Here is a 57,671-nt window from a genome sequence, read left to right on the forward strand (position 1 = left end):
AAGACGCGCATAGGCCAATTGTTTATTGACATCGTTGCCATACCCATAGATACTGGCGAGATAGTGATAAATAGTGGCTTCGTATTCATAAAAATTCACTGTTTTGAATAAATCGAGCGCCTTCAATAACTTAGTGATGGATTTGTCACTTTCCCCGTTCACTAAGTCAAGCCACCCATTTCTGAATTCAACAAAGCCTTTTGCGACCGGGTCACTCGTTCGTGAGGCATAATACAAAGCGCTATCGAGGCTCTCATAGGCTTGTTTTATATCGTTGGCTTGTATATAGAGATAAATGAGCGTCGCAAAACCAATGGCGGGCCCTTCATAAGTGTTTAGCTTATGTCCGATATGAATCGCTTCCCGCGCTTGTTTAAACGATTTTTTTAGATCCTTTTCGGTATTGGCTTTCGCCAGCTTACATAAAAGGAGCGGTTTTTCCTGCAGCGTCGTGCTTGGTTGCGCTAAAAGATGCGCTAATGAGTCGATATAAATTTCCTGCCCTTTTGAGTGATAAAGGATGGTAAAAAGCGAAATGCAGATAAGAAGTAGGGACTTGTTTAACCAATGCATGTTCAAAAATAGAAAAAAGATGGGGTTCAAAAAATGGGAATAATTGGCTAAAATATTGACAGGCAGTTTCTTTTGAGGTTTTTGTAGACGCTTTGTAGTCGAATGTTTTTTTCTTGTAGACGGTGTATAGGTCTCTGATTTCAGGCATTATTGTCAATTCAAGCTAGTTTTGCCCTGTTCATTTTTAAACAATTATTATTATCATGACGAACAAAAATATGTCAATTATAGCCTATCTGACAATCATCGGATGGGTTATTGCTTACCTGAATTATCAAAAATCGGAAGAAAAAAGCAGTTTGGTGGGCTATCATCTAAGTCAAGCGCTCGGTATATTTATTTTTCATATTATATTGAGCATACTCACCACAGTGGTGTTAACTCTCTTACCTAGCTTAGCTACCTTATGCTACCTGATCCTTTTGATTCCATTGATTTTATTACTGTTAGGTATCATTACGGCTTTTAATGAAGTAAAGAAGCCTGTGCCATTCATAGGAAAGCTGTTTGAAGGAAAATTTAATTTTTAAACAACGAAGATTATCCATCCTATGAATAGGATGTCGCTTTATAAAAAACAGAAAAATGAAACAAATTTTTTTTAATACTTTTTTTTGCCTTGTCTTAGTGCTTTCCGCATTTGGACAACAGGGAGATCGTACAATTCGACTGAAATTAACGGATTCGAAACGCAAGAAATCTCAGAGTTATTTATTGAATAGTTTTGCTTACTCGTGTACGAAACCTAGGGGCGACGGCCCCTCAATGGGATATTCTGCTTATGATGCTTATATCGTGAGTATTGATTTTCAACAAAATACCGATGAATTTCTATTAAAATGGATCGGTGGACAAATGGATAAAGCGGATGGTGTGATCACTGTGGAGGCGACCGGGGAAAAGAAAACTTTAAGAACTATTGCTTTTAAAGATGCCTCGGTAGGAGCAACCTCGGAAAGTTTCGCATCTGGTGACGGCTATGGCTATGCCAGTACACAGGTTTCTGTATATATTGATAATCTAACAATCGATAATGTTCCGATTCGTTATACGGCGACTAAAACAAATGGAAGTCGGTAGAAACCAATTTTTATGATATGATCATTTTTGGAACAGGGAAAAGATTAATACGGGCCGGTAAGCCTAAGTTCGATTGCACCTATTGCGGTTCTGAACAATCAGTAGGACTCCATTTTTATGTACGCTATTTTCATATTTTTTGGATACCGATGTTTAGTTATCGAACAGAGTCGCTTAGTCATTGCACACACTGCCGTCAAACCTTGAGCCGAAAGGAGATGCCGTTAAGTTTAGCACAATCTATCCCAGGCGAGAAGCCGAGTATACCCTGGAAATATTTTAGTGGACTTTTACACGGTGTAATCCTGATAGTGTTCATATCTATTGCCATTGTGAACGAAGATAGGCAGACAGCCAACTATTTGCAGCGACCACAAGTTGGTGATGTATACGGTATTAAACAATCAAATGGATTCTATACCTTGTATCTGCTTAGCCAATTTAAAGGAGACTCCCTTGGGTTTCGCGTCAATGATTATGAAGTGCCTGGTGCATCTAAATTGAGTGTCATTCGCCGACATCATGCGAAGGACTATGGCAAAAGTATCGTTTTCCTATCAAAAACAGACTTAAACGAATTAATGAAAAACAACCATATCATTAATATCCGTAGAGATTAATAATGATTTTTCAACCGATTAATAGGCTATGCAAACAATTAGGACAAGTTTATTTGAAATGACAGTGCCGGATATTTTCGAGAACCCTGGAGTTGTGCTGGAAAGTATTCGTGCAACGTATAACAAGGGTGATGAATGGGTGACGATCGGCGTGAGTCCGATTGAAAATTTTTCTGGCCTTTATGATACCGAGTTAGAAAAGCAGTTGAGCTACGCGCTCGTGGAGGAATATTGGGAGCCTTATAGGGAGGGGATCAGATCATTAGCCTTTGCATCTGTGGCATTAGAAACCACAGATCCGGATGATTATTCCGATCGAGGGAATACGAGATTTGGAGGATTGCCTGATTTGCCATGTGGCATTACCTATCCCGTTTTTACAACCTATGATAATCGTGTAATGGGATATCAGTTCATTGCACAAATAAATTGTGAAGAACTTGCCTCATATCAAAATTACCTTCCTCGGCAAGGGTTACTCTATTTCTTCATCACGGATCAGGAAGATTTTAACGCCAAAGTGATTTATGCTCAGGAAACGGATGTATTAATTTCGGCTGCCGAATTAGAGATAGAAGATGATTTTATTTATGATGACCACGGTGTTTTTGCTCCCTATCGTGTAAAGGTAGGTAAATATGTAAGTGTGCCTCATTTTTATAATGATGACAGTCTGTATAAAGGGAAAGCCGCCAGCTTATCGGCCCTGGAAGAAGAGTACGAACAAACAGAGAATTTGAGAAGACAATTGGAGGAGCACACCTTATCTGTAAAACCGGTACATAGCATGAATAGTTATGTATTCAAACAACATGATTCTCCGCAAATTGAGGCAGCCAATCAGCTACGAGGAAATGCTAACGACTTTACGGTGTTACTCAAGGTCAGCTCAGATAGATTACCTGGATTTTGTTTCTGGGATGCGGGTGAGATTTATTTCGTTATTCACAAAAGTGATTTAGCTAAAGCAGATTTTTCTAATGTTTATTGTGGCTTGGAGAGCAGTTAGGTAGTTGAATAGTTGAAACGTTGAGTAGGAAAGTGGTTAAGTTGTAAAATAGTGGCAGTTGCGATGATACTGTGTAACAAGCTCTCCACTGGTATTAAGCCCCTAAGTAAAAAGGCAATTGCTGTCGCAGTTCATCCTGACTGATTAATTCCGGATCCTGAAATTGCTTTCGAAGTAAATACATAGGAAATCTCAGCTGTAAATAACTAGTCTCAACAACAGCGTCTTCTGTTGAGAAGTAATGGCTTTTGTATTCGCCAACTAAAGGGTCGATTTCTTGCAGACGGATGATGAGCTCATGAATGACAAAAACCGGTATTTGTATATTGCTTATTTTCTTCATATTATTTAACAAAATAATGCTGTTAAATTAATACAAGTTTAACCATTTAATTTGGCTTTTCGAAATAAAATACCGGTCTGGATGTCACGATAGCGTCTTGTCATTATTTTATTATTACGAACTGAAGAGCGGACTAGCGAGTTTCCCTTCGACTATCGTCCGAATTGATCGTCCATTATCGGACAGGGTACTGTTCGATTCCGAACAGTACCCTTATTCCTATCGTATTATAATTACCCCTTTAACGCATCTGCTAACTTGGCAGATTTGTTGTTTGCCTAATTGTAAATCAATCTGAAGATGATTAAAAATTATATCAAAACAGCGTGGCGTAACTTGCTTCGGAGTAAAGGGTTTGCGTTCACCAATATGCTTGGACTGACCATTGGCATTACCTGTACGATTTTTATCTTACTTTGGGTACGGGATGAACTTAATTATGATAAGTTTCAAGTAAACTACGACAATACCTATGTAGTGATCGCTAATCGCGACTTTAATAACCGCATCTTTACTGATTATAATATGGTGTTGCCGCTTGCTTCCGCCTTGGAAAAGACAAGTCCGCAAATTAAGCATGCGGTAGTCACTACCCAAGGGTATGACTTGACCATGCGTCATGGCGACCGTATCTTACAGAAGAATGGTATGACCGTAAGTGAACATTTCTTTGATATGTTTTCCTGGAGATTTCTGCAAGGGAGCGCAGTCACGGCCATTCAAGACCCTTCTGCCATTGTGTTAACACAATCGGCCGCAACGGCTATTTTTGGAAAGCAAAACCCGATTAACCAAAGCCTCCGGATTGTAGAAGAAAATCGTGACTTAAAGGTTACAGCGGTAGTGGCTGACCCGCCGGGAAATTCCAGTTTTCAGTTCGATTTCATACGACCCTTTAATTATAATGACGAATATACGAAGCGGATGATGAATAACTGGAGTGGTTCTAGTTGGCGTGTTTATGTTCAGACGGTAGTCGGAGCAGACATAAAGCAGGTTGATAAAACGATTAACACCTTGAAAAAAACGCATGATCCAGGCGATCAAATCAGTACTTATTTCAGTTTTCCAATGAGCAAATGGCGTTTATACAGTGAATTTAAGGACGGAAAAAATGTTGGTGGCATGATTGAGTATGTAAAACTTTTTTCAATTATAGCAGTCATTATTTTGTTGATTGCCTGCGTAAACTTCATGAATCTTTCGACGGCCAGATCGGAGAAACGCTCCAAAGAATTAGGTATACGTAAAACTTTGGGAAGTGGAAAGATGCAATTGGTTTTACAGTTTTTCAGCGAATCGACCATCTTGGTGCTCCTTGCTTTTTTATTGTCTATCGGTTTTGTCTTTCTCCTCTTGCCGGCATTTAATACCTTGGTAGCAAAAGAGCTATCACTTGAAATGAACCAGCCTTATTTTTGGCTTGGCTCTTTGGTTATCATACTTTTTACCGGCTTGCTTGCCGGAAGTTATCCCGCGTTGTACCTTTCTGCTTTTAATCCGATAAAAGTGTTGAAGGGTGTGTTTTTGCCAGGCAAAGCGGCTGCATTGCCTAGACATATACTGGTTGTCGGGCAATTTGTAATCTCTATTTTGCTGATTTCGGCAACTATTATTGTTTATCAGCAGATTCAATATGTGAAAAACCGAAATATGGGATATAAAGCGAATAATCTCCTTATGGTTACGGGTACAGAGGATACGGAAAAAAATTTCCGTGTTATTAAAGATGAGTTATTGGCTAGCCGATTGGTAGAATCAGTAACACGTTCCAGCTCACCCATTACGCAGGTATGGTGGAAATCGGGCGCCCTGATTGGAACGGGAAACCGGCAAACTTGAATCTAGTTGTGTCGGGTATCCGCACGGATGTGGATTTTGCTAAAACTATGGGTATCAATTTACTGCAGGGGCACGATTTCTTGGGTATGCCTGCCGACTCGGCCTCTGTTCTACTAAATCGCGCCGCCGTGGAAGCAATGGGGCTAAAAGATCCTATTGGAATGGAAATGCGTTTTGGTGATGAAAAATATAATGTGATAGGTGTAACTGAAAATGTGGTGATGGAATCACCTTATCAGCCCGTTGATCCTATGCTTACTTTTTACAATCCGACCGCAACGGGCGTTATATCACTGCGATTGCGCGATGGCATATCGCCGCAAAAGGCGCTGCCTTTTATTGAAACGGTATTTAAGAAATACAACCCAGCCTTCCCCTTTACCTATCAATTTGCTGATGAGGAATTTGGTAGAAAGTTTATAAACGAAGAGCTGATCAGTAAAATCACGAATATCTTTGCCGGCTTAGCTATTTTTATATGCTGTATTGGTTTGGCCGGACTGGCTTCCTTTACAGTAGAAAAGCGTTTTCGGGAAATTGGAATCCGAAAGGTATTAGGGGCCACTATAAAACAGGTACTCTTTTTGATATCGAAACAGTTCTTAAAGCTGGTTACGATCTCTTTCTGTTTGGCCGTACCAATTACCTGGTGGTTAATGCATCAGTGGTTGGAAAAATATAGCTATCGAATTAATATCAGCGCCTGGACCTTTGTTGCGGTAGGTTGCTTAGTTTTTCTGTTAGCATTAGTAGTGGTGTGTTTAAATGCATTACGCGCGGCAATTACTAATCCGATAAACAGTTTGCGGACAGAATAGTGCATGAGCAAGAGGCGTTAATCGTTTTTCTGTGTATACCAAATGTCTTGATAAAGCTCAGGATAACGTTTAAATTGGCCGTGCACATAGGGGCACAGAGGCACAATTTTTAAATTGTTCTCACGGGCGTACTCGACTAGCTTGCTTAACAGCAATTTTGCATAACCCTTGCCTTCATATGCGGGATTAACCTCCGTGTGATAGACCGTCAGTTGTCCGTTATGAACGGAAATTTCCATTTCACCTACCTGTTGGTCATCGACGAGGAGCTGGATTTGGCCCCGATTGTTTGCTAGTGCTACTTTTAACTGTTCCATAAGTTGCCTTTATTAGTTTAAGTACTTTCTATTGTATTTTTTGTTTATTTAGTCGCAAAATTACGGCGTATTTCCACTAGGGCTGTTAATCTAGACTAAGAAAAGTGACTGAAAGTGTGCTCTTGTCTGTAGCCAAATGCGGTGCATTGCGAAAAACCTTACTCAAGATAACCGAATTTACCCATATTAAAGTCCGTAATTGCCTGCCTGATTTCTGCGTCTGTATTCATAACAAAGGGGCCATAGCTGGCAATCGGTTCGTGGATGGGCTCACCGCTTAATAAAAGCGCGATGCTCTTTTCCGGCGCATGTATACTTATTTCTTCACCCTCATTTTTAAATAATACAAAGCCGTGTTCAGCCACTTTTTGACCATTTACTTCGATCTCCCCATTTATGGATAAGACAGCTGTGTTGTGTGAACTGGGCGTTGAGGTGTGAAAGGTTCCTCCACTGTTCAACCGTATGTCAAAAAGATTGAGCGGTGTGTAGGTCGACGCCGGCCCATGCACGCCCTGTGCGCTACCTGCAATGACGTTGACAATGCCCTGATTGTTTTCGAGCACGAGTTTACCCATATTTTCGGCAAGAAGAGCTTGGTAATGAGGTGTTGCGGATTTGTCTTTTTGGGGAAGGTTCACCCACAATTGTACCATTTCAAATAATCCTCCTTTTTTCGAAAATGCTTCTTCATGGAATTCTTTATGCAATATCCCGTCTCCGGCAGTCATCCACTGCACATCGCCCGGGTTAATAACGCCACTATTACCGGCACTATCATAATGGGCTACGCTACCTTTGTAAGCAATGGTAACCGTCTCAAATCCTTTGTGAGGATGTACGTCAACACCGCGCACATGATCGGAAGGGCCAAAATCATAAGCGGCATTAAAATCTAACATCAAAAAAGGACTCATTCGCCTTTGCGTAATAACACCCTTCGGAAAATAATTAAACACCCTAAAACCATCGCCCACCATTCCGGGTCTAGTTGGCTTAGACACAATGTTCTCAATTAGCTTTTTCATGATTTCTTTTCCTTTCTACAAAGGTACAGGTGTCTTGAGGCGAAAAAATTGACCTATGGTAAGAAAGATCGCTTTGGTTTAAACACGACTATTACGCCTGGCCAACTCTTTGCGTACCCGGCTTAATGATTCGGGTGTGATGCCAAGGTAGGAGGCAATCATGATTTGCGATATGCGCAAAGTCAATTTGGGATAGAGCCGTATAAAGTCCAGGTATCTTTCTTCGGCGGTTGCAGCTAAAAGCTGGTTGATGCGACGTTGCATATAACGAATGCTATTGTGCAGAAGATAAATATGATATTTTCCGAATTCGGGACAAATTTCAGTAGCATGCTCCATGAAATTTTTGGTAACAATCACTTACCTGTGTCTCTTCCAAGAAGAGATCACAGAGGTGACCCGCGTGCTTCCCGGTAACGTGGAAGATAACCATAGCCGGTACCTCGAGGCGATCATTGATGACACGCTTATCTCCTGTTTGTATCTGCCCAACGGCAACCCTTATCCAGGGCCTAAGTTTGACTATAAGATGGCCTGGATCAAACGCTTTAAGAAGCGGGCTGCCCAGCTGATAAAGATGGACATTCCCGCCATTCTGATCGGTGATTTTAACATCATTCCTACAGAGCTGGACGTTTATAAACCCCAAAAATGGGAAAACAACGCCCTGTACCGCATGGAGGCAAGAAAAGAATTTAAATCCCTGCTCAAACAGGGATGGATGGATTCCGTCCGTAGGCTATTTCCCGATCAGGCAGTCTATACCTTTTGGGATTACCTGCGGAATGCCTATGGTCGGAATGCCGGCCTTCGGTTGGATCATATCCTGCTAAGCCCCAAAATTGCACCCCGGTTGATCGAGGGCGGCATCGACCGACATGTCCGTGGCTGGGAAAAGAGCAGTGACCATGCGCCGGTATGGATCCGCTTGAAAGAAAAGTGAATCGGTTAGATTTTCTTCTGCGCTGTTAAGAATTTCGAACAATTAAATAATTTACGTATCGATATATAGAAACAACAAGAAATGCCAAGTGACACTTTCTGGCCTATAGCTAGCGATTCATCACGTTTATCACTGTCTTTTGGATGCCGTAGTGGGAGAGCTATATTATGCTGTTTGTAGTGGCGGTCTTTTCATCGAAAGAGATTTGGGTTTAATACAATTTCAGCGCCTGAGAAAGAGGGCCTTTAAAAGCTTAGGTACGTTATGATCGTTTTTTGGAACGCTATCGTGGGGTAATCGTTTTATGCAAAGGGATAAGAAAATCTGTAGGGATTTTTCTGAGTTCAACCACGTATTTGGCTAATAAAAGCGGAATATGTCAAACATAATAAGAAAACCAATGAATGCTACTGTGCCCGCAGTTGATAAAAAATAATTTCCCGTTTTACGCATACCCGTGGATCGTGTGATTTCCCTTTCTTTTGCGTATTTATAATAGTATGCGATGCCTATTGTGTGGGTTACACCTGCAATGATAAATAATACAAGCGGTACAAGGCGCCAATCAATTGTGAAAGTGCCAATTTCACAATACAAGTTTTTGGGATAAACAATATTAGTTCTTAGTTAGCCTTCACCACAACTGAAAGTGGTTCCAGAAAACAGACGTTTATTTGTGACAAAAAAACGTCAGATTTACCGATATTTATAAAAATTTAAATGCTATAAATCTCGCTACAATAAGAGGAGTCAGCAGGTCAGAAGACACTGTTATATTGCGAGGCGATATCTTGAGCAGGACAACCTGGTTTACATCATAATGATTTAATGACGCTCGTACTAGCTATTAATACTATAAAGAAAGCATGAAAGACTTTATAAAAGACAATTGTATTGCAATTGCCGGTGTAGTAATATCTATAATCTCTCTGATTCGAACCTTTAGAGAAGGTAAAATCTACATTGATGCTGTATATAGTTTTTATGGCCCTGAAAACACAATAACGATTTACAACAATTCTACACGTAAAGTAACGATTACTTACTTTGAAATCTATCATTCTATCTGGAAATGCTTTTTTAAAAAAGAATCTGCATGGACATGGTACGATGAAGGACAAACTAGTCGTTATGTAATAGCTCCTTACGAAAGTTACGATATAATATTTGATGAGCACAATAAATATAATGATTCTGTTGATAGAATTTTTAACAAGAAAGGTAGGGTTTATATTAAGATCGTTATTGCTGGGCAAAAGAAGAAAATTGTTAGGCTTCGATAGAGCGCAAAATATCCACGTCAACCATTTCTATAAAAATATCCGACCCGTTACCTATACGTTAGACTAGCGATTTCGTCACCTTAACTTTTCCTCAGCATTTGTTAGTATAGCGATTCCTTTTACCAACGCAGCGATTTCAAAAGAAATGCCTACGCTATTTATACCTTTATAACCATCCTTATTATATTTCTCAAAGATCGTCTTGGCTCTTTCATAAGAACCAGAGAAATTTTGCTTGTTCTGTTCCAAAAAATGGACTAATAAACCTTATTAATAACCTCCATAGCCTTTTTGTATGCTATGGTAGTTTCTTTGAACTGCTCTTTGAAAAAATAAAATAGGGCGATTTTATATTGTGGTATTTCCAAAAATATAAAATCGTCAATCGTATGGAAGAAATGAAAATGTTGGTTTGAGGTTTTGAAAATGAGTAAGGAATTGACGTGGTTTGCTTTATCCTTTACCGCTAGGCGTTTGTGAGCGTATCGAATTGTAGACAATATTTTTGCAGGTGAATATCCTTTGTTAGGTAGTAGCAAGTATAAAGGAAAATCACTTAGATATGGAATATGTTTTCCATTTTTTGGACTTAGAAATTTTTTGGAAATATTCATGATTTGAAATTTATAATCAATAGTTTCAAGCCAGCGAATTATATGTTGCAGTTCGAAAATATTGAAAGCAAAGTCTTTCTCAAATCCTTCGTGAAACAGTTTTTGTATATACCTTTCCAAACTATTGAGCAATTCAGCATTGCATGTTGAGCAGGTTGGAATCGTTGCTTTATTGTACGTTACTGTGTGCCCGTTTACGGTGATATCAAAATATTTTTTTGTATCTTTTCGAAAGCACCACCGTGGTATAATATGCTCTCTTGTTATGTTAAGATGGGATCCACAAACCATACAGATGAGATATTCGTTATTTTTGACAGCTTCTTCATTTACGCGCAATACATAATTGTGATAAACGAATTCCATCACTGAGAGATTGTTTCTTCTGATTATACCACGAAGTATCCTTAGTTTTGCATTTAGTCTTTTTAACTCGACAGAATTATTGCTCATTTTCTATACCTTTTCCTAACTTCTCGAATTTGCCCGCAGTGATCATACTTTTCATAATATTCGATCGGTTTATTTCGCATAATATAACCATATATTCGCCTAACGAGCCAACCTATGAAAAATAAGCCGCCTACAAATGGCAACTTTTGATCCGGTAATTTATCAAGTATATTGATGATTTCTTGAAAGTCCATAGCATCACTATTTAAATTATGATGCTATCCACTTATCGTCGTGAAGGCACTCCAATTATAAGAAATATTTTTCATATTCCAAAGGACACGTAAATCAATGCTTTTAGAACTGCATTAGGGCAACTTAAGCGGTTTTATATTACATTGGTGCTGATTTTAGAACTCAGATTTCTAAAATTAGCACAAAATAAATTTCAGACGATGGGTTTATCTCACATGAGAATAGACGCAATAACTTTTTTTCATGTAGCGAAAATTGATTATATTTGGGCCGACAATCAAAGCCCAAATAAGCCTATTATCTATGCACGATATTGTACCTTATATTTTTCATAATCGAGCCGTTGCCTTTTTAGATGTTTTAGGATTTCAACAATTTCTTCGTGAATTTGATATGGAAGCTAATCAGAATCGTAAGCGCTTATCGGAAGAAGATGAAGATCCCATATTGGCGGGTAGGTTCACCTCTCAGAAAGCTAACGAATTTATCGCAACATTTAAAAATGCTATACAGCAGTTAGATAAAGAGAAATATAGATACTACCTGTTTTCAGATAATATCTGTATTACTTCCATTCAAGAAACCACCCCGAATGATTTGCAAGACCTGTTACTGGTCATCACCAAATTATATTTTGATTTTGCTAAGAAAGGATATTTTCTTAGGGGAGGAGTGGATTACGGACTTTTTATTGATGAAGAAACTATTGCAATAGGAGTGCCATTAGCCAATGCGTATCTGCTTGAATCGAAAATTGCGATATATCCTCGCATTGTGTTGTCCACAAATATTGTCGATCAATTCCAAGCATATAATCTGTTGGGCGAAAAGGAATATGACTATCCCTTTGCTGATGTTATGATCGAAGGCGAAGACGTGAAGTATTTAAATATTTTTTTGCAGGTCTTTCAAAGTGACTATGTAGAGGATAAAAGACTTTTTTTTACTGATTTTAATCAAGTAATTGGTAACCATTTAGAAGAGAATAGACAAAACGAGCGTATATACGAAAAGTACCAGTGGCTTGCCGAGCAGTTTAATATATTTATTGACAAGTTTGTTAACGAACTTGCTTTTCAGGATAGTAACTTCGACCCCGAGAGCGACGAAGATTTTCTCGAATTTGTAAAAAAACAACGGATAAATTATGGCAATTAACCTCATATACATGCCAACATTTAGGGCACGCCAACAGGAAAACCTCGTATTAAGAAGCTTCAAGTTTGATGGCCACATGTACCCTATGTTAGAAATCATCAAAGAGTATGATCGAAAGAGAGACTCTGATAAACAATCTCCATTTCACGAAATCTACTTAGACCTTATTGAGACCATACAATCAGAGCGAGTGTTTGTTGACTTACCTTTATACCTAAAAGAACGGGCGTCAATGAAAAATGAGGTTATCGCATTCAGTCGTTCCGTCATTGCCAGTAAAGAACGTCGTACAAAATACTTACAATCATTGGGAGAAGCTAGCCCAAAGATGATCCCAGTAATATCATCCTATTTACACAAGACCGGGGAAATTGATACCCTGCAATGGCAAGAGGCACATCTGCGTCCAAACTTTCCCTCCATCGCTTTTAGAGTAATGTACAATCAATTCAATGAAGATTGGCCAATTATCAACCAGCTTGCCACAGCAGTAGATTTTATCATACTCGATCTTGACAATATTGCACCATATCCTAGTCCATCAGTCAGACAAATCATGAATGCATGGAGATCTTTTAGTACCTGCCCCAAGATTATACTACGCAGCGCTATAAACACCGATATACAAAACGTTGGATTAGATCATGGCGAAGTGGTGTTTGATATCGATAACGGCTTAATAGATACCTATAAACAACCCCTGCTTGGCCAATGCTTCGGCGATTATGCCGGTATTAAAAAAGATGATTTAACCTCCGGCGGAGCAATTAGTCCGGGTTTTCTTTTCTATGATGCCGTAGATAATCAATTCGTAGGCTTCAAGGGTAGTGTAAAAGAGCTTTCCGAATTTAAGGATACTATTGTGCCAGCGGTTATAAATTCCGAAGCTGCGAAGCGCATGCAAGCAAGTGGACTTCCGTATTTAGACGATCGAAATTGGGGCTGGCAAACGTTGCTCCGCATTCAGCACGAGGGCGAAACCGGAAAAAGCCAGGCAAAATTTAAACGTATTGCTATGGAACATTATCTACATTGCATTCGCGTGAAAATTGAAGCGGGAGAGCTTAAGACTTCTTAATCTTGGTAGATCAATAGCGGATCCACATTTGTGTTAAAAAAAAATTGCAAATCTATAGGCAATATGTGCTTCCAGTGTGCCAAAACAAAAGACCAGCGAGCTTCATAACGCTTTTTCAAGGCAATTTTTAAACGCTCGTTGATTTCTTGAGCAGTATATTCGCCCATAATTTCTGTGTATACAGCTGTCTTAAAAAGGCTGAGCCGTTCTTTCTTGGTAAGTACTTCCAATTGGGCAAGAGGATTAAGATATGGACTTTTAATGGCGGACCGGTATTCCACACGCTTTTTCCCTTCAAAATACCAGATTCCGTAATGCGCTGGTACTAAACATTCCGTTTCACGCAGGTGCTTGGCATCAATTACTACCGTATTATATTCAAATATTCTATGATAATCATCACTCTGTTTCCCCAAGCGCCTCAAAGTGTCAATTTTCGACTTTACCTCAAAGCATTTCGAATCGCCGTTAATTACCACAAAATCCGCTCGGCTGTTTTTTGCACGCACTTCAAATGCAGCAACGTATCCCTTCTTCCTGAACGTAGTGGCGAGCTTATATTTTAAAGACTCTTCACCATGATAGTTTGAAAAAAGAGCTTTATTAATTTTAAGATGCAGTTGGTATTTAGACAAACCGTCCGTCTTACATTTTCCGTAACAGGTCTCTACTATTTGCAGTAACTGTTGACGGTAATGCAGGGTGTTATAAGATTTTGCCAGTGCAGTATAATCTACTTTGCCCATTGTTGCAAATATAGGAAGTTTTTGGAGGTTTCAGCCTTTCGGTCTTGGTTATGATCAGGATAATGTGACAGGAGACGAGAGGATACGATCGTCGACGCGATTCTGGACAAAATTGAACACAGCTCCCAAACAGGTTGTTTTGATGCCGTGGTTATTTATCCTGCTGCGGTTATGGCAACTTCGACATTATCATCTTCTGTCTGCTTAGAGATAAGTTTCTTTAAGTTTGTGGAATGAAAGCCATCAAAATATTCAATAATATCTATTGTTTCCAATGCGATATTCCTCAATGCGTCATCAGTAATGAAGTTACTTTCATCCAAATGTTGTGTGTTTCCGTGAGAAAACCCATCACATAACTTATTTATGTTTGAGAGTTTGTCTTGTATATTATCTTTTGATATTTTTCCTACTGAAGTATCAGGCAACGTTTCAAAGTCTATTATATCTGAAATGAAGTATTCCAGGCCAGCAGATTGATTAGCGTTGGATTTCGTTGTCAATTGAGCATATTTGAAACTAAAAAATGTTTCTAATATTCGACGGATATAATTCGGCAAGTATTTTCTTGCTTCTTCATAATTCGGTGTTTCATCACTTGAAAATTCGAGAAGACTTTCCAACATATAAAAATAGGGGCTTTGGAAATTTTGTAATGACTTGGGTAAGTCGCTTATACACCCCCTATTTATAAGGTAACAGGATTTTGAAGTTTTTACTCGGAAATTTGGATTCAGAAACTTCATAAACAACAAATTGTGGCTTAGGATAAACAGTTGCCTATAATCTTTAAACTCCTTGTGTATCAAATAGGCTGTTTGATATAAGCGATTGTCATCGAGGCTTGAAATTGGATCGTCAATAACGATGATAGTATTGCCTTTATCTTTAACTTCCGTCGTGACCTTGCTCAGGAAATACGCAAAGGCCAAAGCTGTTTTCTCGCCATCGCTCAAAGTATTGCGTAGTCGCTTCCGTATTTTTTCCGAATTATTATACTTAATTAAAATGTTCTCATTATCGTCCTCTTCATTAAGGTCGATGGTGAAATGATTGATGCCGAGTTTCTCCAAATATTCCCCTACTTTTTTTGCCTCCAACTTTAAAGCGCGGAGTCTCTGCATCTTCGCAGTCGAATGTTGAATTAGTTCATTGTTGTATGTTGCGATTTGCGAGCTTAGTTCGTGGTATTTTTTTACGTTATTTTTGTCTTCGTGACCGTTCAATTCCAAGATTATTAGTTTTGAATAGAGGCGTCTGATGTCAGTTTCTAGTGTTTCGGGGCTTTTTCTCCGGGCTTGAAGGGTTGAAATCAATTCGTCCTTGAAATCATTCAATTTTTTAATATCCTCGTTATAATTTTCAATTGCCGATTGGATGTTGGTTAACTCAAAATCTATAATCTTTGAAGAATTATTTCCTTTGTCATCAACGAGATCTGTTAGCGTCTTTATCTGGGAAGTTAATCCGTCTATCCGGATGTCAGGCATCTTGTTCTCCAGCATGGCATGGTACTTTGTGGCTTCCTGTTGCAAGGTGGTTTTTGAATCCTTGTTAGCTGTACAAAAAATTTGAGCGGTGGCCAGTTGACGCGTATGATCGGCTATGTTTTGCTTAAATTCTTCATAGCTGCTATCAAAGTATTCCCCAAATTCCTTTATTAAATCAATAATGGTGTTATTGAGATTAGAATTACATAGAGGGCAAGTTGTTTCGTCGGTCTGATTTGATTTCTCTAAAAGTAATTTTCCGAATCTGTACCAAGGCTCTATCTTACTTATATCTTCCTCGTTGACTTTGGCTTGAAAAGTTTCAATTTTGCTTTTTAAAGTGGTTACAGCTTTTTCTCTGGCGGTAGTATTAAGTAGGGTTTTCAAAGACGGAAAATCCAATGAAATTTGACTGAATGAAACATTTCCTAACTTTTCTATATCCGCGATAAGGGCTGCCTGGTCTTTACTGATTTGATATTCAGATATTTTTTGCCTGATAGCTAACTCTAAATCAGATTTATTTTCCGTAGGAATGCTTTGTACATCAGGGAAATTTGGATTTCTGAGATTGCCACTTGGGAATGTTTCCCTAAATTTTTTGTTAAATTGCTGCTTGATGGCTTCAAAACTGTTTTTATATTCCTCTTGCTCTGATTCACTCTTGCCTTTGTCTAATTCTTTTTTCTCGATGATTTCGTTTAATTCCACGATTTCAGGATCTTCCAATACCGTTTCTGCCACATTGAATTTCTGAATTTTTCCTTTCCTTCCGTCAAAAACATGGTCGGCAACAAAATTGGAATTGAAAACGTAAATACTCTTATTATTGTTGTGACCGTCTCCGGTAAGGGGATAGAGTAATGTTTCCTTGTCGGTGCAGAGGAATTTAACTTTAGCATCATCAGAGCATTTTAAATCGTCAAATAAATCTTGTTTCTTTTCGGACGGGAAGTTCTGGTTTTTAGCAATCAAGTTGAAAAGATTGGACAGAGTGGACTTTCCGCTACCATTAAATCCGAAAATCAAATTGTACTTTCTAAAATCTTCACTGCAATTCCACGAGAAATTATCGAAGATACTCAACTTCTTAATTTCGATAAATTTTAGGATACTCATAGCTGGTTAGGTCTGATAACATTAAAACATTTTTCAAATTTAACTAATCTTTTGAAGCAATGCCTAAAATCGGTATAATTTTGTCAATCTGATAAAGATGGATTAATCTCTGACGGATGAATTATCGAAGTGTTTGTAGTGCCAAGCTAAGCCGGCCTTAACAGCTCTTTATTTAGGTTGTTTCCATCGGGTAAAAGAACAATGCCAACAGTTCTACCATACCTGTCTATGTCTTTAACCTCCACCGTCACCACCTTTTGAAAGCAATGATCTGCAGTAAACTTTTTAGCCACGGTACCAAAATCTTGATGACTTTCCGGGCAATCTATACCATACAAGCGAATCCTTACCTGTGTGTTATCTGAATCTAAGATAGTTATTGTGTCACCGTCAGCTACTCTTATGACTTTCCCTTTCACTAGAGTTTGGCAAAGAGAAATTATAGAGATGAACAGCAATAAAAATGTCAAATAAAAATTTCGCATAATGGAAAAGGTTTAGATACGGCCTATTTCGTTTTCTTACTCGGGGTAACATCCCATTCTGACTTAGGTCGTAGTTTTAAGTCTTTACAGAGAAAAGCTGCAATTTCGTTCAGGTTCACTTCCAAAGCAAGAGAAATTAGATACACCTCATCAATTGTCGGCTTAGTTGTTAGATCTACGTGTAACCGACTTATTCTATCCTTGATATACCAGTCATCCTAGCTAGTTTAGCCTGGCTTAGTGGTTTTCTTGATAGATATAAACCAAGTTTGGTAATTGTTTCTTTTGCCAATTTTCCCTCCGTTACACTTTAAAAATACGAAGGCAAAAAAAATGTAGATAATTATTTTGTAAATGGCGCAGAATTATCTACATTTGTATTATAAAATTCGATAAATATAAATCGAGTTATAAAATATATAAGGTTTGGCTTTATGCCAAACTGCATGAGCCTTGTTATCGAAAACTGCAAATTTTGAATGACGCGAGGCCATAGGGGATTTCCTTGACCGAATTTTTCGTAAATTCGCAAAAATACACGGGAAAGGTGCCCCTATTGGAAGCCGCGTCAGGGTCTTGCAGTACCTCGATAACGGCGGAAGATAGGGGATACCGCCCACCAGTTCCGCAAGAGGCTCGTTAATAGAACGAGTTATGATAGCTAAACCTAACAAGAAATTCTGTTTAAGAAACATCTTTAGTGCACCTGAATAGATTGGAGGAGTAATGTTTTCCAATCTCTTGCAGATGGCGCCCTGCCTGTAGATTTTTAGATCAAATTATTTACATGAACAATCTAAATCATTACAGAAATGAAGCTTTTTACAAGCTACATCAGGGAGCTTTTTGTCCTATTTAAATTAAAAAGTAGTACGGCCGTCACTCATGAGCGTTCGCTAGTGATGTCGGGTGGTCGAAGATTCATTATCTCGTTCTGCAACGGGATGATGCAATGGGTAGAGCCTCTCAGTACGACTGGATGTATACAAAAAATAAATGAAAAAACTACCTGTAACTCGCGAGTTACAGGAAAACAGGGTTTAAGAAATATTCAAGGTGCTTTTTGTTGGTTTTTTGCTGCTAAAAATTGTATAAAAAAGTACTGGAAATTCGCATATAGATTTATTCGTTGCGGTAGAAATGATGACGCTCGGAGATTTCTCCACAAGGTCGAAATGACGGCGCTCCGCAACGGCGAGATGGCAAGAGGTAGTGGCCTCAGCGTCCTTAAACCTTACACCATATACCTTATAACCCTAAAGATCTTGTTCTGTGTTTGTTTGGCACACGCCCGGCAGTCCTCCTCCCCGGAGGCTGCCCACGGCGTGGCTTTGCAGGACGTGTATCCAATTACAGGAAAAGTATTTGACGGAAATAATAACCAACCTTTGGAAGGAGCAACGATTGCTATACAAGGTAGCCGCACCCGTGTACTTACCGGTGCTGATGGAGCTTTCCGCATATTGACGGCCGATACTACCGGCATACTGCTTATCACTTACATCGGTTACCGACCGGAACGTGTGCCGTTCAACAGGAGGGAAGCAGGGCCTTTTATCATCAAACTGCAGGGCGATGGCACCCAACTGGAAGAAGTGCAGGTTAGTACCGGTTATCAAACCTTACCAAAAGAACGAGCTACGGGAAGTTTTGTGCAGGTGGATAATGAGCTGTTGAACAGGAGGGTGTCAACCAATATTCTCGACCGCTTGGATGGGGTGACAAGCGGATTGGTTTTTGACCGGAGAGCGGGGAACAACCAGAATATAAACATCCGCGGTATAAGCACCATCTTTTCGGATAATCTGCCTTTGATTGTTGTAGACAATTTCCCTTATGAGGGTGCACTGGAGAATATCAATCCCAACGACATAGAGAGTATTACAGTGTTAAAGGATGCAGCGGCGGCTTCTATATGGGGCGTTAGGGCGGGCAACGGGGTAATTGTTATCACCACCAAAAAAGGAGCGAAAGGAAGTAAGAGAGCCGTCAGCTTTAATGCAAATACAACGGTAGCTGAAAAGCCGAATCTTTTCTACGAGCCGCAAATGGCATCCGGATCTTATGTGGAAATAGAGGAGTTCCTGTTTAATAACGGATACTTTGATGCGGCCTTACGCAATGATTTTCAAAGTGTTTCGCCGGTAGTGGAGGCACTCTACCTTAACCGTCAAGGGCTATTGGGCGATACTGAAACAGCAGATCGGCTAAGCGGGTTTAAACAGACCGATGTACGGAATGACCTGAAAAGATACTTTTACAGAGCTTCCGTTAACCAGCAATATCAGTTAAGTATTTCCGGAGGGAACGAACATGGGAGGTATTATCTTTCCGGCGGTTATGATAATAACCGAGCATCCCGTACGACAGATTCCCGCGACCGCTATACCTTATCCTTTTCGAACAGCCAATATTTTTTCAGGAATAAGCTGGAGTTGGAAACGGGTTTATTGCTTACCAAAACTGTGGATCGAAACAAAAACCAAGCTTATTCTCCGGCCTATCCGTACGACCGTCTGGCTGACAACTCGGGTAATGCACTCCCTATAGTGAATGCAAATACACTCCGGCGGTCTTATACAGATACCGTCGGGAACGGTCAACTGCTCGATTGGGCTTACAGACCACTTGATGAAAACATCGCCAATACGCTTACCGATGTTTCTGACTATCGGTTCAATCTCGGCCTGGGTTATAATATAATAAACGGTGTACGACTGAGCGCAGCTTATCTTTATCAAAAAGGTACCGATGATTCGGAAACCGAAAACGGGCTTAACACCTTTTTCACCAGAAACCTTATCAATAGCTATTCACAGCCGGATGCTTCGGGAAATATTGGATATGCCATACCGCTTGGCGCCATATTGGATACAAGAACCAATAAGTACGAATCAAAATACTGGCGCTTCCAGTTGAATATCAACCGAACGTTTAATGACCACGGGCTTAACGCAATCCTGGGATACGAGATAAGGGATTATGATAGTTTTACGAACGCCTACAGGCTATATGGCTATAACAGGGAGAATCAGACAAATGCCAATCCTACCATCAATTTTGCCGAACGATACCCGCTTTACCATAACCGCGCCGCTACGGCACAGATTCCGGCCGAAACATTCGGTAGTTCTGTTCATGATCGCTATGTCTCCATATACGCAAATGCCTCCTATCAATACAGGCAACGGTACATTCTGTCTGCAAGTGCGAGAAAGGATGAATCGAATATATTCGGTGTCAGATCGAACCAGAAAGGGGTACCCCTTTGGTCGGTTGGCCTCAGCTGGCTGATCTCGAATGAAGAATTTTTTAGCGGTGATTTTTTTAATCTCTTGAAGTTCCGCGCAACTTACGGCTATAATGGAAATGTAGATAAGAGCACCTCCGCTTATCTGACCGCTACCGGAAACCTGACCCCTTTTAATTGGTGGAATGCGTATAATACCCGGGTATTGAATCCGCCGAATCCGGGTCTGTCATGGGAGCGGGTACAGAACATTAACCTGGCGTTGGATTTTGGGCTGAAAAGAGATGTGGTTTCGGGATCGGTTGAAGTGTTTATGAAGAACGCCTCAGATCTGATCGGCAACAGTCCAATTGCCCCGCAAACAGGAATACAGCGTTTTAAGGGCAACTCTGCTGATATGTATACCAGAGGTGTTGATCTGATATTAAACACCAAGAACTTAAAGGGGAATCTGGAGTGGACATCTAACCTGCTGCTCAGTACGGCACATAATAAGGTGACTGATTACAAGGTATCGCAGGGTAACAATTACCAGATTGCCTCCCTAAATTATATGAATCCTTTGGAAGGCTATCCTTATGGGGCGATCTTCAGTTTCCGGTACGAAGGCCTTAATGACAGTGGTGACCCGATCGGTTATGTGAACGGAGAGAAAACGACTGATTATGCCGCCATATTGAATTCGCTCAACAGTTCGGAACTTGTCTATAGCGGCTCGCGTTCCCCCGTAATATATGGCAGCTTGCGGAACAATTTCAATTGGAGACGCTTTAGTCTGTCGTTCAATATAACGTACAAACTGAACTATTCTTTCCGGAACAATGCCATTTTCACCGGATCGAATTATACGTCCCGCAGTAGCGTTGATTATGATAAGCGCTGGCAGAAACCGGGCGACGAGCTGCACACCCATGTGCCTGCATTGGTCTATCCCGCAAATAGCCGGAGATCTAACTTTTATCAGTATGCAGACATCCATGTGCTGCCCGCTGATCACATTCGCTTACAGGATGTACGCATTGCTTATAGTTTAGGCAATGGCCGTGTTGGCAATCTAGGTTTCAAGCGGATAGACATTTCCTGCTACCTGAACAATCTGGCCATTTTATGGCGTGCCAATAAGATCGGTATTGACCCCGATGTTGGAACGGCCAGTTATCCGAATCCGAAGACTGTTTCGCTCGCCATAAGAGCGGATTTTTAATATCCAACTCAATCGTTAAGCAAATGAAAGTTATACATACGTTATGTCTCCCAATTGTACTATGGATGTTTTTTTCCTCCTGCAGCAAAGAGCGCCTGGAGCTTAAGCCCAATTCGTCCATTGTAACGTTGAGTACCGTGGAAGACTTGCAGCATCTGTTGGATAATGCACAGGTAACCAATGTAACCGGCGCGTTAAGCCAGCTATCTTCCGATGAATACTTTATCGTAGATGATAAAGCCTTTGATGGTTTAAACCGGCAAACACAACGGAATGCCTATGTTTGGGCACCTGATCTTTATGAAGGGGAGGAGGAACCGAGCTGGAACAATTTATATACAGCTGTTTTCTATGCCAACAGTGTGCTGGATGCAATGGAGGCAAAAGATTTTGATCATTCCGACAGGGAAGCCGAAAACAACCTGAAAGGCAGTGCTCTCTTCATAAGAGCCTACAGTTTTCACGATCTGGTAAGAAGTTTTGCCCCGGTTTATAATACCTCAACGGCAGCAAGGGATTTGGGTATCCCTTTAAGGCTGAGCTCGGGTATTGATGAAATTAAACCCAGAGCTTCGGTTGATGAGTCGTATCGTCAAATATTGGCCGATCTTTCCGTTGCTCGCGGTTTGCTGACCAACGATACATCTCCCATCTATAAGAACAGGCCTTCTTTGGCCTCCGTTTTTGCACTTTATGCCAGGGTATACCTTGATATGGGGGATTATCTGCTTGCAGGACGCTACGCTGATAGCTGCCTGATGATAAATCATGAACTGATCGATTACAATACCATTGATATTGCCTCTCAATACCCTTTTCATGATACCGGCAGCGAGGTTATCTATTTCAGTGAACAGATTAATGCCTATACTACCGGGTATACCAATAGGTATCAAGGCACTTTTGGTATGGACAGCTTGTTGGTCAGCTTATATGCTTCCAATGATCTTCGCCTGCCTATTTTTTTTGAACGCAATAGTTTGGGAAACTATAGTATAAAGCGGGGATATACCCGAGGACTTTATGCCTTCACGGGGCTGGCATGGGATGAAGTATTGCTTATTAAAGCGGAATGCGCTGCACGTCTACGAGACGTGGAGTCGGCGGAGCAGTTACTGAATGAGTTATTACAGAAAAGGTATCGCCGCGGGACTTTCACTTTGCCGGTTTTTAATAACGCAGACGAGCTTTTAACGTATGTATTAACGGAGCGAAGGAAGGAACTGGTTTGGCGTGGCCTGCGATGGCAGGATATAAAAAGATTGAACAGGGAAGGACGCAATATCCAATTGAGCAGGGTAATCAAAGGGCAGACTTATACCTTACAACCGAATGATCCACGTTATGTTTTCCCGATACCCGATAATGAAATAAGCTTAAGTGGGATCGAACAAAATAGACGATAATAACTTCAAACGCTTACTATAGAAATGAGTTTAAAAAAGATATGCTGGTGCCTGGCAATGGCACTCATCGGTATCCCTGATTCCTTTGGTTTTACAGTTAGGGGAAAGCTAAGTCCTGCTTTCTTATTAGGCATGGAAGCATCCACAATTACGCTGGAAGTACAGGAATATGAGAAAAACTTTGAAGTCGGCAAGTTTTCAAAACTTGCATTCACGAGTGATGTAGTAGATGGTAGTTTTGAATTCGAAATCCAAACGGAAAGCTCCTATTGTTATATCTCCTTTGCGGGGTTACGGCATGGGAAAAAGCCGGTACTGAAAGATGCGTATTTAATCGGTAGATCGAGCATCGTTGACTTGCTGATTGATACTTCGGGCCTTGCCTTCAGCGGTAAGGATGGGGACTTATTGAGATGCCAATATGAAATATATAATAGGCCTTTGGATAAAAATGGTAATAGCCGCCAAGATGCCTTTGGTATTGCAAGGCTGAGCAGCAGGTTCGAAACCCAAAATGCTGAAGTAAAAAGAATATTAATGCCTTATCGGGAAAGACTTTCTGCCGGCGCTTTGCGTATTATTGAAGCAAATGGTTATGCCAAAATCGCCTTTGATTTCTGTATAGGTGCTAAATTCTTTGCGGAGAAAGGGGAGGATGCTGAAAGGGTATACGAAGCGGTTTATCATGTCAAAAAAGTATATGTTCCGGATACCACCGCTGTGATAGCAAAGCATGCGTTTATGCAATCTCGTGCCATCTTCCAGCTCACTAGGTTATGCTTATTTGTAAAAAAGGGAATGACACCGAAAGACGGAAATTTCACCACTGCGTTATTTGAGACGCTTAAAGCTGAATACCGTGGTGAACTGCTGGATAGGGTATTGCTGACCTGCTTTCTCGATTATCAGTATTTATTGGCAGAAGATATGGCGGATAAAATAATGCCTGCCTTATCCAACCCGAAGGCCGTATTGATACTTAAACGATATAAGAAAGCAACGGCCAGTGGCGAAGAGGCTTATGATTTTACCTTAACGGGATTGAACGGAAGGCCGGTCCGTTTGAGTGATTTGAAAGGTAAGCTGTTGGTGATGCATTTCTGGTTCAACGGCTGTGGAGGCTGCAGCATCCTTAAAGGACAAATGGAGCCCATCATATCAAGGTTCAAAGACGATAGCAGGGTCTGTTTTATTGCCGTGAATGTAGATAAAAGTGCGGATCGATGGGAAAAAGGTATCGATCAGGGGATCTATACATCAAACCACGATATAAATGTGTTTACAAGCGGTATGGGGTATGATCATCCACTCCTAAAACACTATAACTTTACTTCATTTCCATCGATGTTGTTAATTGATAAGTCGGGCAATCTGATTTCAAGTAATCCGCCGAGACCGAACGATGAAAGCCAGACGCGGGCTTTGATCCAATTGATAGAATCACATTTATAAATCGTTCCCCTTAAGGCAGATTAAGGGGAACGAGAAACGCGCTACGGTGTTGTAATGTAAGGACCGCTTGAGCTACTTGATGAATCAAACTCATAGTTATCAAGCTCGCTGGCACTAAAGCTCTCCGGGATTGAGGATGTTGTGTTTTTTTGTACATAACAAGGTGTTTCAGCATCCTCTCCACAGTTTCCGGGCGGCAGCATATTGTGCCTTTGGTATTGTCCATCTTCCTGTAATATCCATACACCGGGGTCTGTTACTAAAGTGGTTTCTGTCTTTTGCTCTTCCGGTGCCTTACTGTCTTTTATAACTGCTTTCGCAAGCGCGAAAAGTCCAAGGACCAATCCTGTTGTTGCCATGGCGCGTAGCCACAGGCGAAATTTATTTTTCATGAATTTTCTTTTTGGTTATTAACTGTATGTTAAAATAGGCATCTTCAGGTCAGCCAAACCTTTCAGTCCGTTTGCTGCAAACAAGATCTGAAATATTAGAGGAGATACCGGCCAACGCCGAAATACCGCGAATTTTTTCTTGTGGATACTTAGGTGGTTTTTCATAGTAATAAATTGTTTTATAAAGGTGATGAAGCTATCAGATTTTTTCACCCCTATGTGGTTTGAATAAATCATGATGGTTTATGATGAATAGTATTGTTTCTCGAAAGCAAAATTAATAGGTATGCGTACCGCGGAGTTAGCGTTTTGTGGCAGTTGATATTGTATCTTTTGGTCATTTTGCGGAACGTGGTTTAAGGTTACTCAGACGATATGCGGTAGGAGAAACACCATAATATCGCTTAAACCGTTGGTCGAAGGAGGTATTTACAGTATAGCCAAGAAAATAAGCAATTTCTTTAATGGGCATATCGGTATTGATCAGGAAATCGGCTGCCTGTTCCATCCGCTTGTGTTGGATGAATTCTCCTAAACTATAACCATAAGTTTGATAATGTTGACGTCGCAGACTCCGGTAGTTCACTTTAAAAAATGCGGCTATATCCGCCACCGAAACAAGGTTTCCTTTTGGTATCTGCTCGGTTATATAATTTCTGATATGCGTGAGCAGGTCATTGTCTTTGGATGTCGATGTCCTATTTCTTTTAAGATCTTCCTGACTCAAATCTAATAGGCTAAAGCAATGCTCATAAATGAGAATATCATAATGGAAGCGTTTGACTTTGGGTAATGTGAAAAGGCTAAGAAGCAACTTGTATACTTTATCATAAAGCGGGCAAAACTGGTTGTGCTGCGCTTCTTGCCGTTGGGCTCGCTGGCTATCGAGTAGGTGGTTGAAACCTTCCATGGCCCGTCGTCCCTGCCGTTGAAGCCAATTCGGTTTGATAACAAAATAAAACAGCTGGTGCTTTCCTTTATCAAAGCGGGTAATGTATTGGCCTTGGGGCACGTAAATCTGCGTGTAGCTGGTTTCCTCTGTTTTCAAGACGATTTGCCGTGTTTCGTCCGCAAGGTGAATACGGTAATCCCCGTTTAATTGGTAAAGCCAGTACAGGTCGGATAGCGTACAACTTATCGGCACTTCTACGGGTTCATCCGCATGTATATCGGCCAAACAGATAAAAGCGTCGGGTGCATCGTAATACTGCTCGAGCACCGAAAAGCGATCGCTTTGCCAATAGTTTGCCTCCGCTAGTGCCAAATGGTACAAGGCGGCTGCGGGTACCCGTTCGCTGTAGAGCAGGTGATCTGTATTATCGGTTGGTAAACCAATGTAAACCGGTTTAATCATGTTTTGGTCTGTTGGCATATTACCCGGCTGCCACCGAGAGCTTAAACCGAAGGCAACCTGGGTAATATCTTGTTCTAATGGTGTAGGGTAATTACTTAAGCATTGCTAATGGCTCGGATAGCTAATTTGTATGAGCAATGTTTTTGTAAACTGGCGTCCACCCGCTAAGGAATAAATGTCCTTGTTAGTGTAAGAAAATTGAAGCAATTTCCCTCGGTCATCACCATCTTTTGGTCGATCTTCTTTCAGTAAGGCAACGGGCTCTCTATCACTGAGATGGTCGCTCACTTCTAAGGCCATGGAGGTTAAAAAAATGTCGTCCATCTGTGCCAAATAGGATGCCTGGCTTTCAGTGAGATCGAAATGTGTGGTCAACCACTCATTTGGGTTACTTTCAAAATCAATCATTTCGTCGTTTAATGCTTCGTCTGATAAAGCATAAAGATTGCTGATCAAGGTGCTAACTCCTAATGAATTGAATGGTACTTTTTCCATAATGTGTAAATTTAAGTTTGATATAAAAAGATAATTTTGTTTATTCGTTTTCAAAACTATGCGTCTCACCGAGGCATGTAAAGGGGGGTAAAAGCAAAAAAAGCGAAATGCAACCTTTTTCAGGCGAAATGCATCGTTTTAAAGAAGGGCTCTGAATTCCCTTACCTAGATTTCATTAACTGTTACAATAATTAAAGGCTTATTAATTATGGGACTTAAACCGAATTTATGGCGGTTAAGGCATTATTTTTTACGTTATATCCGCATCATCGTCGCTTTCCCGGTTGGCCATTTCATTTTAATAAATCATCAAACGAAATCGGTTTGGGTAATCATAACGCAGGCAAATTATTGGATAGGCTTGGTCTTCAGTGTAGCCGTGGCTTATGGAGTGCTTACTTATGTGCATCGTATCACGGGCCTATTGGATCGAACACTTCCATGGGAAGATAATTGGTTTAAAAGATTGGAACTTCAATTCTTTTTGGGCGTTGTAATGCCTATCACTTTCGTATACGCCGCGGTGCGGTTTTTCTTTTATTGCTTTACGGGCGATTTTGAGGCAAGCGGGTATATGGAACGGGAGTTTATTGAAGTGAGGTGGATGATTCCTTTTTTAAATCTTTTTTACTTTGCTTGGTATTTTGCTACATCGGATAAAAAGTTGCGCATTACTCGGGAAGAGGCAAAGCCTACAAAGGAAGATCAGCTCATCATTCAGATGGATGGAATACGTTTAGAAGTACCAATACAGCTTTTCGTAGCCTTTGTAAAGTTGGAAATAGGAGGAATTCTCTATTTATTAAATGGCGAACAGCATAGTCTCGACATGAAGCTGACCGATTTGCAGGCCTACTTACCGCGGGATGCTTTTATACAGATCAATCGTTGGACCTTAGTAGCCATAAATCATATTGTTGATTATACAAGCGATCATACCGTTATTATGAGCAATGATATACAAAACTTAATCCGCAAAGCGCACCAGCATGGCGAAAAGAGCGGAAATCGATATTTGCAGGTTGGAAGACATTATCGTGAGGTTTTCAGTCAATATGTTAAACTGGAAAAAGCTTAACGACTGTTCATTTTGTTCAGTTCACCTTAATACGTACCATACGGCTTATTATTTTAATATTTTTATTGGTTAATTATTGTTGAACGCGCTTTGTCGGAGGTATATGATCGTAATCAAAGTGGTGTAGGGTTGACGATTTATTGCCGAGCTTATCTGATGAGCAGCCAAGCACCACATTATGAAACATTATCTTAAATCTATTAAAGACTTGTTGGAAGTCATACTTTCCATTATTAAAACTTATATAGAAGAAAAACATAAAGCCTTATCCGAGGCCTCGGAAGAAGAGCACCTTTTTAATCGAAAGCAAGCCGCCGATTATTTACTGGTACATCCTAAAACGATCACCAATTGGCGTAATAGGAAACTCCTATCAGCCGTTACAAAAGACCGAAAGGTGCCGCTCTATCGCCAATCGGATCTGGATCGCTGCTTTGAGCGGTACTGGGGAAGGCGTAAAGATCGCTAGCCCAACGCTCGTACCAGCTTCGTACTGCGTTCGTTTGGAATAGGATATGCAGGCTATCAAAAATGTATCACGTAGGAGTTTTCGGGGACTGCGGTCGGATTAAAGTCCCCGATGATCCCTAATTGATTCGTTTAAGAAGGACGACTTAGCGAACCGGATTGCCAGAAGACTTATCGAATCATTACATTGCTGATCATTTTATTATTAAAAGAGGGAACGTAATGGGAATTTGCGTTCCCTCTTTTTCTTTTAAAGGGAACCTGATGGGAATGAGGCTCTTTGGCTATTGTTTGACCCTTCGGGGTCTTCTACTTTTGTCCTGTCAGCAAGGCGTACCGGTACTGAGCGCTGATGAATGAATGTTTAATTAAAATGTAAAAACATGGCAAAATTTATCAATGGTGCCAATGGTACCTTTTCGGGCAAGGTTGGTAGCGTTATCGGCAGTAGCTGGCGGGGTATCAATTACCTTCGCGGACTAGGGAAAAAGTCCAAAATTCCGGCAACGGAGTTGCAGCGTTTACAGCGTGATCGCTTTTCCACGCTGGTGAAGTTTATCGCACCGCTCAAAGAGCTGTTGGATAAGGGCTTTGCCGGGCGCAATCTGAAGCTGGCAACGGCCTTTAGCTATGCGGTGAAGCATAACATGGATATGGGTGCCGTCACGCTTACAGCGCCCGTCGAGCTCAATTATCCGGCGATCCAGTTGAGTGATGGGGGCCTATTTCGCCCGCGTGGCGTGACAGCCGAGGTGACGGCCGATATGCTGACCGTGAGTTGGAATGCCAACGAGTATGAATTTAACGGTAAAGCTGATGATGTTGCTTATGTGTTGGTTTATAATGTAAACCAGGACCTTTTCTTTACGCCGGATGCGCCGGCCAACCGCCAATCAGGTGTAGCGACGGCTTCGCTGGAGGATATGGAAACGGGTGACGTAGGGCATGTATGGATGTTCTTTACCAGCTTGGATGGCAAGAAGGTTTCACGTACTACTTACGTTGGCTCAGTTAACTTTCTTTAATTTTTAACCTTGCGGGCGGCAATTTGTCGCCCGCCTAATTCTCTTTGTTATGGCAATTATGAAAGGTGGCCGTTTATATGGCCGCGTAGGAGATCAATTGTTCTATGTCCGCAATGGCGTACAGTGCGTACGGTCGGTAAAGAAGAAAGCGAACAACAATAAACCGATCAGCGAGCTAAGGGCGAAGCAGGTAGCTCGCATGAAAGCGGTTATGAGATTCCTGGTTCCGTTAAAATCGATTATTTATAACACGTGTCGACCTTACAATGATCGGATGACAGGGATGAACAGAGCCGTACAACAAGTGCTACGGGAAGCCTTGGTCGACTCGGAAGCAGGTCCTTATGTGGATCCTGCTAGGGTGAAAGTAAGCAGAGGCGGGCCAGGCGATCTGCACCTTGAGACAATTCAACTAGTGGACGGTCGCCTAAAGCTGCAATGGGCGAACGATTTTCGGGTTTCCAATCATCAGCAGCTATTCCTGCTGGCTTATAATGTGGAGCAGGAACTTGTGCAATTGAGCGAAGGGCATCCATTAAGCGATAAGGAATTGGAGGTAGCATTACAGGACGTTATTTTAGAGGGTACATTCCATTTGTATTATTACCTGTCCGATCGTCTAAGTAAAATCTATTCGGAAAGCAAGTATGTAGGAGCGTTTTTGGTATAGTAGTCGTTGAGTCGTTCAGTAGTTGAGTCGTCGAGTAGTTAAGTAGTTGAGTGGTTAAGTAGGGCGTTAGTCAATTAGCTGATGAGCCAATTTGATAATGAAGCTAACCTGCCGATAGCTGACTGCTGATGGCCGAAAGCTGGAAGCAGGTGACGCCTGCCTGCTGGTAGGCAGGAATTATGAATGCTGAAAAAAGCCGAAAGCTGACTGCTGATGGCTGAGAGCTAACGCCTAATTCCTAACAGCTAAAAACTAAATAACATGATTAAATTAATAAGAATCGCCGAAGGCATCCATACGACCCTCGGCCAATTATACATCAATAATCTCTTCCAGTGCTATATATTGGAAGATAAAATACGGGATGAAAAAATCCCGGGAAAAACGGCCATCCCGGCCGGAACCTATCAACTCGGTTTGAATAAGCTTGCGGGTATGAACGCGAAATATCAGAGCCGATACAGTTCCATGCATAAAGGAATGGTGGAAATCAGAGGTATTCCCAATTTCAGTCTGGTGTTCTTTCACATCGGAAATTATCACACCGATACCCGTGGTTGCCCATTAACCGGAAGCTATTATCAGCTCATTAACGGCGATTATCGGGTACTGCATTCGGCGGATGCGTATAAGAGGGTGTATCCTTTATTAGCTGAATGTGCTGCCGCGGGGAGTAGTTTGATCATTAGCCAATGTGATCATTAGCCAATATGATAATGTTTTGGCTACATAAAGCTAATCGCTTACGGCCTTATAGTAGCTATGGCAACAGTGCGAACTTATGCCTTAAAGCTTACATCTTATTGATTGCCGATAGCTGACATCCGAAAGCCGATAGCTTATACCTAATTTCTAACCCCTAAAAGCTAAATAACAATGAAATCATTAGAATTAATAACCTTATTAGGTACGATCATCAGTATTTTATTATCAATCATAGCCTATTTCTTAAAGCAATTACATGGACACTTCCGGAAAATGGAGCAGGATGTAGCTTTAATGAAAGCAAGCATACAGCTCTTGAAAGCGGATTTAAAAGCGAATTATAATTTACTTCGACAGCGGATGGAGTTTTTGGAGAATGGCCGTAGGCCGTAAGCCAATAACTAATAACTAATAACCAATAACAAATAACGAAAAAAATGAAAACCGAAATAACAGAAAGAATCAAATCCCCCACACCAAAGTTCTTTAAAAAAATAAGAACCATCGGTTTAACCTTGGGTGCAATAGGAGGGGCTTTACTAACAGCTCCTATTACGTTACCGGCAACGGTAGTTACCATCGCTGGTTACCTCGCAACGGCGGGTATTGTAGCCTCGGCCATCTCAACGGTGGCAAAGGAAGACAAGCCTTAACAATGAAAGCGCCCGGTGATTTCAAATGCCGGGCGCTTTTTATAGTAATTACTCCTTATTCGCTATCCCACCATACTCTTCCGGTTAATAAATCACCTCCGATAACGGCACCTGAAGCGGCACGATAGTTTTCGGGATTCGTATTCTCCTCTGCGATGGGGTAAGGGAATCGTCTCGGGATCGTAGCGTTGGTTGCGTTATTGATGTAATTGACGGGCGTTAAGGCAGGAACGCCCGTTCTGCGCCAATTGAACCATGCTTCATAAAAATTAAAACTGGTACAAGCGTTGGCCCAATATTGAATGCCAATATCGTTCAGGGCGTTGGCCATATTCAAGGGGTGCGCTGAAGCATACATCTCCGCGTCGCCATCGGAAATCGCCAACGCATTGCCCCATTGCGACAAAAAGGTTAGCGACGCCTTTAAACCATTTTTGTAATGTTCGGCAGCATTGCCCAGGCCCCATCGAACGGCCGCTTCAGCCAGCAAAAATTCCGATTCTGCATACGTAAAGATGAAAGTAGGCGCATTGCGCGTAATCATTTGCGGATGTGGCGATGAATAATCAGGAAAGCCGGTATAGCTGGGATCGTCGTTGATCCGATACAAGGGGTTATTGCTGAGGTCCTTGCCGTTCGGCATACCCTTTTGGGACGCTCCGCCCACTATGTATCCGGGGTCCTGTTCTTTAGACCCCTCCGACATATAAATGTTGTTTACGGCAATTTTGTCCAAACGGGGATCTTCATGCTGTCGGAGAAAATCAATAAAGGTATCCGACCACTTTACATAATAGTTTTCCTGCCCACCATCGCCCAATAGCACCTGGCTATTTCTATTTTGGGTAGCCCTGCCTCCACTTTCATCATGCAACAGAAAAGCATTGTCTCCGTTCCCTTCCATTGTATTGCCGATTGCCCGCTCTACATAGCTGCGGGCCAGCGTTTCATCCACCTTGGTCAGACGCATGGCCATACGCAACATCAGCGAATAACCGAAACGTCTCCATTTAGCCAGATCGCCATTGAAAACTACATCGCCGGTTACCGCATCGCCTGATGGATTGAGCGCATTAATCGCTTCGTCAACTTCTTTTAGGATATCCGTATAGATGCTCTGTTGACTATCAAATTTTGGGTAAAGTATTCCGGTGTAATAAGCACCTCCTGCTTCGGTATAGGGTATATCCCCATACAGATCCGAAATCCGTTGAAAGGCCATGGCTCGCCAGATTCTACCCACCTGATGAATATTATTGTATTCGGGTTTATCCCGGGTGAATTCAACAATGTCCACAATCCGTTTGATCTGCTCATCGTAGGCTCTTTCCCAGTAGGCCGAGGTATAACCGGGATTATTCTGGTACTTATCGCCGGCCCAGTAAGAAACAACTGTTGCCATTCCCTGCATCATGGTGGCCGAGTAAATGAGGTTAGCCCGCCAGGTGTCATAAGCGAAATCATTACTGCCGGTATAGGCCAGCTGCGCGGTTGTCAGCAGGTAATTCGGATTAAATCCGCTGCCCGGCGAAGCCGTGGGATCGGTATTGATTTCGTCAAAATCGCTGGTACAGCCCGCAGCAAAAAAACAGGCTAGCACCGTTACATATAATTTATGGATTATATACTTCTTCATATCATCGTGATTTAGAATCTAGCACTTAAGTTAAGTCCGAAGGTTCTTACAGGCGGCACACCGCCCAGCTCCAAGCCCGGTATACTGGCATTGTAACTCGCTTCGGGGTCGATGTTATCCGTGCGCCTCATTAGAATAAACGGGTTACGCGCCACCGCGCTGATGTTCAAGGATTTGATCTTGTTATTGAACATAGCAGAAGGAAAGGTATAACCGATGACGATCTGGCGCAACTTGATAAAACTGGCGTCCTGCACGAACTGTTTCGATACATTATTGGCATACTGACTGTAATATTCCGATGCTTCCACCCCGCTTTCACCAAAGCTGCCTTCTCTGTTTTCCAATGTGGCCTGATGCAAACCGAAGATATACCCATAGTAATCGGTGGCTGAAAAGATCTTGCCTCCCCACTTGCTATCAATCAGGAAGGAAAAATTTAGATTTTTGTACCGGAACTCATTGTTCCATCCCAACATCCATTTATGCATGGCTGAACCGTAAGGCTTCAATTCACCCCGTACGGGTGCCCCGTTCGGTAAGTACATGATATTTCCGTTTTCGTCATAACTGAAGTCAAAGGCCATAATCTGAAAAGCTGGCAAACCCTCGCGATGCTGAAGGAAACCGACGTTTGACCGGGAGGTGGCCACGGGCTGCACGGTAGTCCCTTCGGCCAGGGATTTTATTTTGTTGTTGTTCAAGGTGCCGTTAAAGCTGGTGGTCCAGTTGAATCCATCCGGATTGCGGAATACATGTCCCGTTAACAAAAGTTCAACACCTTTATTTTCCATCTCGCCCACGTTCAGTACGGCACCTTGATAGCCCGTTGTGGTTGACGTGGTGACGTCGACGATCTCGTCCTTGGATTGTTTGTTGTAATAGGATACATCCACATTCAACCGGCTATTGAATAAGCTGAGTTCTGCGCCGAATTCTAATTCAGATGCGGAGGAAGCTTTTAAGCCTGAGTTGGGTATGGCGGTGTTGATAATATTACCCAATGGTTTTCCGTTGAGCGTTTCGCTGAGGAAATTGTACATCAGCTGGGTTCTGTAAGGGTCCGTTGCCTGTCCAACAGTGGCGTAGCCTAACCGCACTTTTCCAAAGGAAAGGAAGCTCGGTTGCCACAGCTCCGAGAATACAAAGGATGCATTTACCGAGGGGTAAACGGTATTCAATTTGTTGTCAATGCCCGGTGTTGCCAGTGTAGAGAACCAATCGCTGCGCAAGGAACCGGTAAGATAGAGCATATCTCTGTAGGAAAACTCGACATTTCCGTAAACGGATTGCGTTTCCTGATCGCTCGGCACAAAGCCTACGGTTTTATTTACGGTATTCAGAATATTATACAAGCCGGCAACGGAAAAATCCTGTCCATTCTGAATGGAGAGTTCGCTTTTCGTTCGCCGAAAGGCGGCGCCAACGGCGGGTGTGATGACAAAATCATCCACGGAGAAGGACCCTCCCGCCAGAAAATCGGCGTTCAGATCGGAGAAAAGTGTGATCTGCTCGGTCATTGAACCCAAGGGCCTATAGGCAGTTCCGCTCGGTACCACATTGGTGTATTTGTTGGAGTAGTTATCCCGTCCCACACGGCCCTGAATAAAATAACCGCTATCGAAATCATATCGCGCCGTAATGGAACCGATGGTACGTTCGCGCTTGGTATTGTTCCGGAATTCATAGGCGGCAAACCACGGGTTGGTGGCAAAGGTATTGCCTGCATTGTAAGCGCGTTCTGTTCCATCGGCGTTCACCCAAGGTTTGAGATCCGTCACATTAACGCTAGTGGGCAGGAAGGTTACATTGTAATTGGCATTTCCGGCCCCATCAGACAGATAAGGCCTGTTCTGCACATCTTCCATGATATAATTGACCCGTGCATCAATTTTCAGGTTTTTGATCGGATCGAATACACCACTAAAGTTGAAGGTCTGCCGATCCATGCCCGAGTTAGGCACAACCGAGCGGTTATCCAGGTTGCTTCCCGAAAGTCTGACAGTCCCGAAATCAAAGCTTTTGTTCAAAGCCAGTGTATTGGTCCAGCTCCCGCCGGTACGGTAAAAGCTCTTGAGGTTGTCGCGCTGGGCCACATAAGGCCTTTCTACCCCATCGAACTGCACTACCTGACTTCCGTCTAGACGTGCGCCCCAACTGGAACCTCCTACCTGGGCTGCGCCCGCCTGATCGATCGGTTTGGCATTGTTTGAACCCTGCCCATATATATATTGCCAATCGGTCATGTTCATGACCTGTTCGGCAACATAGTTGGAGCTAAAATCGATGCTGTTTCCCTTGCCGCTTTTGGTTGTAATCATAATGACACCCGCTTTGGCACGGTAGCCGTATAAAGCGGAAGCTGCTGCGCCCTTAAGTACCGATATGGTTTCAATATCGTCGGGGTTCAGATTGGAGATCGCATCACCCATATCCGGCGCGTTGTCCCACTGACTTCCCGAATTACCGTTCGGATTCGTATTGAACCGACCGACGGGTTTGCTTTCCATCGGTACACCGTTGATAACATACAGCGGCTGATTGCCCTGGCCGATACTGGATACACCCCGTATAATTACGTTGCTGGCGGCACCAACGCCACCCGAGGTAGCTCCTATGTCCAAGCCAGCTACTTTTCCTGCAAGCGAATTCACGAAGTTATTTTCTCTTGCCGTGGTTATCTCTTCACCCTTTACCTCTGTAACCGCGTATCCCAACGCTTTTCGCTCCTTCCGGACTCCCAGGGCGGTCACTACCACCTCATTCAGTTCATTGTTGTCTTCATTCAACTGGATATCAATCACGTTCCTTCCACTGATGGGGATTTCCTGTTTCACATAACCCGTAAAGGAAAATACCAATGTCGCGTCCGCCGGAGCGGTGAGGCCGTAACGACCATCCTCGTTGGTACTGGTGCCTTGATTTGTTCCCTTAATCCGGACAGAAACCCCGGGCAGGGGGGCTTTTGTCTGGTCAGTTACCAGGCCACGGATCTGCTGTTGTTTTGTTTTGGCATTGATGACTACTTCTTTTCCCATGACCGTGTAAGAAAATAGACTTGCATTGATCATTTTATCGAGCACTTCCCGCACAGAAATATTTTTCGCATTGATGTTTACACGTTCGGCCCGGTTGCTGAACAGATCACTGTACACAAAGGCAATCCCGGTCTTCTCCGATAATAAGTCCAGCGCTTCCTTGAGCGAAGCATTATGCAGGTTAACGGATATTCGTTTGTTCAGAAGTGGGTCGGCATTGTGGTTAGCGAAGGACAACAGCGGCTGAAAAAAGATTAGCAGGAACATCCACGCTACCAGCCTCCATCCTTGTATTTGTCGGTATAGATAGTTATTCATACATTTATGGTTAAGTTTAGCATATTCGCGGGAGCAAAAGGTGAAAGGTTTCTCCCGTTGATTTATTGTCTAGGATCAATCGTCTGCTCTAAGCAGGCGATTGTCATTTTATCTTTTCATCAGATCATATGTACACTATTTAATTTGTTGAATGCTATATTGATTATCGCCCGTTTTTTTCCATGTGGCATGTACGGTCATTGCCAGTTTATCCAGAAAGAAAGATAGTTTTCCGGTAGTATTCAAATCGCCGAAGAAGAGGCGCTCTTGCAGCTCCTGCGCGCAATCGATCCGGACACCGTAACTCCGTTCCAGATCCCGGATGATCTTTTTAAGGCTTTCACCTTCATACACCGTAATGCCGGCATCAATCTTCGCTATCTCCTTTTTGTCGTATTTCTTCTTCTTCAGCTTTTCATGTTTGTTGTACACCAATTCTTCACCATATTCCAGCACAGCGGCCGGAGCGGATCGCAGTGTGGCCTTCACTCTAACCTTGCCGGAAGTCACCAGTACCCTGGCCTCTTCATCGCCGGTATAATTTTTTAACCGAAAGGAGGTCCCCAGCACATCTACTTTAACGGTCTCGCCGGACACAACGAAGGGATGTCGTTCATTTTTTGCCACCCTGAAATAGGCCCCGCCTTCCAGCGTCACCCTTCGGTTAGACTTTCCGAATGATCTGTGGTAACTCAATTTACTGTCCGGTTCGAGAACGATTTGCGTACCATCGGCCAGATAAAGCTTCTTGGTTTCCGCTTTTGCGGTCAGTATCTCCACAGCGCCATAATTTGTTTGATAGATGATTGTGGAAAGTATAATGAGTGCAACGGCAGCAGCGTAAGGCAGATAGCGCTTATACGAATGTCCGGCACTTTTATTTAATTTCCCTTTAACCCGATCGAGTGCTGCCTCAACACGGAGATCGTATTTCGATCCAATGAATCTGTGCTCGCCTTTCAATTCCCTCAGCACTCTTTTAAATTGGGCACGGTTTTCGGGACTGGCTTCAAGCCATTCGGTAAGTTTCTGCCGTTCGGTCTCATTCAATTGCTGTTGGTGGTACCGGTGCAGCAAAGCTGCCATTTCGATCGCCTTTTCTATGTTTTTCACATTCAGATTTTGAAACATTAGGGTTGCTCAACGTTTTTATATAAAAACAACGCCAATGGAAAAATCTCTAAAAGCAAAACGATATTTTTGGTTAGGCCAATAAAATAGGGAGAAAAGAGAGTAAGCCAACCTTTGCAAGTGATTTCTTCAGCAATTGAATGCCCCGTGCCCGTTGATTGTCAACAGTGCTGACAGATACACCCATTGCCTCGGCTATTTCTTTGGATGATTTTTCATCGTGGTAACTCAATTCAATTACCTTTTTGCATCGTTCCGGTAGATCGGAAATTGCGCGGTCCAAGATAAGCATCATCTCCGTATAAATGATGCGATCGGTAATGTCCTGTTCCGAGAAGGGTAGTTTTTGGGAAAGCTGCTGTTCTATTTTGAGCCTGCTTTTTTCTCTTTTGAGGTGATTGAAGGCGTCATTTTTTATCACGATATACAGAAAGGCTTTTATTTTTAATAGCGAAGCAAATCCGCTCCGTTTTTTCCATAATTTGATAAAAGCAGCCTGTGCGAGTTCTTCAGCAATATATTCATCACCGATGATTCCTTCGGCGAAAGTACATAGGGGGGCGTATAACTGCCTGAACAGATAATCAAAAGCAGATTCATCCCCCTTACGGAAGCGATCGACAGAAAATTCATCAGTAGGGCGTGCTTTCATGACACTTGCTATTTTAACACCCTCAAAAAATGCTTATGGTAGGCTATATTGGTTTCGTCAAGTCAAATATAACCAAACTTAAAGAAATTTTCCTGTTCTCGCAAGTAGTTGTCCTAGAAGTTTCATTATAGCAGCAACAGCGCTTGCGCACGTAGTAAGCAACATGCAGGTTTTCTGTTGGTTCTGCAAATCATCCGAAACTATAGTAAGGATAAATTGTTTCAATGGATAGCAAATGACGTGCTTTCAGGGAGCATAGGTTTTGGCTAGAATCGAATCCAATGGAAAATAAAGAGCAATTCAACGGACTACAAACGGTTCGGTTAACGATCAACGGGGAGGAGCATAAACTGAAGTTATTGCCTTGGGTGAGCCTCTTGGATGCCCTGCGCGAACACCTAACCCTCACCGGGACCAAAAAAGGCTGCGACCACGGGCAATGTGGTGCCTGCACCGTTCTTTGTGATGGTAAACGTATCCTAAGCTGTTTGACGTTGGCCGTGTTGAAAGATGGTGCCGAGGTTTTGACAATAGAAGGCATTGCAGGCGATACGCTGCTTCATCCGATGCAGCAAGCTTTTATTGATCATGACGCCTTTCAGTGCGGCTATTGCACCCCCGGACAAATATGCAGTGCAATTGGTTTGCTGAAAGAAGGAAAGGCAAAGACGCGGGAAGAGGTGCAGGAGCTGATGAGCGGAAATCTTTGTCGCTGTGGCGCCAATGTTGGCATCATCGATGCTATTATGGAAGTAAAGGACGGAGGCTTGTATGAATAATTTTGCTTTTTTGCGAGCTGAAAATGCGGCTGAAGCCGTACAGGCTGTTGACGCTAATGTCCGAGCTGCTTTTATTGCCGGCGGCACTAATCTCATTGATATTTGGAAATATAACCTGAGGCACCCCGAGCTGTTGGTCGATATTAATCGCTTACCGGATTGCAGGACGATCACCGAAACAGCGGATGGAGGCTTGAGATTGGGTGCATTGGTTACCAATGCAGATACGGCTTATCATCCTTTGATTGAGTCGCGATACCCTTTGCTTTCTAAAGCGATCCTTGCCGGGGCTTCTGCGCAGATACGTAACATGGCAACCGACGGCGGTAATTTGTTGCAGCGAACACGCTGCTATTATTTTTACGATGCCAATGCGCCGTGCAATAAGCGGGTTCCGGGTTCCGGTTGTGCTGCGATCAACGGATATAATCGCATACATGCCATTTTGGGAGCAAGTGAGCACTGTATCGCCGTTTTTCCTTCGGATATGTGCGTAGGTTTGGCAGCTCTCACGGCAGTTGTGAACGTAACCGGCCCAAATGGCGAAAGGCGTATTTCGTTTGCAGACTTTCACCGATTACCCGGTGATCAGCCTGACCTTGATAATAATTTGCAGCATGGCGAGTTGATTACTTCGATAGATTTACCTCCAAAGGGATTTGAGCAAAATTATTCCTACTTGAAACTGCGCGACCGGCAATCCTATGCGTTTGCCCTCGTGTCTGTGGCAACCGGGCTTGAACTGGATGGTGATGTGATTAAGGAAGCGCGGATCGCTTTAGGTGGTGTTGCGCATAAGCCCTGGAGGGTTGCTGAAGCCGAAGAATCGCTAAAAGGCAAGACAGCGACACCTGAAAATTTCGCTGAAGCAGCAGCTGTTATTTTACGGGGCGCCAAAGGATACGAACACAATAGCTTTAAAATAGAATTAGCCAAACGGGCGATCATCCGTAATGGTATGATGGCCTTGGAACCTGAGTCGCAGCGACCAGGTGCAAAAGCTTCACGTTGATTTATTATGTAAAATTATGGCAATGAAACCCAGCGTAGGACAACCGCTTAGCCGCTTGGAAGGAAGGCAGAAAGTGACCGGTGCTGCCAAATATGCTGCGGATTACCAGGTTCCGGGATTATTATATGGATACGTAGTCAGCAGTACGATCACCAAAGGCAAAATTGTTCGTATAGACACAAGCGCAGCAAAAGCATTACCGGGTGTGGTGGAGGTATTGACGCACGAGAACCGGCCGGGCCTTGCTTGGTTCGACCTGCAATATGCCGATATGGATGCACCTCCCGGTACGGTCTTCAAACCATTGTGCGACGATAAAATACGGTTTAACGGCCAGCCCGTGGCGCTGGTTGTGGCGGAGGCATTCGAAACCGCCCGCTATGGAGCAACGCTCGTTCAACTGAATTATGAAGAGGAATCGTTCGTGACCTCTGTTGAGGCCAATTTGGGTGCAGCACGAGCGGCAAAAAAAGGAATCGCTACGGCGTTGAAACCACCGCCGCCGGCGCCTACGGGCGACTTTGAAAAGGTTTATAGTGCAGCACCGATTAAAGTTGATGCTGAATATCAGCACGGCATCGAGCACCACAATCCCATGGAACTTTTTGCAACCACAACCGTGTTTGAAGGCGATGGCAAACTGACTATTTATGATAAAACGCAAGGTACCATCAACAATCAGTTTTTCGTAGCCAATGTCTTCGGTCTTCGCTATAAGGACGTGCGTGTATTGGCACCCTATGTGGGCGGAGCCTTCGGTTCGGGCCTGCGACCTCAATATCAGCTTTTTTTATCGGTAATGGCCGCCATGTATCTGAAACGTAATGTGCGGGTTGTACTAGACCGCCACCAAATGTTCACCTTGGCGCATCGGCCACAAAATATGCAGCGACTGCAGTTCGCTACCGACGAAAATGGAAGATTGACGGCGGCCCGTCACGCGGCTTTTGTGGAAACGTCTTCCTATGAAGATTACACCGAAGTTATTTCATCTTGGAGCCACCGCCTCTATCCGATACCCAACACACGGTTTGAATACAAAGTGGTACCCCTTGATCTATCTACACCTATCGATATGCGGGCACCGGGCGGTGTAACCGCTATGCATGCCATCGAATGCACAATGGATCAGTTGGCATACAAATTAGGCATCGATCCGCTTGAATTAAGGTTGCGTAATTATGCAGAGGTCGATCCGTCAACCGGAAAGCCCTTCACTAGCAAAGCGCTCAGGGAATGTTACCAACAAGCGGCAAGCAAGTTCGGCTGGAGCGAGCGTAACCCCGAGCCGGGCAGCATGAAACGTGGTAATAAACTGGTTGGCTATGGTATGGCAACGGGTGTGTGGGACGCTTATCAATTTCCGTCGCGGGTGCAGGCTATGATAACAAAAGAAGGAAAATTGAAGATAAATAATGCGGTTACCGATATTGGAACCGGAACATTCACGGTGATGACCCAGGTTGCGGCCGACGAACTCGGGCTGCCTATTGAAGACGTGATTTTCGGGTATGGCGACAGTAAAAAGCCTTTCTCCATGTTTCAAGGTGGTTCGTCAATGACCAGTTCTACCGGTGTGGCGATCGTTATGGCCGCGAAGGCTCTTAAGGAAAAACTGCTGAAAAAAGCAAAGGATATACCCAACTCACCGCTGGTTGGCGTTGCTGAAAAAGATATAACCTTTAAAGATGGAAGTATCTCACTGCGGAACGATCCGTCTGTGCATGTCAGTTTCCAGGCGATTGTTGCGGCTAATAAGGGACAGGTTATCAAAACGACCAAAATGGGAAAGCCTCACTTGTTGAAGCTGCGAAAATATAGTAAAATGACGCATAGCGCATCCTTTGTAGAAGTGGAGGTAGACAAAGATTTAAAAACGATTGTAGTTACCCGTGCCGTTACCGCTGTGGCTGCCGGTAAAATTATCAATCCAAAAACGGCACGCAGCCAAATAAGTGGATCGATGGTATGGGGCATTAGTAAAGCACTTCACGAAGAGTCCGTTATCGACGAAAATCTCGGCAAATATGTTAATCCTAATCTTGCCGAATACCATATTCCCACCCATGCGGACGTCCACCAATTGGAAGTTATATTTGCGGATGAAAAAGATGAGCTGATTAATGAGTTGGGCACGAAGGGGGTTGGCGAGATCGGCTTAGTCGCCATGCCCGCAGCGATTGCAAACGCAATATTCCATGCCACGGGCAAGCGCATCAATAGGCTGCCTATTCATTTTGATGAATTATTGGCATGAGCCGTATTTCTAGGAGCCGCTATAAGGCTCTTTCGATGTACACCCGAATAGAGTCTTGTTGCAAGCGATGTTGGAACCATGTCGTAATACGTTCTTTGTTTGCGAAGGTTTTTTTGATATCCCTACTTTGAAGTGTTAATGAATGATAGCGTTGCATTTTCAGCGAATCGTTGTAGAAAACTTGCTCTGACGTTGCACATGCCTGCACTTCCGGAAATAAAGGCTTCAACTCCTTTAAAAGTTGCTGTCCTAAAAGGCTACGCTGCTGTATGCTATCTTGGCGCTTTAGATTGAGTGACAATTCGGAGCGTAGTCGGTTTATTTCTGCCTGTTGCTGGGTTAGCTCAAGCAAATCATTATTCGCATCGGCAAAGGAAAAACCCTGTTGAATAGTGATTTTTGCATCCATCAAGGTATAGTTCTTTAATTTTTCCTGTAACTTTTTCTTGGTGGGTTCGGGTATGAGCTTTCCGCCATAAGTTAAATGGATAATCTTCTGCAAAGGATCGATGTCCGACTTCAAGAGGTAATCTCCTTCGATGTACGTTTCGTTTTTTATAAAACGAGTCGCTTCTTGTTTAAACCGCTCCCGTTTGACAAGTACGTAGCCGAAGTATATACTCGGTATCATGGTTATTGTGACAATAATGCTGACCCACATATTCGCACGTTGCTTAAGGCCTTCCTCGGTTTGATGCCAGATTGGATATTTTAGAAAGCGGACAGTTACCAAGGTTGCCGCCGCAATGAAGACTGTGTTTATAGTAAATAAGTAAAAGGCTCCAAAAAAGTATGACCAATTGGCGGTCGATAAGCCATAACCTGCAGTGCACAGTGGAGGCATCAAGGCCGTAGCGATCGCTGCCCCCGGAATCACATTGCCTTTTTGTTTACTGGAAAGGGCTACGATACCTGCTAAACCACCCACCATAGCAATAATAACATCATAGATATTTGGTTGTGTACGTGCAAGTAATTCAGAGTGGGCTTCACTCAGCGGGGTTAGCAAAAAGTACAAGGTGGAGGTGGCAAGACTGGCACCAACCGCGAAGCCGAAGTTTGCAAGGGCTTTTCGGAATAGCTTAAAGTCATAGGTAGCCAAACTGTATCCCATTCCGAGAATAGGCCCCATCAGCGGAGAAATCAACATGGCACCGATAATTACGGCCGTTGAGTTGACATTCAGTCCCACACAGGCGATATGATGGCAAAGATCAGAATCCAAAGATTCGTTCCCCTGAAGTAGATGCCTTTTTCTACGGTTTCATGGATTAAACCATATTCCTCGCGCTCCGACGATATATTAAATTTTTCAATTAGTTTATAAATGTCCATATAAAAGCTTCATTTCTTTTTCGGAAGCGCTTCTAAAATAATAATTATCTTTTATTTTAGGAGGGTGCCTGAAACCGCATCGTTTTGACACCCTCATAGGTAGTAAAACCCTTAAGTATCTTTATTTATCAAATGGACATCGCGCTGGGGAAAGGGAATTTCGATACCAGCGGCATCCAGTGCTTCCTTACAGTCGATAATTAATTGTTCATGCATGGTCCAGAAGTTTTCATTTGAAGTGGTGACCCTTATGGACAAATTGATGGCGCTATCGCCAAGCGCTGTCACCACCACTTGAGGCGCCGGTTCATCATAAGCGAATTCATTGTTCTTAATTACGGTAAGCAAAACCTCTTTGGCCTTTTTCAAGTCGCTACCGTAACCAACTCCAATATCAAACCACGTACGTCGTGTTGGCATTCCACTATAATTAGTAATACTGCTATTCGATAATTCACCGTTTGGTATGACGATAACCTGATTTTGTGGTGTGTTTAACCGGGTATTAAAAATATCTATAATCTGTACGGTACCCGAAATTCCGCTGGCAGTGGATATAAAGTCGCCAACTCTAAAAGGTTTTAATGTTAGGATTAATACACCGCCCGCAAAATTAGCTAATGACCCTTGTAGTGCTAAGCCTATCGCTAAACCTGCGGCACCTATAATAGCTACAAAAGTGGATGTCTGCACACCGAGCTGGGTAACTACCACAATAAACAGCATGATTTTCAACACCCAGTTGATCAAGTTGCCCAAAAAGCGCCTGATTGAAACATCGATGTGCTGTTTTTCGAATATCTTTTCGATAAATCGGCTGAGTAATTTAATGATCCATAAGCCTATTAACAGTATCAGAATGGCTGATATGATTGCGGAAATAAACCCCGGTGCATGAGCAACGACCGAATCAATAAACTTGTCCCAATGCTTTTCAATTTGACCTACATTTTCAATTGATAAATCTTGCATGATTAATTAATTTATGGATTAGAAATCTATTAAATATGCTAAAAGTAGAAGCATATTGTTAAAATTCAAATTAAAAAGCGAAAAAATATCGTTTCAGAAAAGCAAAAAAAAGCAGAAACCGGGGTGATTTTTCGTGAAATGTGTTTGGAAACATTAAGTTTGCTTATAAATAAACCGACAAGGGCAATGAAATTTTTAGAAGATGAGAAGCTGATAAAAGGACTAAAGTACACGGATTTATTCATGCTATACGTGAGTTTAATAGGTTCTTTATTTATTCTTGTTCATGTTGGTTATAATTCGGATCATCAGGTAGCCTACTTCTTAAGCGCAACCATTAAGGTTATTTTTTATGGATTTGCCTTCCTTCTATTGCTAAAAGCAATTCTTCGCTTCTTTTTTAAATATCAAAAAGCCGGCTTTCAGTATACCGACCTACTATTGGGCCTCTACTGCTGGTTTATAGTCGCTGAACGAACTTTCGGTCCGGTTTCAGCAGATGCCTTATTTCGGCAGGGTGAATGGCTTTTTGTCGGGATATTCGCTGTTCTACTGGTTGAAATTTCAAAAAATAGCCTGTTTTTTGATCGCTTTTATTTCAACCCTACCTTGTTATTTGTAATTAGTTTTCTTTTCTTAGTGTTGTTAGGAACAGCCTTGCTCTTATTGCCCAAGGTAACGGTTGGCGCGTCACTTAGTTTTGTAGATGCGCTATTTATGGCTACAAGCGCAGTTTGCATTACGGGGCTTTCCGTGGTGGATATATCTTCAAAATTTTCCATGTTCGGACAGGGGGTACTGTTGATACTTGTACAACTTGGTGGCCTTGGAATTATGACTTTTACCGGTTTCTTTGGCTATTTTTTTTCCGGCAGTTTTTCGTATAAAAATCAGCTGATGTATACGGAGTTACTGAGTGAAAAGAAGCTAGGTTCCGTAATTAATACCTTGCTGAAGATCATTCTTATAACATTCTCCGTTGAAGCTCTTGGCACGATTTTGATTTACTTCTATACTGCGGATGTTGCCAATAAGCTTGGTGTCAATCACTTGTTTTTTTCGATATTTCATGCAGTATCCTCCTTTTGTAATGCGGGATTTTCCATCATCCCGGGCGGCTTGAATCATGAAGAGCTACGATTTCATTATCCATTAATTTGGGTGTCATCTTTCTTATTCATCTTTGGAGGGCTTGGTTTTGGTATTATGTTCAACAGTTTTACTTTCATTAAACGTTGGGCAATCAATATTTTCATACGGGTTGTTTACGGTAAACCTTTTACATATAAAGCCTGGGTAATAAGTTTCAATTCACGACTGATTGCCTGGACATCCGTTATACTACTTATTTTTGGTACGCTCAGTTATATGCTGTTAGAATATCACCACACATTAGCCGAACATAAGAGCCTGGCAGGGAAATTGACTACCTCTTTTCTTATGGGGGCAAGTCCACGCTCCGCTGGATTCAATAGTGTACCCATGGAAAATCTTGGAATGCCCACGGTGGTAATCATGATGTTGCTCATGTGGATTGGTGCTTCTCCGGCCTCTACCGGTGGTGGAATTAAGACCACAACCTTTGCCGTTATTGTATTGAATGTGGTTAGTTTGGTGAGAGGTAAAGATCGGGTAGAAGTGTTTAAGCGCGAAATATCGACCGACTCGCTTAAAAGAGCATCCACCGTAGTTTTTCTGTCCTTCATGGGGATCGGACTAGCTTTCTTTTTTATATCGCTTACTGACGGCGATAAAAGCATCCAATCGCTGGCATTTGAGTGTTTTTCTGCTTATGGTACTACCGGGTTGAGTCTGGGCGTCACACCGAAACTCAGTAACGGCGGGAAAATGGTTCTAGCGGCCAGTATGTTTGTTGGCCGGGTTGGTGCACTTACCTTGTTGGTTGCATTGATAAAAGAGACAACGTTTAAAAAATATAGATACCCGCAGGAGCAAGTTCTGTTCTAGCCAATAATGCCTGTAGGTAGTGTGCATGCCTAAAATAAATAATCAAATCACAATCAATGAAGTATATAGTTTTAGGATTAGGTAATTTCGGAAAGGCGTTAAGTATTCGACTGACTGCGCTTGGGCACGAAGTAATAGGTGTGGACCGTGATATGACGAAGGTTGAAAACCTAAAGGAAAAGATAACGCATACCGTATGCCTCAATACAACCGATCGGGATGCTGTAAGTGCACTTCCGCTTTATGACAGTGATGCTGTTATTGTAGCAATTGGCGAAGATGAAGGCGCTTCCTTGTTAACAACCGCTCTGCTCAAACAATTGAAAGTCAAACGTATTATCGGCCGAGTCGTTTCGGAGCTGCAACTAACCGTGCTGGAGGCTATGCAAATCGACGAATATATTCGGCCAGAGACAGAGTCGGCCGAGCGCCTGGCCGTGAGGCTTGACAATGTTGACATCGTTGACAGCTTTAAAATCTCTGAAAAATACAGTATTGTAGAAGCGGTGGTTCCTGAACGCTATATCGGAAAAACCTTACGAGAAGCAGACCTCACCAATGCTAATAAAGTGATTGTATTGACCACTATAAAACAGCGCAAAGGAAATGTAGAAGGCACAACATCCACCGTTAAGGAGGTGACGGGTATTGCAAAATCGACCACCATTTTGGAGGAAGGTGACATCCTCGTGCTATTTGGGGAGTTGAACAATATCAATAAATTGATAAAATAAATTTTTAGTCGTCGATGTAGATAGATGCATTGCGCTATTCTCAAGGCATTATTTCCGACGATCATAGTAACCCCACTTTGATCCCGCCTATGCGGTAGGATTGTTCCATTAGGAGGAAACAAAGAAATATTCAAAGGCCAGCGGCCAACTGAACCGGCCAATTGCACACACCTGTAGCCTGGTCGTTTACCTGGCGATATAGGAGCGGGTACGTTCGATAACATTAGCTCAAAAGCTATTGATACAACTTTTTATGTTATATTTTGTTTACCAAATCATGGCTATCAATAAAAGCAACAATTTAAGCCTTGAATAACTGATTACCGAAAAAAATACAATATGATTAAAACCCAACTAGCAGTTAATAAATTACTCTTACTTGTACTTGTCATCGCCATATTATATGTCGGAAAGCCATTTCTCGTTCCCATAGCTCTGGCTGGCGTGCTTGCTACTTTGTTTGTTGGTATAGCGAAAAGGCTGGAAGACCGGGGACTAAATAGAGCCCTGTCCTCATTAATTGGTGTATTGTTGATTGTGCTTGCATTTGCAACAATAATAGCCTTATTAGTTTGGCGTTTAAGTGATTTTTCCGAAAACCTGACCGGTATGCAGGAGCGAGTGCTTGCCCTGTTCGAAAAATTAAAGGCTTGGATGGACCAAACTTTAGGTATTTCTTCGGATCAGCAAGCAGCGTTGGTGGATAAGGCTGAGCAGTCGATCGGAAGCAGCGGAGGAAGCCGTACGATTTTGTCTTTTGCCGGCGGCACCATGAGTATTTTGGTAGACAGCTTGTTGGTACTGGTTTATACTTTTCTTTTTCTTCTTTATCGTTCTCGATTAAAGAACTTCATCCTTAAATTGGTAGATAATACCAAGAAGAATCAGACCGAAAAAATCATCAATAAATCCGCCGATGTTTCTAAGAATTACTTAGCCGGGCTTGCCCTGATGATTGTCATGTTGTGGATCCTCTACGGCATCGGCTTTAGTGTTGTCGGTGTAAAAAATGCGCTGTTTTTTGCCATTCTTTGTGGCGTGCTTGAAATAGTCCCTTTTGTTGGCAATATAACGGGAACTTCCCTTACGGTATTAGCTACGGTTGCTCAAGGCGGCGGAAGCGATAAGATCATTGGCGTGCTCATTGTCTACCTGACGGTTCAATTTGTGCAAACTTATATTCTAGAGCCTCTGGTAGTAGGTGATCAAGTGAATATTAATCCCTTATTTACAATCATCGCATTGGTTTTAGGCGAATTGATTTGGGGCATAGGGGGTATGGTATTGGCTATTCCTCTGCTTGGGATCATTAAAATCATTTGCGATAACGTCCCAGCCTTACAGCCCTTCGGATATTTGATAGGCACTGATCGGAAAAAGAAAAAGTCCTTTTTCAGATCCAAACAGGCGTCATAATATTCATTCAAACAAATAGTCATGGACGGCGTTATTAAATAAACAACAAAAAGAGGAGACAGGTTATGGACGATTTAAAATTAAAAGGTTCGTGGAACGAGCTGAAAGGAAAAGTGAAACAGAAATGGGGTGAATTAACGGATGACGATTTAACCTATGCAGAAGGACAGGAAGAAGAGTTGATCGGTAAGCTTCAAAAGAAGACCGGCCAAACGAGAGAAGAAGTCGTCAACTATTTAAACAGCCTTTAGACTAGTTCACATAGAAGAAGAGGCCTTATTCTTCGGAATAGGGCCTCTTTTTTAAGATTATACTTCACTGTCGCGTAAAGCTTTAATTTTGTCGTGCGATAATTTTAAACTTGCTTTTTGTTTTTGAATAAGCGCAAGCGTGTCAGGTGCTAGTTCACTCTCCTCAATGGCCATCTTGTACGCTTTCTGTGCCGCATCTTCGCCTCCTTCGCAGCTTGCCAGTACCGACTTGCGATCACTTCCGGTAAACATGGCTTTTACATCCATCCAAGCCCGATAGATTTTTCCGCTTGCCGTGGTACCTTCTTCAACTTCAGCTCCTGTCTTTTGGACTTCTGATATCAGTTCCATGTTATAGTTACGGCTTTCCTGAATCATATCCCGGAAAAGAGCTGCCAGATCCGTATTTGCGTCATCCAACTCTTCGATGGCTCTTTCATAGCCTGCTATCCGATCATTATTAATTTCAATTAGATCGTTTAATACCTCTGCTTTAACTTTTGTGTTTTCCATTGTTTTTCTTTTTAAGTAAATGTAAGGAAGCCATGTACTATATAGGTTCCCATAGAAGTCAACAGGTATATTTTGAATTTGTTTTGTGTCGTCGCAAAACCGTGTAAATGATGACATCACAAAGGCGGCATGGTTTTGGTTCTTCTTCTATCGTACTAAAACAACCTTATGAAAGAAGAAACCTATCAATTGATCTATACAAGCCAAGCTACTTCTTTGTTGTCGGTCGATCAGCTCCGAGAAATAGATCAAAAAGCAACCTTTTATAACCCCATTCATGATATTACCGGAATCTTATTGTATGCCGAAGGCTTATTTTCGTCCAAGCTACAGGGAAGATTTTTAGGCGTATTGGAAGGCTCTTTTAAAGCGCTTGAGAAGTTAGTACGGATTATTCAGAAAGACGGCCGCCATTTCAACCTTGTTGTACTGTATATGGGGCTACGCGAGCACCGAGATTATATCCGCTGGAGACTTGGTTATAGGAAGAAAGAAAATAAAAACGACATTATTAGTCTTGACGAATTTTTTGATATTGATTTGCTTTTCGCTGAAAATGACTTAGAGAAAGAACAATATCTGTCACAGTTTATATATTTTGAGAATTACGGCAATTCAATGAGCGGAGCCTAATGTAAACAAGTCCTGCCTATGGTTGTTAATTAATCATTCATAAACAGTATAAGATTACAGAATGATGGAAAACACAAAAAACAATCGACCGGAAAAGCAACATCGTCAACCGGGAATAGAGGCGGAAATGAACCCGGCACCTGAATACATAAAGCCCACCTATAAGGCCGCAGGAAAGTTGGAGGGGAAAGTAGCTTTGATTACGGGAGGTGACAGCGGTATTGGGCGGTCTGTCGCCGTTCACTACGCAAAGGAAGGAGCAGATGTTGCTATTGTTTACCTGGATGAAGATGTAGACGCTGAGAAAACAAAGCAGTTAGTAGAGGAAGCCGGGCGAAAATGTCTATTAATAAAAGGCGACGTGAAAGACAGTGCATTCTGTAAAGATGCCGTAAAAAAGACTGTGGCGCATTTTGGCAAATTAAACGTGCTGGTAAATAATGCGGGCATGCAATTTCCACAAAAGGATGTGAAGAATATCACAGATGAGCAATTAGATATTACCTTCCGTACGAACATCTATGCGTACTTTTATTTTGCGGAAGCGGCATTGGAACACATGACCGCGGGCGATAGCATTATCAACACGACCTCGGTTACGGCTTATCGATCTTCGCCTGCGCTGATCGACTACTCGTCGACCAAAGGTGCGATTACAACTTTCACACGATCACTGGCTACTAATCTGAGTGAAAAGAATATCCGGGTAAATGGTGTGGCTCCCGGTCCTGTATGGACACCGCTGATTGTATCGACATTCGACGAGAAAAAGATTCAGGAGTTTGGTAGTGAAACCGCTATGAAACGTGCCGGGCAGCCTTCAGAACTCGGTCCCGCTTATGTGTTTTTAGCTTCGGACGATGCTTCTTTTATAACCGGACAGGTGATCCATGTGAATGGGGGAGAAGTGATTAATGGATAATTGGTAGCATAATTGCAATTTTTTTTGTCTGCAATTGAATGGACAAATAAATTATGGCTATGACTACTGATTCCTTTGATAGATCGATGTTTTATTTCGATGACGCTAAACTTGATTTCCTCGAAGAGACGATGTGTGTGTTGAACGGGAAGTGGAAACTACGGATTATTGTTGCACTTTCAAAAGAAGTTTGCACATTTAAAGATGTTCAGGATGCGGTTGACGGCATATCGGCCCATTGCCTGGCGAAAGAATTGAGACATCTGCAACTCCACGGACTTGTTCAGAAGAAGATTAACGTTAAGCTGCGCCCCTTACGTATTGAATATCATCTTACCGAATATGTTGAAACGCTTTACCAGGTATTTCATGCCTTGAGCGATTGGGGGCGAATGCACCGATTTAAGCGGAGCGGTGATACAGACTGCTACGAAGAGTTGCCTAGAAGAAAGCAGGAAAGTCTTTAGCGATGCGCAACAAACGGAAAAATTAGCTGCGGTAAAACTATTTTGGCAAATAGGTGTCATGTTTAGCAAATAGTACAGGTCGTACACGAAATATTACGGTTGATGGGGTGGAAGTGGACATCCGCCTATTACGTGCAAAAACGGAGGTGTCAAAAAGGTGGTGAACACCTGAAAAAACGCGTCATCGTGAGGGAGAATGACGATTTGATCGACTTTTTTGTTATATCGGTTCGAGGGAATATCCGTTCCCCGCCTAATAACTGGCCTCCAAAGCTTCGGGTAGTAGAAGCTAAGTAATAGCACTAGCTTTGAAAGAAGATTTTCAATGATGTGTTTGTTACCATAGGCATTGATTCTTGCTTCGCAGGTTGCAGCCAGGAGTTTTGGTGACCTTTTTGCGGAAAAAAGGTACACGTCATTGGTAGAAGAATGACGAAGCAACCGAACAAGGAAGCTCATGAATACCTAAAAAATAGATTAACAACGAATAATCTGCTTTTTTGACATCGTCGTCATTGGGAACCAGAAGAACGGCGGCGAAGTAATGACGACATGATGGAAACAGACACCCCCTTTTAAAATAAGATTACTTAGCGAAGTAATTCCTTAAATTACCATCATTTTCGGCATAATTCCAGCGGATTTGATCTGCTTTTCCATCGCCGGTGATGTCTGCATAATAAAAGTTAGTATTAGCGCTCTGCGAGGTGCCTCTTAGTGAATAAATAGGGCCATCAAAGGTATTACCGGTGGTTGAATAATAGGCTTTTATTTTGCCCAAATAAAGGTCTGGCCGCCAATAGATTTTATCAGCCCGGCCATCACCATTGATATCGGCAAAATAGAAGGTCGTGGATGCCGAAACGCTGGTGGCGCCTGAATTGCTGAAGGCGCTTGATGCTGTGAAGGTGCCATCACCATCGGAGAGATACACCATGGTTTTTCCGGCGTTTAAGCTTGGATGCCATAGCATTTTATCGGCTTTGCCGTCACCGTTTACGTCAGCATAATAGAAAGTGGTACCAGCAGTGGTACTGGCACCTTCTGAACCGTTAACGACCGTACCACTAAAGTTGCCGCCCGACGTGGCAAGGTAGACTCTTGTTTTACCCGAATCGAAAGTCGAGTTCCAATAAATTTTATCGGCCTTGCCATCACCATTTACATCGGCGAAATGAAATACAGTGGTCTTGCCTGCACTCGTTCCTTCGGGATTATCCACGACCGTCGAACTGAAATTACCGCCCGTGGTCGCCAGATAAACACGGGTGTGACCGGCATTTAAGTTTGGATCCCATAAAATCTGATCGGCCTTACCATCGCCGTTCACATCCGCATAATGATAACGGCTAGTGCTTAGGGAGGAAGCGCCGGCGGCATGCGCAATTGCTGAAACGGCAAAAGTGCCGTCTCCATTGGAAAGGAATACTTGTGGCCTACCGCTATCATAGGTAGGGTTCCAATAAATCTTGTCCTGCTTCCCGTCGCCGTTTACATCGGCAAAATAAAAGTTGGTACCGGCACTGCTGCTTTTGCCATTGACATCGTTGTGCGGACCGCCAAAGATGCAAGGGACATAAGTAGCTATGATGGGCCAATGATCGGAAGGCCAATAACCGTTATAGCTGGTGGTAATAACGCGTGAAGAGGTGAAGGCCATGCTTCTGTCGCTCATAATCCAATCTAATTTGGAACTGCCTGTAGCATCCCAGCCGTGAAAGGTATAGTCGCCTGAGCTATCTCCCAAGGCATCTACCACGTCCAATTCATTTTTGAGATTTAAAATTTCGGTGGTGCCGGGCTTTGCATTAAAATCACCAAACACAATCACCGGCAGGTTATCCGTATTCTCTTGCTTTACAAGGGCCGCTAGCGCTTTTGCATTCTCAATTCGTATAGCTTGCGAATCATATTGCCAATGACTGTTACTGATAAAGTATCGGTTGGAGGTGATTTTATCTTGTAATACCACCCAGGTAGCGGTATTAATGATAGGTGAGGCGCCTAATCGTGAGGTGCCGCTTCGTTGAAGACTAAAACGTACATTTTTATAAAAAATGGCTTTGGGTGTGCCGGTGATCCTTGTGTCGTAATATTCGCTATAACCCAGATCAGCCATTTGGGCTCTAAACCACGTTTCGAAGGAGTCGTCAGAAAATTCCTGTACGCCAAACACGTCGGGGGCACTGTCTACAATAATCTGACGGATACTTCCCTTTCGCTCATCAATGCTTTGCGGATCGCTGTCATCATGATGCCTGACATTAAAGGATAAGACTTTAAAAGGGTTTCCACTGGCGAGCAAGGCCAGATTAGGCACCGCTTGTAAGGAGGCTGCTTTAGCTGAATCATTAGGGGCGTTCATTTCTACCCGTTTGCAGGCTGCTAAACATAACACGCTTGCAACGACTAAGACTGTTTTTTTCATCCTATAAATATTTAAGTTTTGGTAAGCTTATTTGTACGTTGATGTAAACTGCCACCGCTGCCTCTATCTGAAAATCTATACCGATCTCGTCAACAATAAACAAGCATAAATGAACAATATTAAAGCGACAAGATAGGTGTTTTTAAGAAAATGAAATATTATTTAATTGATAAATAAATGTTAGGAAATGATGTGCAACTTGTATAAGGGGACGTCGCTACATAATCTTCTGAGCCCAATCATTAGGTAGGCGACGTGATGCTCATTTAAAAAGAAAAACATGATAAAAGTCATTTTTTTTAAAATAAAATAGCGTAATTTTGTCCAACTATCTTATTGAAATACAGTTATGCCCCTAAGTTTAGAATCCCTTGGAAAACTGCTCAAGGCAGAAATCCTTACGATAGGCGATGTCAGCCTGATTCAGTTGAACGAACGTTATGTCCTGACAGAAAATCCGGTTAATAAAGAAGTAGAACTGAATAATCTAGAAACCTATGCTTCCACCTCACTTTCGACTTATGATATCACCGATATCCTGGATTTTAAATCGATCCATTTGCTCAAGAATTATTACCAATAATTGATCACGACCGGTAAATTACTTTCTCTCCTGCCGGTGCTATCGTCTGTCTCAGCGAAACCTTAGATCTCGATGCGTAGGCATATTATTTATACGGATTATAATAGATCACAGCTTTAACCAAAGCTAAATTATACAATTTAAGAAATGAACTGTGTATTTATGTGTAAGGAAATCGCCTTTCTGTGTAAATATTTTTTAAAAGTTAAATTTCGCTCCTATTATTGGCACACAATCATTGCGCTAAATTACAGCCAAATCTTTGAATCATATACCGTTTAGGCCTGATTGGGTACGCATAGGATAGCAAATACTATTATCCTGGTTGAAAATTCATTTCGTTTTACAGACTGATAATGTTGCGAATTTGTGACACATCGAACCCTTTCACCGTATTTACATACGCAAGAGGACGGCGATCGGAGAGATACTACTGGCTTACATACACTTTATAATTTAGAAATATGAATATTGCATTACAAAAAAAAGGTACGCTGAGTACCTACGAGTTTTTGTTTGACCAACTGAAAAGTTGGGGAGTGACTTCCTACAGCGGCGTGACCGGCGGAGGGGTTATCCATTTTCTTAAACACCTTTCCCCTCTACAGCATCCGTCAACTGAAGAACCAAGTTTCTTCACGGTTAGCGAATATGTAGCCGGTTTCATACCCCTGGGATATTTTTTAGCAAGCGGTAAAATCGCAGCAGCTGTTGCTACTACAGGAGCGGCTACAAAACTATTAACATGCGGGCTTAGTGATGCTAAACTGCATAATATACCTTCGGTTTATATCGTGCCGATTACAAATACCGACAGCATAGGTTTTTCTGCCTTACAGGATACTTCTATTTATGGTAGTAATATGGTCGAACAGCTGAAAGCTGAATTACCTGATTCCGTTTTTGTACTCGACAATCGTTTTAATATGCCGGAACAATTGACGCTAGCAAAGCGACAGCTTGACTGCTCGAAGCCGGTCGTGCTGGTTTTGGATAATACAGCACTGAATGGTGAAGTTTCCGATATTTTCCCTTTAAGTGAAGAACATTTAAGCGAACATGCGACTGATTTTTCAACCTTTATTGCGACTTTAAGAGAAGCCTGTTTCGGGAAACACTTGACGATCCTAGTCGGCGAAGAGATGGCTCGATACGACAACGGTGCAGATTTAACAAGCAGTTTGAGTGAGTCCTTAAAAGCAACAACGGTTTGGACCATTAATGGCGCCAACGCGGTAAGTTCGTCCAATCCTTATGGATTTGGCTATATCTCGTTTGGTGGAAATGACCGCGCGATTGAGGCATTTAAAGCGTTGGGGCAGGACGATGTTCTTTTACTATTAGGGGCGTGCCCTGATGAATATACGACCAATCTGTCTCGAATCCACGCATCGGAAACATTCTTTGTCAATGGAATAGCGGACGCTTACGGTTTAGTTGGCAACAGTTTACAACATATGGTCGATGGTGTGTACCATCAGGTGCAAGGTCCGCTCGATGCTTTTGTTAATGCGCTAATAATGGATGCTGAAAATGTACCTTTTCCTAATGTACCTGCCGCTATTGCTCCTTTTAATTTAAATACGAAACCCATTCCGAAACCCAGAGCAGGTTACGTAGATATGGCAGATCTGTTTCTTCGTTTGAACGCTCGGTGGCCACAGGAGACAATCGCTTTTGACGATGTCTGCCTGGCTTATAAAGACCGGCAGTACGTGACGCAACGGCCGAATGAAAACGCTCGTTTCTTCTCGCTTTATCGTGGATCGGCCATGGGCGGTGCGTTTGGCGCTGCTATAGGAGCGAAAATGGCCAAGCCGAATGCTACGACCGTGCTATTTACGGGCGACGGCTGTTTTCGGCTGTTCGCGGGTTCTTTAGGAGAGGTGTCGTCGCTCGGTTTAGTGGTTTTTCTGCTGAATAATGAAACGTTATCCATTGTTGAACAGGGCTTGCAACAACTATTGCCGGATACGCCGGACGATCATTACCACGCCCGTGTGACGAGGATCAACTATTGTCAGCTAGCAGAAGCTTGTCATTGGGAGGCGGTTAAACTGCAGTCAGATTTATCGAATTTGGACGATATCCTTGCAAAAATAGGTGAAGGAAAAAACCGATCTTTGTTAATAGAGGTGCCTGTGGATCCTTTGCAGGTGCTAGGTAATAATCCTCGACTTAATAATCTTTAAAATCATGACGGATATAATACACATTTTTACGTTGCTCAAGGAAATCGATCGCTGCTTTGCTGCTCTGAATGGCACGCCACTCCCTTTTCCGGATAATGTTTCAGATAAATACCAATGGTTACATGCGGAAGCACCCTTTAGCATCCTCGCGCATAAAGCCGAAACACCACCCCGATTTATTTATGCAAATAGCTATGCCTTATCTTGCTTCAAATATACCGAAGCGGAAATAATAGGCTTGCCTTCTTATCAAAGTGCTGCTGAGCAGGATCGCGAGGAGCGGGAAAGATTGCTGCAAGCCGTTACGAAAAATGGCATTGCTTATAATTATGCAGGCCCGCGTATTGACAAATATGGACATGTATTCCAAATATATGATGGCATTGTTTGGCAACTCGTTGATGAAGCACAAAATTCATGGGGCCAAGCTGCGCTCTTTTGGACGGATGCCCGTAAACGGCCTGAATGGTACCCCATTTAAGTTTACTATAGGGGGATAGTATAATTTCTATGCTGAACTAGAAAACTTTCGATAAATAAATGTGAATATTAATGTAAGTTTGGCTTAAGTTAATATTAACTTATGTAAATTATATAGGCTATGAAGATTGCAATGGTTGAGCCTGTTCCATCTCTATTTTACCATTGTCACGAATCGTATCCCCTTTTTATCGCATAATGTCAGCGTCCTTAACCACCCAAGTTGAGGACGCTTTTTATAGATAGTGTCAGGGACTAGGAAATTGATATCGAATAATAAGCGGAACAAAATAAACACATAGCAGTTTTCGAATATCCTTGCTAATGTGCAAATCAAGAAGAACAATAACGTTCGACCGATACAATCCAATGCAACTAGTACCGCCAGTCATCAGTAATCTCGCCGGCATAGAAAATTATTGCTATGTGTATAAAAGGAGTTTAAAGTCCTTAATAAACTGAACGGAGTGAACAATCCCGATGTTTAAATTATATCCTATTTTAGCAGTATCAACCCAGCTAAATTGTTTTTTTGTAAGACGAATGAGTATTTTTTTATTTATAATCTTTTTAAAAACTTTTTTATGGACAAAATTTTACCTTTCGAT

General features: G+C 42.4%; 55 protein-coding genes (1 of these 55 running past the window's edge). 33 read left to right on the plus strand and 22 right to left on the minus strand.

Translation table 11 applies throughout. The features are described 5' to 3' along the window. Positions 1-573: the start of a helix-turn-helix transcriptional regulator gene (locus tag QT327_RS18930; protein ID WP_289553700.1), read on the minus strand. 1,278 nt of this gene lie to the left of the window's left edge; the window shows 573 of its 1,851 coding nt (coding positions 1-573); its start codon is at positions 571-573; its stop codon lies off the left edge, out of view. Between the two features lie 203 nt (positions 574-776). On the opposite strand from QT327_RS18930, the gene QT327_RS18935 reads away from it, so the two are divergent. The 4 genes from QT327_RS18935 to QT327_RS18950 are packed head-to-tail and all read left to right on the plus strand — an operon-like array spanning position 777 to position 3,282. Further along, a complete protein-coding gene (locus tag QT327_RS18935; protein WP_013665875.1) occupies positions 777-1,103 on the plus strand; it encodes a hypothetical protein in 327 nt (108 codons plus the stop codon). Positions 1,104-1,158: 55 nt separating this feature from the next. Beyond that, positions 1,159-1,653 carry a type VI secretion system tube protein TssD gene (gene tssD, locus QT327_RS18940; RefSeq protein ID WP_289553701.1) on the plus strand — a complete coding sequence of 165 codons (495 nt, stop codon included), beginning with the start codon at positions 1,159-1,161 and terminating at the stop codon, positions 1,651-1,653. Positions 1,654-1,670: 17 nt separating this feature from the next. Beyond that, positions 1,671-2,273 carry a hypothetical protein gene (locus tag QT327_RS18945; RefSeq protein ID WP_149105501.1) on the plus strand — a complete coding sequence of 201 codons (603 nt, stop codon included), beginning with the start codon at positions 1,671-1,673 and terminating at the stop codon, positions 2,271-2,273. A 28-nt stretch (positions 2,274-2,301) separates the two neighbouring features. Further along, on the plus strand, positions 2,302-3,282 hold the full coding sequence (locus QT327_RS18950) for a YwqG family protein (protein WP_130857128.1): 981 nt from the start codon (positions 2,302-2,304) through the stop codon (positions 3,280-3,282). Between the two features lie 94 nt (positions 3,283-3,376). Here the strand turns inward: QT327_RS18950 and QT327_RS18955 are convergent, their stop codons facing one another. Further along, on the minus strand, positions 3,377-3,625 hold the full coding sequence (locus QT327_RS18955) for a hypothetical protein (protein WP_013665879.1): 249 nt from the start codon (positions 3,623-3,625) through the stop codon (positions 3,377-3,379). Positions 3,626-4,033: 408 nt separating this feature from the next. Here QT327_RS18955 and QT327_RS18960 point away from each other — a divergent pair, with 408 nt between their 5' ends. Then, on the plus strand, positions 4,034-5,467 hold the full coding sequence (locus QT327_RS18960) for an ABC transporter permease (RefSeq protein ID WP_502910552.1): 1,434 nt from the start codon (positions 4,034-4,036) through the stop codon (positions 5,465-5,467). Next, positions 5,419-6,285, plus strand: coding sequence for an ABC transporter permease (locus tag QT327_RS18965; protein WP_289553703.1), 867 nt, complete (start codon positions 5,419-5,421; stop codon positions 6,283-6,285). Before QT327_RS18960 ends, QT327_RS18965 begins: the two co-directional genes overlap by 49 nt. A 17-nt stretch (positions 6,286-6,302) precedes the next feature. Here the strand turns inward: QT327_RS18965 and QT327_RS18970 are convergent, their stop codons facing one another. The 3 genes from QT327_RS18970 to QT327_RS18980 all read right to left on the minus strand — a co-directional run bounded on the left by QT327_RS18970 (position 6,303) and on the right by QT327_RS18980 (position 7,969). After that, entirely contained in the window at positions 6,303-6,602 is a 300-nt protein-coding gene (locus tag QT327_RS18970) for a GNAT family N-acetyltransferase (protein ID WP_130857130.1), read from the minus strand. A 158-nt stretch (positions 6,603-6,760) separates the two neighbouring features. Beyond that, positions 6,761-7,630, minus strand: coding sequence for a pirin family protein (locus QT327_RS18975; protein ID WP_013665882.1), 870 nt, complete (start codon positions 7,628-7,630; stop codon positions 6,761-6,763). A gap of 78 nt (positions 7,631-7,708) precedes the next feature. Next, positions 7,709-7,969 (minus strand): Crp/Fnr family transcriptional regulator, encoded by a 261-nt coding sequence (locus QT327_RS18980; RefSeq protein ID WP_289553705.1) that lies wholly within the window; start codon positions 7,967-7,969, stop codon positions 7,709-7,711. Between the two features lie 7 nt (positions 7,970-7,976). Between QT327_RS18980 and QT327_RS18985 the strand changes: the two genes are divergently transcribed. Together QT327_RS18985 and QT327_RS18990 are read left to right on the plus strand one after the other, a co-directional pair. Further along, a complete protein-coding gene (locus tag QT327_RS18985) occupies positions 7,977-8,573 on the plus strand; it encodes an exodeoxyribonuclease III (protein WP_289553706.1) in 597 nt (198 codons plus the stop codon). Positions 8,574-9,439: 866 nt separating this feature from the next. Next, on the plus strand, positions 9,440-9,856 hold the full coding sequence (locus tag QT327_RS18990; RefSeq protein WP_130855485.1) for a hypothetical protein: 417 nt from the start codon (positions 9,440-9,442) through the stop codon (positions 9,854-9,856). A 75-nt stretch (positions 9,857-9,931) separates the two neighbouring features. Here QT327_RS18990 and QT327_RS18995 read toward each other — a convergent pair whose 3' ends face one another. From QT327_RS18995 to QT327_RS19005, 3 genes are read right to left on the minus strand one after another with little or no spacing between them, the layout of a single operon-like run. Then, complete coding sequence (locus QT327_RS18995) at positions 9,932-10,105, minus strand: hypothetical protein (RefSeq protein ID WP_289553707.1); 174 nt, start codon at positions 10,103-10,105, stop codon at positions 9,932-9,934. Positions 10,106-10,113: 8 nt separating this feature from the next. Then, on the minus strand, positions 10,114-10,923 hold the full coding sequence (locus QT327_RS19000; protein ID WP_289553708.1) for a hypothetical protein: 810 nt from the start codon (positions 10,921-10,923) through the stop codon (positions 10,114-10,116). Next, on the minus strand, positions 10,920-11,117 hold the full coding sequence (locus tag QT327_RS19005) for a hypothetical protein (protein ID WP_130855487.1): 198 nt from the start codon (positions 11,115-11,117) through the stop codon (positions 10,920-10,922). The genes QT327_RS19000 and QT327_RS19005 overlap by 4 nt, the downstream gene beginning before the upstream one ends. A 304-nt stretch (positions 11,118-11,421) precedes the next feature. Here QT327_RS19005 and QT327_RS19010 point away from each other — a divergent pair, with 304 nt between their 5' ends. After that, positions 11,422-12,276: a hypothetical protein gene (locus QT327_RS19010; protein ID WP_289553711.1), complete on the plus strand. Its 855-nt coding sequence runs from the start codon at positions 11,422-11,424 to the stop codon at positions 12,274-12,276. A gap of 10 nt (positions 12,277-12,286) precedes the next feature. Further along, positions 12,287-13,354 carry a beta family protein gene (locus tag QT327_RS19015; RefSeq protein WP_289553712.1) on the plus strand — a complete coding sequence of 356 codons (1,068 nt, stop codon included), beginning with the start codon at positions 12,287-12,289 and terminating at the stop codon, positions 13,352-13,354. Here the strand turns inward: QT327_RS19015 and QT327_RS19020 are convergent. The 3 genes from QT327_RS19020 to QT327_RS19030 form a co-directional block, all read right to left on the minus strand. Next, positions 13,351-14,100, minus strand: a complete 750-nt coding sequence (locus QT327_RS19020) for a sce7726 family protein (protein WP_289553713.1) — start codon at positions 14,098-14,100, stop codon at positions 13,351-13,353. The genes QT327_RS19015 and QT327_RS19020 overlap by 4 nt on opposite strands. Before the next feature lie 155 nt (positions 14,101-14,255). Then, positions 14,256-16,709, minus strand: coding sequence for an AAA family ATPase (locus QT327_RS19025; protein ID WP_289553714.1), 2,454 nt, complete (start codon positions 16,707-16,709; stop codon positions 14,256-14,258). A gap of 146 nt (positions 16,710-16,855) precedes the next feature. After that, positions 16,856-17,128: a thermonuclease family protein gene (locus QT327_RS19030; protein ID WP_289553715.1), complete on the minus strand. Its 273-nt coding sequence runs from the start codon at positions 17,126-17,128 to the stop codon at positions 16,856-16,858. Positions 17,129-18,006: 878 nt separating this feature from the next. Between QT327_RS19030 and QT327_RS19035 the strand changes: the two genes are divergently transcribed. The 3 genes from QT327_RS19035 to QT327_RS19045 are packed head-to-tail and all read left to right on the plus strand — an operon-like array spanning position 18,007 to position 24,506. Continuing rightward, positions 18,007-21,648 carry a SusC/RagA family TonB-linked outer membrane protein gene (locus tag QT327_RS19035; protein WP_289553716.1) on the plus strand — a complete coding sequence of 1,214 codons (3,642 nt, stop codon included), beginning with the start codon at positions 18,007-18,009 and terminating at the stop codon, positions 21,646-21,648. Positions 21,649-21,671: 23 nt separating this feature from the next. After that, the gene (locus QT327_RS19040) at positions 21,672-23,054 is read left to right on the plus strand and encodes a RagB/SusD family nutrient uptake outer membrane protein (protein WP_289553717.1); all 1,383 of its coding nucleotides are present in this window, start codon (positions 21,672-21,674) and stop codon (positions 23,052-23,054) included. Between the two features lie 24 nt (positions 23,055-23,078). Beyond that, positions 23,079-24,506, plus strand: a complete 1,428-nt coding sequence (locus tag QT327_RS19045; RefSeq protein WP_289553718.1) for a TlpA family protein disulfide reductase — start codon at positions 23,079-23,081, stop codon at positions 24,504-24,506. A gap of 41 nt (positions 24,507-24,547) precedes the next feature. Here the strand turns inward: QT327_RS19045 and QT327_RS19050 are convergent, their stop codons facing one another. From QT327_RS19050 to QT327_RS19060, 3 genes are all read right to left on the minus strand, one after another. Next, on the minus strand, positions 24,548-24,898 hold the full coding sequence (locus QT327_RS19050; protein ID WP_289553719.1) for a hypothetical protein: 351 nt from the start codon (positions 24,896-24,898) through the stop codon (positions 24,548-24,550). Positions 24,899-25,235: 337 nt separating this feature from the next. Further along, positions 25,236-26,252, minus strand: coding sequence for a helix-turn-helix transcriptional regulator (locus QT327_RS19055; RefSeq protein WP_289553720.1), 1,017 nt, complete (start codon positions 26,250-26,252; stop codon positions 25,236-25,238). A 105-nt stretch (positions 26,253-26,357) separates the two neighbouring features. Then, positions 26,358-26,747, minus strand: coding sequence for a hypothetical protein (locus QT327_RS19060; protein ID WP_289553721.1), 390 nt, complete (start codon positions 26,745-26,747; stop codon positions 26,358-26,360). A 208-nt stretch (positions 26,748-26,955) separates the two neighbouring features. Here QT327_RS19060 and QT327_RS19065 point away from each other — a divergent pair, with 208 nt between their 5' ends. The 7 genes from QT327_RS19065 to QT327_RS19095 all read left to right on the plus strand — a co-directional run bounded on the left by QT327_RS19065 (position 26,956) and on the right by QT327_RS19095 (position 31,346). Continuing rightward, positions 26,956-27,825, plus strand: coding sequence for a LytTR family transcriptional regulator DNA-binding domain-containing protein (locus QT327_RS19065; RefSeq protein WP_289553722.1), 870 nt, complete (start codon positions 26,956-26,958; stop codon positions 27,823-27,825). Between the two features lie 178 nt (positions 27,826-28,003). Beyond that, positions 28,004-28,294, plus strand: coding sequence for a helix-turn-helix domain-containing protein (locus tag QT327_RS19070; protein WP_289553723.1), 291 nt, complete (start codon positions 28,004-28,006; stop codon positions 28,292-28,294). 382 nt (positions 28,295-28,676) lie between these two features. Further along, positions 28,677-29,318, plus strand: coding sequence for a DUF6266 family protein (locus QT327_RS19075; RefSeq protein WP_289553724.1), 642 nt, complete (start codon positions 28,677-28,679; stop codon positions 29,316-29,318). 49 nt (positions 29,319-29,367) lie between these two features. After that, positions 29,368-29,988 carry a DUF6266 family protein gene (locus QT327_RS19080; protein ID WP_289553725.1) on the plus strand — a complete coding sequence of 207 codons (621 nt, stop codon included), beginning with the start codon at positions 29,368-29,370 and terminating at the stop codon, positions 29,986-29,988. A 261-nt stretch (positions 29,989-30,249) separates the two neighbouring features. Continuing rightward, complete coding sequence (locus tag QT327_RS19085) at positions 30,250-30,693, plus strand: DUF5675 family protein (RefSeq protein ID WP_289553726.1); 444 nt, start codon at positions 30,250-30,252, stop codon at positions 30,691-30,693. A gap of 171 nt (positions 30,694-30,864) precedes the next feature. Continuing rightward, complete coding sequence (locus tag QT327_RS19090; RefSeq protein WP_289553727.1) at positions 30,865-31,086, plus strand: hypothetical protein; 222 nt, start codon at positions 30,865-30,867, stop codon at positions 31,084-31,086. 44 nt (positions 31,087-31,130) lie between these two features. Then, positions 31,131-31,346, plus strand: coding sequence for a hypothetical protein (locus QT327_RS19095; protein ID WP_289553728.1), 216 nt, complete (start codon positions 31,131-31,133; stop codon positions 31,344-31,346). A 55-nt stretch (positions 31,347-31,401) separates the two neighbouring features. On the opposite strand, the gene QT327_RS19100 is transcribed toward QT327_RS19095, so the two are convergent. From QT327_RS19100 to QT327_RS19115, 4 genes are all read right to left on the minus strand, one after another. Beyond that, positions 31,402-32,982: a SusD/RagB family nutrient-binding outer membrane lipoprotein gene (locus QT327_RS19100; protein ID WP_289553729.1), complete on the minus strand. Its 1,581-nt coding sequence runs from the start codon at positions 32,980-32,982 to the stop codon at positions 31,402-31,404. A gap of 11 nt (positions 32,983-32,993) precedes the next feature. Then, entirely contained in the window at positions 32,994-36,338 is a 3,345-nt protein-coding gene (locus QT327_RS19105; protein ID WP_289553730.1) for a SusC/RagA family TonB-linked outer membrane protein, read from the minus strand. A gap of 135 nt (positions 36,339-36,473) precedes the next feature. Continuing rightward, positions 36,474-37,451 (minus strand): FecR family protein, encoded by a 978-nt coding sequence (locus QT327_RS19110; RefSeq protein ID WP_289553731.1) that lies wholly within the window; start codon positions 37,449-37,451, stop codon positions 36,474-36,476. 91 nt (positions 37,452-37,542) lie between these two features. After that, positions 37,543-38,121, minus strand: a complete 579-nt coding sequence (locus tag QT327_RS19115; RefSeq protein ID WP_289553732.1) for an RNA polymerase sigma-70 factor — start codon at positions 38,119-38,121, stop codon at positions 37,543-37,545. Between the two features lie 281 nt (positions 38,122-38,402). Between QT327_RS19115 and QT327_RS19120 the strand changes: the two genes are divergently transcribed. From QT327_RS19120 to QT327_RS19130, 3 genes are read left to right on the plus strand one after another with little or no spacing between them, the layout of a single operon-like run. Next, the gene (locus QT327_RS19120) at positions 38,403-38,900 is read left to right on the plus strand and encodes a (2Fe-2S)-binding protein (protein WP_289553734.1); all 498 of its coding nucleotides are present in this window, start codon (positions 38,403-38,405) and stop codon (positions 38,898-38,900) included. Next, complete coding sequence (locus QT327_RS19125; protein WP_289553736.1) at positions 38,893-39,912, plus strand: FAD binding domain-containing protein; 1,020 nt, start codon at positions 38,893-38,895, stop codon at positions 39,910-39,912. The genes QT327_RS19120 and QT327_RS19125 overlap by 8 nt, the downstream gene beginning before the upstream one ends. Before the next feature lie 22 nt (positions 39,913-39,934). Further along, positions 39,935-42,169 carry a xanthine dehydrogenase family protein molybdopterin-binding subunit gene (locus QT327_RS19130; RefSeq protein WP_289553738.1) on the plus strand — a complete coding sequence of 745 codons (2,235 nt, stop codon included), beginning with the start codon at positions 39,935-39,937 and terminating at the stop codon, positions 42,167-42,169. Positions 42,170-42,188: 19 nt separating this feature from the next. Here the strand turns inward: QT327_RS19130 and QT327_RS19135 are convergent, their stop codons facing one another. Together QT327_RS19135 and QT327_RS19140 are read right to left on the minus strand one after the other, a co-directional pair. After that, positions 42,189-43,394: a DUF389 domain-containing protein gene (locus tag QT327_RS19135; protein ID WP_289553739.1), complete on the minus strand. Its 1,206-nt coding sequence runs from the start codon at positions 43,392-43,394 to the stop codon at positions 42,189-42,191. 221 nt (positions 43,395-43,615) lie between these two features. Then, complete coding sequence (locus tag QT327_RS19140; protein WP_289553740.1) at positions 43,616-44,476, minus strand: mechanosensitive ion channel family protein; 861 nt, start codon at positions 44,474-44,476, stop codon at positions 43,616-43,618. A 186-nt stretch (positions 44,477-44,662) separates the two neighbouring features. On the opposite strand from QT327_RS19140, the gene QT327_RS19145 reads away from it, so the two are divergent. The 4 genes from QT327_RS19145 (at position 44,663) to QT327_RS19160 (ending at position 48,845) form a co-directional block, all read left to right on the plus strand. Then, entirely contained in the window at positions 44,663-46,444 is a 1,782-nt protein-coding gene (locus QT327_RS19145; RefSeq protein WP_289553741.1) for a TrkH family potassium uptake protein, read from the plus strand. A 56-nt stretch (positions 46,445-46,500) separates the two neighbouring features. Beyond that, positions 46,501-47,178, plus strand: a complete 678-nt coding sequence (locus QT327_RS19150; RefSeq protein WP_289553742.1) for a potassium channel family protein — start codon at positions 46,501-46,503, stop codon at positions 47,176-47,178. A 339-nt stretch (positions 47,179-47,517) separates the two neighbouring features. Next, the gene (locus tag QT327_RS19155; RefSeq protein WP_289553743.1) at positions 47,518-48,594 is read left to right on the plus strand and encodes an AI-2E family transporter; all 1,077 of its coding nucleotides are present in this window, start codon (positions 47,518-47,520) and stop codon (positions 48,592-48,594) included. Between the two features lie 65 nt (positions 48,595-48,659). Next, complete coding sequence (locus QT327_RS19160) at positions 48,660-48,845, plus strand: CsbD family protein (RefSeq protein WP_130856317.1); 186 nt, start codon at positions 48,660-48,662, stop codon at positions 48,843-48,845. A 57-nt stretch (positions 48,846-48,902) separates the two neighbouring features. Here QT327_RS19160 and QT327_RS19165 read toward each other — a convergent pair whose 3' ends face one another. Then, complete coding sequence (locus tag QT327_RS19165; protein ID WP_289553744.1) at positions 48,903-49,358, minus strand: PA2169 family four-helix-bundle protein; 456 nt, start codon at positions 49,356-49,358, stop codon at positions 48,903-48,905. A 168-nt stretch (positions 49,359-49,526) separates the two neighbouring features. Here QT327_RS19165 and QT327_RS19170 point away from each other — a divergent pair, with 168 nt between their 5' ends. From QT327_RS19170 to QT327_RS19180, 3 genes are all read left to right on the plus strand, one after another. Continuing rightward, positions 49,527-49,991 (plus strand): BLUF domain-containing protein, encoded by a 465-nt coding sequence (locus tag QT327_RS19170; RefSeq protein WP_289553745.1) that lies wholly within the window; start codon positions 49,527-49,529, stop codon positions 49,989-49,991. Positions 49,992-50,052: 61 nt separating this feature from the next. Beyond that, a complete protein-coding gene (locus tag QT327_RS19175; protein ID WP_289553746.1) occupies positions 50,053-50,913 on the plus strand; it encodes an SDR family oxidoreductase in 861 nt (286 codons plus the stop codon). Between the two features lie 59 nt (positions 50,914-50,972). Beyond that, positions 50,973-51,380 (plus strand): winged helix-turn-helix transcriptional regulator, encoded by a 408-nt coding sequence (locus tag QT327_RS19180; protein WP_013665423.1) that lies wholly within the window; start codon positions 50,973-50,975, stop codon positions 51,378-51,380. 586 nt (positions 51,381-51,966) lie between these two features. Here the strand turns inward: QT327_RS19180 and QT327_RS19185 are convergent. Beyond that, positions 51,967-53,808 carry an FG-GAP-like repeat-containing protein gene (locus tag QT327_RS19185; RefSeq protein WP_289553748.1) on the minus strand — a complete coding sequence of 614 codons (1,842 nt, stop codon included), beginning with the start codon at positions 53,806-53,808 and terminating at the stop codon, positions 51,967-51,969. 349 nt (positions 53,809-54,157) lie between these two features. Here QT327_RS19185 and QT327_RS19190 point away from each other — a divergent pair, with 349 nt between their 5' ends. The 3 genes from QT327_RS19190 to QT327_RS19200 all read left to right on the plus strand — a co-directional run bounded on the left by QT327_RS19190 (position 54,158) and on the right by QT327_RS19200 (position 57,064). Beyond that, entirely contained in the window at positions 54,158-54,391 is a 234-nt protein-coding gene (locus QT327_RS19190) for a hypothetical protein (RefSeq protein ID WP_289553749.1), read from the plus strand. Positions 54,392-54,855: 464 nt separating this feature from the next. Beyond that, positions 54,856-56,583, plus strand: coding sequence for a thiamine pyrophosphate-dependent enzyme (locus QT327_RS19195; protein WP_289553750.1), 1,728 nt, complete (start codon positions 54,856-54,858; stop codon positions 56,581-56,583). Positions 56,584-56,587: 4 nt separating this feature from the next. Further along, positions 56,588-57,064, plus strand: coding sequence for an MEKHLA domain-containing protein (locus QT327_RS19200; RefSeq protein WP_289553751.1), 477 nt, complete (start codon positions 56,588-56,590; stop codon positions 57,062-57,064). The last annotated feature ends 607 nt before the right edge of the window (positions 57,065-57,671 follow it).

The sequence above is a fragment of the Olivibacter sp. 47 genome, from assembly GCF_030372825.1.
Lineage (GTDB): Bacteria > Bacteroidota > Bacteroidia > Sphingobacteriales > Sphingobacteriaceae > Olivibacter > Olivibacter oleidegradans.

Coding starts and splice junctions, on each gene's coding strand:
- QT327_RS19000 (WP_289553708.1), bottom strand. CDS start 10,923: ATGAGCAATAATTCTGTCGAGTTAAAAAGACTAAATGCAAAACTAAGG.
- QT327_RS19100 (WP_289553729.1), bottom strand. CDS start 32,982: ATGAAGAAGTATATAATCCATAAATTATATGTAACGGTGCTAGCCTGT.
- QT327_RS18975 (WP_013665882.1), bottom strand. CDS start 7,630: ATGAAAAAGCTAATTGAGAACATTGTGTCTAAGCCAACTAGACCCGGA.
- QT327_RS18990 (WP_130855485.1), top strand. CDS start 9,440: ATGAAAGACTTTATAAAAGACAATTGTATTGCAATTGCCGGTGTAGTA.
- QT327_RS18965 (WP_289553703.1), top strand. CDS start 5,419: ATGGTGGAAATCGGGCGCCCTGATTGGAACGGGAAACCGGCAAACTTG.
- QT327_RS19045 (WP_289553718.1), top strand. CDS start 23,079: ATGAGTTTAAAAAAGATATGCTGGTGCCTGGCAATGGCACTCATCGGT.
- tssD (WP_289553701.1), top strand. CDS start 1,159: ATGAAACAAATTTTTTTTAATACTTTTTTTTGCCTTGTCTTAGTGCTT.
- QT327_RS19150 (WP_289553742.1), top strand. CDS start 46,501: ATGAAGTATATAGTTTTAGGATTAGGTAATTTCGGAAAGGCGTTAAGT.
- QT327_RS19040 (WP_289553717.1), top strand. CDS start 21,672: ATGAAAGTTATACATACGTTATGTCTCCCAATTGTACTATGGATGTTT.
- QT327_RS19025 (WP_289553714.1), bottom strand. CDS start 16,709: ATGAGTATCCTAAAATTTATCGAAATTAAGAAGTTGAGTATCTTCGAT.
- QT327_RS19055 (WP_289553720.1), bottom strand. CDS start 26,252: ATGATTAAACCGGTTTACATTGGTTTACCAACCGATAATACAGATCAC.
- QT327_RS19195 (WP_289553750.1), top strand. CDS start 54,856: ATGAATATTGCATTACAAAAAAAAGGTACGCTGAGTACCTACGAGTTT.
- QT327_RS19005 (WP_130855487.1), bottom strand. CDS start 11,117: ATGGACTTTCAAGAAATCATCAATATACTTGATAAATTACCGGATCAA.
- QT327_RS19200 (WP_289553751.1), top strand. CDS start 56,588: ATGACGGATATAATACACATTTTTACGTTGCTCAAGGAAATCGATCGC.
- QT327_RS19060 (WP_289553721.1), bottom strand. CDS start 26,747: ATGGAAAAAGTACCATTCAATTCATTAGGAGTTAGCACCTTGATCAGC.
- QT327_RS19115 (WP_289553732.1), bottom strand. CDS start 38,121: ATGAAAGCACGCCCTACTGATGAATTTTCTGTCGATCGCTTCCGTAAG.
- QT327_RS19080 (WP_289553725.1), top strand. CDS start 29,368: ATGGCAATTATGAAAGGTGGCCGTTTATATGGCCGCGTAGGAGATCAA.
- QT327_RS19120 (WP_289553734.1), top strand. CDS start 38,403: ATGGAAAATAAAGAGCAATTCAACGGACTACAAACGGTTCGGTTAACG.
- QT327_RS19090 (WP_289553727.1), top strand. CDS start 30,865: ATGAAATCATTAGAATTAATAACCTTATTAGGTACGATCATCAGTATT.
- QT327_RS18980 (WP_289553705.1), bottom strand. CDS start 7,969: ATGGAGCATGCTACTGAAATTTGTCCCGAATTCGGAAAATATCATATT.
- QT327_RS19160 (WP_130856317.1), top strand. CDS start 48,660: ATGGACGATTTAAAATTAAAAGGTTCGTGGAACGAGCTGAAAGGAAAA.
- QT327_RS18970 (WP_130857130.1), bottom strand. CDS start 6,602: ATGGAACAGTTAAAAGTAGCACTAGCAAACAATCGGGGCCAAATCCAG.
- QT327_RS19130 (WP_289553738.1), top strand. CDS start 39,935: ATGAAACCCAGCGTAGGACAACCGCTTAGCCGCTTGGAAGGAAGGCAG.
- QT327_RS19065 (WP_289553722.1), top strand. CDS start 26,956: ATGGGACTTAAACCGAATTTATGGCGGTTAAGGCATTATTTTTTACGT.
- QT327_RS19165 (WP_289553744.1), bottom strand. CDS start 49,358: ATGGAAAACACAAAAGTTAAAGCAGAGGTATTAAACGATCTAATTGAA.
- QT327_RS19140 (WP_289553740.1), bottom strand. CDS start 44,476: ATGCAAGATTTATCAATTGAAAATGTAGGTCAAATTGAAAAGCATTGG.
- QT327_RS19020 (WP_289553713.1), bottom strand. CDS start 14,100: ATGGGCAAAGTAGATTATACTGCACTGGCAAAATCTTATAACACCCTG.
- QT327_RS19095 (WP_289553728.1), top strand. CDS start 31,131: ATGAAAACCGAAATAACAGAAAGAATCAAATCCCCCACACCAAAGTTC.
- QT327_RS18945 (WP_149105501.1), top strand. CDS start 1,671: ATGATCATTTTTGGAACAGGGAAAAGATTAATACGGGCCGGTAAGCCT.
- QT327_RS19035 (WP_289553716.1), top strand. CDS start 18,007: ATGAAGCTTTTTACAAGCTACATCAGGGAGCTTTTTGTCCTATTTAAA.
- QT327_RS19050 (WP_289553719.1), bottom strand. CDS start 24,898: ATGAAAAATAAATTTCGCCTGTGGCTACGCGCCATGGCAACAACAGGA.
- QT327_RS18935 (WP_013665875.1), top strand. CDS start 777: ATGACGAACAAAAATATGTCAATTATAGCCTATCTGACAATCATCGGA.
- QT327_RS18955 (WP_013665879.1), bottom strand. CDS start 3,625: ATGAAGAAAATAAGCAATATACAAATACCGGTTTTTGTCATTCATGAG.
- QT327_RS19105 (WP_289553730.1), bottom strand. CDS start 36,338: ATGAATAACTATCTATACCGACAAATACAAGGATGGAGGCTGGTAGCG.
- QT327_RS19185 (WP_289553748.1), bottom strand. CDS start 53,808: ATGAAAAAAACAGTCTTAGTCGTTGCAAGCGTGTTATGTTTAGCAGCC.
- QT327_RS19180 (WP_013665423.1), top strand. CDS start 50,973: ATGACTACTGATTCCTTTGATAGATCGATGTTTTATTTCGATGACGCT.
- QT327_RS19010 (WP_289553711.1), top strand. CDS start 11,422: ATGCACGATATTGTACCTTATATTTTTCATAATCGAGCCGTTGCCTTT.
- QT327_RS19125 (WP_289553736.1), top strand. CDS start 38,893: ATGAATAATTTTGCTTTTTTGCGAGCTGAAAATGCGGCTGAAGCCGTA.
- QT327_RS19155 (WP_289553743.1), top strand. CDS start 47,518: ATGATTAAAACCCAACTAGCAGTTAATAAATTACTCTTACTTGTACTT.
- QT327_RS19015 (WP_289553712.1), top strand. CDS start 12,287: ATGCCAACATTTAGGGCACGCCAACAGGAAAACCTCGTATTAAGAAGC.
- QT327_RS19075 (WP_289553724.1), top strand. CDS start 28,677: ATGGCAAAATTTATCAATGGTGCCAATGGTACCTTTTCGGGCAAGGTT.
- QT327_RS19170 (WP_289553745.1), top strand. CDS start 49,527: ATGAAAGAAGAAACCTATCAATTGATCTATACAAGCCAAGCTACTTCT.
- QT327_RS19190 (WP_289553749.1), top strand. CDS start 54,158: ATGCCCCTAAGTTTAGAATCCCTTGGAAAACTGCTCAAGGCAGAAATC.
- QT327_RS19070 (WP_289553723.1), top strand. CDS start 28,004: ATGAAACATTATCTTAAATCTATTAAAGACTTGTTGGAAGTCATACTT.
- QT327_RS19175 (WP_289553746.1), top strand. CDS start 50,053: ATGATGGAAAACACAAAAAACAATCGACCGGAAAAGCAACATCGTCAA.
- QT327_RS19145 (WP_289553741.1), top strand. CDS start 44,663: ATGAAATTTTTAGAAGATGAGAAGCTGATAAAAGGACTAAAGTACACG.
- QT327_RS18950 (WP_130857128.1), top strand. CDS start 2,302: ATGCAAACAATTAGGACAAGTTTATTTGAAATGACAGTGCCGGATATT.
- QT327_RS19085 (WP_289553726.1), top strand. CDS start 30,250: ATGATTAAATTAATAAGAATCGCCGAAGGCATCCATACGACCCTCGGC.